The organism is Massilia sp. PAMC28688 (assembly GCF_019443445.1).
Lineage (GTDB): Bacteria > Pseudomonadota > Gammaproteobacteria > Burkholderiales > Burkholderiaceae_D > Telluria_A.
Window position 1 is genome coordinate 285111 of record NZ_CP080378.1, and the last position, 56612, is coordinate 341722.

The 56612-nt window shown below is 64.9% G+C and carries 52 protein-coding genes, 1 tRNA gene, 2 pseudogenes and 1 riboswitch (2 of these 56 cut by a window edge); of the genes and pseudogenes, 35 read left to right on the forward strand and 20 right to left on the reverse strand.

Annotated features, from left to right (window positions below):
• From KY495_RS01180 to glyA, 8 genes are all read right to left on the reverse strand, one after another.
• A protein-coding gene (locus KY495_RS01180) for a GspH/FimT family pseudopilin (RefSeq protein ID WP_219881966.1) crosses the window boundary here: on the reverse strand, positions 1 to 42 show its 5' end (the start). It extends 501 nt beyond the left edge of the window; only the first 42 of its 543 coding nucleotides appear in the window; the start codon lies at positions 40 to 42; the stop codon falls past the left edge of the window.
• On the reverse strand, positions 39 to 488 hold the full coding sequence (locus KY495_RS01185; RefSeq protein ID WP_219881967.1) for a type IV pilin protein: 450 nt from the start codon (positions 486 to 488) through the stop codon (positions 39 to 41). The genes KY495_RS01180 and KY495_RS01185 overlap by 4 nt, the downstream gene beginning before the upstream one ends.
• Before the next feature lie 234 nt (positions 489 to 722).
• Positions 723 to 2705: a pilus assembly protein gene (locus tag KY495_RS01190; protein ID WP_219881968.1), complete on the reverse strand. Its 1983-nt coding sequence runs from the start codon at positions 2703 to 2705 to the stop codon at positions 723 to 725.
• A 32-nt stretch (positions 2706 to 2737) separates the two neighbouring features.
• Positions 2738 to 3382, reverse strand: a complete 645-nt coding sequence (locus KY495_RS01195; RefSeq protein WP_219881969.1) for a PilX N-terminal domain-containing pilus assembly protein — start codon at positions 3380 to 3382, stop codon at positions 2738 to 2740.
• Entirely contained in the window at positions 3382 to 4302 is a 921-nt protein-coding gene (locus tag KY495_RS01200) for a PilW family protein (protein ID WP_219881970.1), read from the reverse strand. The genes KY495_RS01195 and KY495_RS01200 overlap by 1 nt, the downstream gene beginning before the upstream one ends.
• Positions 4299 to 4826 (reverse strand): type IV pilus modification protein PilV, encoded by a 528-nt coding sequence (gene pilV, locus KY495_RS01205; protein WP_229518455.1) that lies wholly within the window; start codon positions 4824 to 4826, stop codon positions 4299 to 4301. Before pilV ends, KY495_RS01200 begins: the two co-directional genes overlap by 4 nt.
• A 150-nt stretch (positions 4827 to 4976) precedes the next feature.
• The gene (gene nrdR / locus KY495_RS01210) at positions 4977 to 5444 is read right to left on the reverse strand and encodes a transcriptional regulator NrdR (protein ID WP_219881971.1); all 468 of its coding nucleotides are present in this window, start codon (positions 5442 to 5444) and stop codon (positions 4977 to 4979) included.
• A gap of 53 nt (positions 5445 to 5497) precedes the next feature.
• The gene (glyA, locus tag KY495_RS01215; protein ID WP_219881972.1) at positions 5498 to 6745 is read right to left on the reverse strand and encodes a serine hydroxymethyltransferase; all 1248 of its coding nucleotides are present in this window, start codon (positions 6743 to 6745) and stop codon (positions 5498 to 5500) included.
• Positions 6746 to 6846: 101 nt separating this feature from the next.
• Positions 6847 to 6958, reverse strand: a riboswitch (ZMP/ZTP riboswitch).
• Positions 6959 to 7187: 229 nt separating this feature from the next.
• On the opposite strand from glyA, the gene KY495_RS01220 reads away from it, so the two are divergent.
• The 13 genes from KY495_RS01220 (at position 7188) to xth (ending at position 17899) form a co-directional block, all read left to right on the forward strand.
• Positions 7188 to 7934 (forward strand): SDR family NAD(P)-dependent oxidoreductase, encoded by a 747-nt coding sequence (locus KY495_RS01220; protein ID WP_219881973.1) that lies wholly within the window; start codon positions 7188 to 7190, stop codon positions 7932 to 7934.
• A gap of 129 nt (positions 7935 to 8063) precedes the next feature.
• On the forward strand, positions 8064 to 8468 hold the full coding sequence (gene ybgC, locus KY495_RS01225) for a tol-pal system-associated acyl-CoA thioesterase (protein ID WP_219881974.1): 405 nt from the start codon (positions 8064 to 8066) through the stop codon (positions 8466 to 8468).
• 26 nt (positions 8469 to 8494) lie between these two features.
• Complete coding sequence (tolQ, locus tag KY495_RS01230) at positions 8495 to 9184, forward strand: protein TolQ (RefSeq protein WP_219881975.1); 690 nt, start codon at positions 8495 to 8497, stop codon at positions 9182 to 9184.
• Positions 9185 to 9196: 12 nt separating this feature from the next.
• A complete protein-coding gene (locus tag KY495_RS01235; RefSeq protein ID WP_219881976.1) occupies positions 9197 to 9631 on the forward strand; it encodes an ExbD/TolR family protein in 435 nt (144 codons plus the stop codon).
• A 12-nt stretch (positions 9632 to 9643) separates the two neighbouring features.
• Positions 9644 to 10558, forward strand: a complete 915-nt coding sequence (gene tolA, locus KY495_RS01240) for a cell envelope integrity protein TolA (protein WP_219881977.1) — start codon at positions 9644 to 9646, stop codon at positions 10556 to 10558.
• A 37-nt stretch (positions 10559 to 10595) separates the two neighbouring features.
• On the forward strand, positions 10596 to 11858 hold the full coding sequence (gene tolB / locus KY495_RS01245) for a Tol-Pal system beta propeller repeat protein TolB (RefSeq protein WP_219881978.1): 1263 nt from the start codon (positions 10596 to 10598) through the stop codon (positions 11856 to 11858).
• A 39-nt stretch (positions 11859 to 11897) separates the two neighbouring features.
• Positions 11898 to 12422 carry a peptidoglycan-associated lipoprotein Pal gene (pal, locus tag KY495_RS01250; RefSeq protein ID WP_219881979.1) on the forward strand — a complete coding sequence of 175 codons (525 nt, stop codon included), beginning with the start codon at positions 11898 to 11900 and terminating at the stop codon, positions 12420 to 12422.
• A gap of 79 nt (positions 12423 to 12501) precedes the next feature.
• Positions 12502 to 13263, forward strand: a complete 762-nt coding sequence (ybgF, locus tag KY495_RS01255; RefSeq protein WP_219881980.1) for a tol-pal system protein YbgF — start codon at positions 12502 to 12504, stop codon at positions 13261 to 13263.
• 74 nt (positions 13264 to 13337) lie between these two features.
• Positions 13338 to 13413: transfer RNA gene (locus KY495_RS01260), tRNA-Lys, on the forward strand.
• Between the two features lie 369 nt (positions 13414 to 13782).
• Positions 13783 to 14370 carry a general stress protein gene (locus KY495_RS01265; protein ID WP_219881981.1) on the forward strand — a complete coding sequence of 196 codons (588 nt, stop codon included), beginning with the start codon at positions 13783 to 13785 and terminating at the stop codon, positions 14368 to 14370.
• A gap of 391 nt (positions 14371 to 14761) precedes the next feature.
• Positions 14762 to 15985, forward strand: coding sequence for a trans-acting enoyl reductase family protein (locus KY495_RS01270; RefSeq protein ID WP_219881982.1), 1224 nt, complete (start codon positions 14762 to 14764; stop codon positions 15983 to 15985).
• A 76-nt stretch (positions 15986 to 16061) separates the two neighbouring features.
• A complete protein-coding gene (locus KY495_RS01275; RefSeq protein ID WP_219881983.1) occupies positions 16062 to 17000 on the forward strand; it encodes a hypothetical protein in 939 nt (312 codons plus the stop codon).
• An 80-nt stretch (positions 17001 to 17080) separates the two neighbouring features.
• A complete protein-coding gene (gene xth, locus KY495_RS01280; RefSeq protein ID WP_219881984.1) occupies positions 17081 to 17899 on the forward strand; it encodes an exodeoxyribonuclease III in 819 nt (272 codons plus the stop codon).
• Between the two features lie 3 nt (positions 17900 to 17902).
• On the opposite strand, the gene KY495_RS01285 is transcribed toward xth, so the two are convergent.
• The gene (locus KY495_RS01285; protein WP_219881985.1) at positions 17903 to 18553 is read right to left on the reverse strand and encodes a pyridoxamine 5'-phosphate oxidase family protein; all 651 of its coding nucleotides are present in this window, start codon (positions 18551 to 18553) and stop codon (positions 17903 to 17905) included.
• A gap of 89 nt (positions 18554 to 18642) precedes the next feature.
• Here KY495_RS01285 and KY495_RS01290 point away from each other — a divergent pair, with 89 nt between their 5' ends.
• Both KY495_RS01290 and KY495_RS01295 read left to right on the forward strand, forming a co-directional pair.
• Entirely contained in the window at positions 18643 to 20127 is a 1485-nt protein-coding gene (locus KY495_RS01290) for a PLP-dependent aminotransferase family protein (protein ID WP_219881986.1), read from the forward strand.
• Positions 20124 to 20552: a DUF3293 domain-containing protein gene (locus KY495_RS01295; RefSeq protein WP_219881987.1), complete on the forward strand. Its 429-nt coding sequence runs from the start codon at positions 20124 to 20126 to the stop codon at positions 20550 to 20552. Before KY495_RS01290 ends, KY495_RS01295 begins: the two co-directional genes overlap by 4 nt.
• On the opposite strand, the gene KY495_RS01300 is transcribed toward KY495_RS01295, so the two are convergent.
• Positions 20549 to 22891 (reverse strand): DUF3857 domain-containing transglutaminase family protein, encoded by a 2343-nt coding sequence (locus tag KY495_RS01300; protein WP_219881988.1) that lies wholly within the window; start codon positions 22889 to 22891, stop codon positions 20549 to 20551. The two genes, KY495_RS01295 and KY495_RS01300, sit on opposite strands and share 4 nt — an antisense overlap.
• 533 nt (positions 22892 to 23424) lie before the next feature.
• On the opposite strand from KY495_RS01300, the gene KY495_RS01305 reads away from it, so the two are divergent.
• From KY495_RS01305 to KY495_RS24200, 4 genes are all read left to right on the forward strand, one after another.
• The gene (locus KY495_RS01305) at positions 23425 to 24831 is read left to right on the forward strand and encodes an L-cystine transporter (RefSeq protein ID WP_219881989.1); all 1407 of its coding nucleotides are present in this window, start codon (positions 23425 to 23427) and stop codon (positions 24829 to 24831) included.
• Positions 24832 to 24916: 85 nt separating this feature from the next.
• The gene (locus tag KY495_RS01310; RefSeq protein WP_219881990.1) at positions 24917 to 25681 is read left to right on the forward strand and encodes a histidine phosphatase family protein; all 765 of its coding nucleotides are present in this window, start codon (positions 24917 to 24919) and stop codon (positions 25679 to 25681) included.
• Between the two features lie 13 nt (positions 25682 to 25694).
• On the forward strand, positions 25695 to 26615 hold the full coding sequence (locus tag KY495_RS01315) for an NAD(P)H-hydrate dehydratase (RefSeq protein WP_219881991.1): 921 nt from the start codon (positions 25695 to 25697) through the stop codon (positions 26613 to 26615).
• A gap of 228 nt (positions 26616 to 26843) precedes the next feature.
• Positions 26844 to 27230, forward strand: coding sequence for a hypothetical protein (locus tag KY495_RS24200; RefSeq protein WP_219881992.1), 387 nt, complete (start codon positions 26844 to 26846; stop codon positions 27228 to 27230).
• A gap of 393 nt (positions 27231 to 27623) precedes the next feature.
• Here the strand turns inward: KY495_RS24200 and KY495_RS01325 are convergent, their stop codons facing one another.
• From KY495_RS01325 to KY495_RS01335, 3 genes are all read right to left on the reverse strand, one after another.
• On the reverse strand, positions 27624 to 30845 hold the full coding sequence (locus KY495_RS01325) for an efflux RND transporter permease subunit (RefSeq protein WP_219881993.1): 3222 nt from the start codon (positions 30843 to 30845) through the stop codon (positions 27624 to 27626).
• Between the two features lie 3 nt (positions 30846 to 30848).
• The gene (locus tag KY495_RS01330; RefSeq protein ID WP_219881994.1) at positions 30849 to 32009 is read right to left on the reverse strand and encodes an efflux RND transporter periplasmic adaptor subunit; all 1161 of its coding nucleotides are present in this window, start codon (positions 32007 to 32009) and stop codon (positions 30849 to 30851) included.
• 180 nt (positions 32010 to 32189) lie between these two features.
• Positions 32190 to 32612, reverse strand: coding sequence for a divergent PAP2 family protein (locus KY495_RS01335; protein WP_219881995.1), 423 nt, complete (start codon positions 32610 to 32612; stop codon positions 32190 to 32192).
• A gap of 136 nt (positions 32613 to 32748) precedes the next feature.
• On the opposite strand from KY495_RS01335, the gene KY495_RS01340 reads away from it, so the two are divergent.
• The 3 genes from KY495_RS01340 to KY495_RS01350 all read left to right on the forward strand — a co-directional run bounded on the left by KY495_RS01340 (position 32749) and on the right by KY495_RS01350 (position 36253).
• Positions 32749 to 33795: a DUF475 domain-containing protein gene (locus tag KY495_RS01340; protein ID WP_219881996.1), complete on the forward strand. Its 1047-nt coding sequence runs from the start codon at positions 32749 to 32751 to the stop codon at positions 33793 to 33795.
• 70 nt (positions 33796 to 33865) lie between these two features.
• Entirely contained in the window at positions 33866 to 34231 is a 366-nt protein-coding gene (locus KY495_RS01345) for a hypothetical protein (RefSeq protein WP_219881997.1), read from the forward strand.
• 240 nt (positions 34232 to 34471) lie between these two features.
• Positions 34472 to 36253 carry an alkaline phosphatase gene (locus tag KY495_RS01350; RefSeq protein ID WP_219881998.1) on the forward strand — a complete coding sequence of 594 codons (1782 nt, stop codon included), beginning with the start codon at positions 34472 to 34474 and terminating at the stop codon, positions 36251 to 36253.
• A gap of 12 nt (positions 36254 to 36265) precedes the next feature.
• On the opposite strand, the gene KY495_RS01355 is transcribed toward KY495_RS01350, so the two are convergent.
• Positions 36266 to 36991 carry an ABC transporter substrate-binding protein gene (locus tag KY495_RS01355; RefSeq protein WP_219881999.1) on the reverse strand — a complete coding sequence of 242 codons (726 nt, stop codon included), beginning with the start codon at positions 36989 to 36991 and terminating at the stop codon, positions 36266 to 36268.
• Positions 36992 to 37067: 76 nt separating this feature from the next.
• Positions 37068 to 39071: a hypothetical protein gene (locus KY495_RS01360; RefSeq protein WP_219882000.1), complete on the reverse strand. Its 2004-nt coding sequence runs from the start codon at positions 39069 to 39071 to the stop codon at positions 37068 to 37070.
• Positions 39072 to 39103: 32 nt separating this feature from the next.
• Here KY495_RS01360 and KY495_RS01365 point away from each other — a divergent pair, with 32 nt between their 5' ends.
• A complete protein-coding gene (locus KY495_RS01365) occupies positions 39104 to 39406 on the forward strand; it encodes a hypothetical protein (RefSeq protein WP_219882001.1) in 303 nt (100 codons plus the stop codon).
• Between the two features lie 378 nt (positions 39407 to 39784).
• On the opposite strand, the gene KY495_RS01370 is transcribed toward KY495_RS01365, so the two are convergent.
• Both KY495_RS01370 and KY495_RS01375 read right to left on the reverse strand, forming a co-directional pair.
• A complete protein-coding gene (locus KY495_RS01370) occupies positions 39785 to 40240 on the reverse strand; it encodes a DUF6756 family protein (RefSeq protein ID WP_219882002.1) in 456 nt (151 codons plus the stop codon).
• A 476-nt stretch (positions 40241 to 40716) separates the two neighbouring features.
• A pseudogene (locus tag KY495_RS01375) lies at positions 40717 to 41719 on the reverse strand (serine/threonine protein kinase).
• An 85-nt stretch (positions 41720 to 41804) separates the two neighbouring features.
• On the opposite strand from KY495_RS01375, the pseudogene KY495_RS01380 reads away from it, so the two are divergent.
• The 6 genes and pseudogenes from KY495_RS01380 to KY495_RS01400 all read left to right on the forward strand — a co-directional run bounded on the left by KY495_RS01380 (position 41805) and on the right by KY495_RS01400 (position 45576).
• Positions 41805 to 42559 (forward strand): annotated as a pseudogene (locus KY495_RS01380) (UPF0149 family protein).
• A 223-nt stretch (positions 42560 to 42782) separates the two neighbouring features.
• On the forward strand, positions 42783 to 43457 hold the full coding sequence (locus KY495_RS01385; protein ID WP_219882003.1) for an FIST signal transduction protein: 675 nt from the start codon (positions 42783 to 42785) through the stop codon (positions 43455 to 43457).
• The gene (locus KY495_RS01390; protein WP_219882004.1) at positions 43454 to 43891 is read left to right on the forward strand and encodes an FIST C-terminal domain-containing protein; all 438 of its coding nucleotides are present in this window, start codon (positions 43454 to 43456) and stop codon (positions 43889 to 43891) included. The genes KY495_RS01385 and KY495_RS01390 overlap by 4 nt, the downstream gene beginning before the upstream one ends.
• A 9-nt stretch (positions 43892 to 43900) precedes the next feature.
• Positions 43901 to 44371 (forward strand): hypothetical protein, encoded by a 471-nt coding sequence (locus tag KY495_RS01395; protein ID WP_219882005.1) that lies wholly within the window; start codon positions 43901 to 43903, stop codon positions 44369 to 44371.
• Positions 44307 to 44945 (forward strand): sensor histidine kinase KdpD, encoded by a 639-nt coding sequence (locus tag KY495_RS23975; RefSeq protein ID WP_229518456.1) that lies wholly within the window; start codon positions 44307 to 44309, stop codon positions 44943 to 44945. Before KY495_RS01395 ends, KY495_RS23975 begins: the two co-directional genes overlap by 65 nt.
• Positions 44842 to 45576 carry a response regulator gene (locus KY495_RS01400; protein ID WP_229518592.1) on the forward strand — a complete coding sequence of 245 codons (735 nt, stop codon included), beginning with the start codon at positions 44842 to 44844 and terminating at the stop codon, positions 45574 to 45576. The genes KY495_RS23975 and KY495_RS01400 overlap by 104 nt, the downstream gene beginning before the upstream one ends.
• Here KY495_RS01400 and KY495_RS01405 read toward each other — a convergent pair.
• Positions 45521 to 46726: an HPP family protein gene (locus KY495_RS01405; RefSeq protein ID WP_219882007.1), complete on the reverse strand. Its 1206-nt coding sequence runs from the start codon at positions 46724 to 46726 to the stop codon at positions 45521 to 45523. The two genes, KY495_RS01400 and KY495_RS01405, sit on opposite strands and share 56 nt — an antisense overlap.
• A gap of 128 nt (positions 46727 to 46854) precedes the next feature.
• Between KY495_RS01405 and KY495_RS01410 the strand changes: the two genes are divergently transcribed.
• Positions 46855 to 47412, forward strand: coding sequence for a hypothetical protein (locus tag KY495_RS01410; protein ID WP_219882008.1), 558 nt, complete (start codon positions 46855 to 46857; stop codon positions 47410 to 47412).
• Here the strand turns inward: KY495_RS01410 and KY495_RS01415 are convergent.
• Positions 47381 to 49501 carry a hypothetical protein gene (locus KY495_RS01415; protein WP_219882009.1) on the reverse strand — a complete coding sequence of 707 codons (2121 nt, stop codon included), beginning with the start codon at positions 49499 to 49501 and terminating at the stop codon, positions 47381 to 47383. The two genes, KY495_RS01410 and KY495_RS01415, sit on opposite strands and share 32 nt — an antisense overlap.
• 103 nt (positions 49502 to 49604) lie before the next feature.
• A complete protein-coding gene (gene orn, locus KY495_RS01420; RefSeq protein ID WP_219882010.1) occupies positions 49605 to 50192 on the reverse strand; it encodes an oligoribonuclease in 588 nt (195 codons plus the stop codon).
• A 47-nt stretch (positions 50193 to 50239) separates the two neighbouring features.
• Here orn and KY495_RS01425 point away from each other — a divergent pair, with 47 nt between their 5' ends.
• The 5 genes from KY495_RS01425 to argF form a co-directional block, all read left to right on the forward strand.
• Complete coding sequence (locus tag KY495_RS01425) at positions 50240 to 51502, forward strand: M48 family metallopeptidase (RefSeq protein WP_219882011.1); 1263 nt, start codon at positions 50240 to 50242, stop codon at positions 51500 to 51502.
• On the forward strand, positions 51499 to 51831 hold the full coding sequence (locus tag KY495_RS01430) for a 4a-hydroxytetrahydrobiopterin dehydratase (RefSeq protein WP_219882012.1): 333 nt from the start codon (positions 51499 to 51501) through the stop codon (positions 51829 to 51831). The genes KY495_RS01425 and KY495_RS01430 overlap by 4 nt, the downstream gene beginning before the upstream one ends.
• Positions 51828 to 52718, forward strand: a complete 891-nt coding sequence (rsgA, locus tag KY495_RS01435) for a ribosome small subunit-dependent GTPase A (protein ID WP_219882013.1) — start codon at positions 51828 to 51830, stop codon at positions 52716 to 52718. The genes KY495_RS01430 and rsgA overlap by 4 nt, the downstream gene beginning before the upstream one ends.
• A gap of 68 nt (positions 52719 to 52786) precedes the next feature.
• Positions 52787 to 55621 (forward strand): ATP-binding protein, encoded by a 2835-nt coding sequence (locus KY495_RS01440; RefSeq protein ID WP_219882014.1) that lies wholly within the window; start codon positions 52787 to 52789, stop codon positions 55619 to 55621.
• A 113-nt stretch (positions 55622 to 55734) separates the two neighbouring features.
• A protein-coding gene (gene argF, locus KY495_RS01445; RefSeq protein ID WP_219882015.1) for an ornithine carbamoyltransferase crosses the window boundary here: on the forward strand, positions 55735 to 56612 show its 5' portion. The gene runs 49 nt beyond the window's last position; only the first 878 of its 927 coding nucleotides appear in the window; the start codon lies at positions 55735 to 55737; its stop codon lies off the right edge, out of view.

Sequence of the window (56612 nt, forward strand, 5' to 3'; positions counted from 1 at the left end):
CATCAGCTCAACCAGCGACCACCCGGGCGCACGCTGTCTCATGGCCAGCACCTTGCCATGGGGCCGGTGGCAGCGCGCTGGCCAATGCTGTCCAGGGTCAGCGTTTCACAGCCGGGGTCGCGAAAGCGCGGGTTCACCCGACTCGTGCCGGGTATCGCGCGCAGTTCGATGCAGCGCTCAAGCGGCTGGTCCAGGCAGGCTTGTCCGCTCAGCTCGTAGGCGCTGGCCTGGGGGGTGTCGCCGGACCACCAGCGAAAACGCCGGGCGTCCCCTTCACCGGACTCGGCCGAAAAGGCCACGTACGTGTTGTGAAGGGTATAAAAATTTTCCTGCTGCTGCATGAGCGTGAGCAGGGCCATCTGGGCCTCGGCACGACGCGCCTTGACCAGATAGTTCGTATAGCTGGGGTAGGCGAGCATGGCCAATATCGCGACAATGGCCATCACAACCAGCAACTCCACCAGCGAAAATGCTTGCATCGGTTTCATAAGATTCCTTGTCGAGTGAGCCGCATGGCAGGCACGGACAAAAACCGCAGGCCGCACGCGCCGGCCGCATGCGCAGGCCATAGGCAGCAGGCGCAGGCCGCAGGCGCAGAACAAAGACACAGTCCCCAGCCTTCAAACCTTAAACCTCAGCCGGCAGCCGATACGCTGGGGCAGGCCCGGGCAGCCGCGCAGACGAGCGCCGCCCTCTTCCCGGTCTGTTAAACACCGTGACCACTAGCCGCCCTGTTTCAGTGCTGCCTCCCTCAGGTCTTGCCAGTTGCTGATTTCACGCCAGCCCAGCCGTCCGGCTGCGTGGCGCACTTCGATCTCCAGCGGCGGCCCCGGGCCGCCCGGTTCAGGGCGGAACAAGGTCACCTTGCGCACGGCCGTGATCAGGCCGGTCGGACTGCGCGCCCCCGCATCACCGCCACCGGTGATCAGGATCAGGGATTGCAGGGGCGTGCCCCTGATGCGCTCGCCCGTGCGGGAAGGGCGTTTGGCGGTCGCCACCGGCTCGACCGTTTTGCCGGTCAGGGTGCCCACGAGATACAGCCGGCCTTTTTCGGGTGTGGGCGAACCGGGCAGCACCGTCTGAAAAACCAGGGCGCCATCTGCCGACACCGGACTGGCCGCCGCGCGTTCGCCCTCGCTGCGCGAACCGGGAAGGTCGAAATACCAGCCCCGCTTGCGCCGCGCTTCGTAATAGTCCAGCTCCTCGCCAACGATGTCGTAGCTGGACGACCCCGACAAAATCCGCTCGGCCAGCAAGGCGCGCGAACTGACCGGATCCGCCTCATCTGAGGGAGTGTCCACAATGGCGTACAGCGACTGGGTGGAAAACGATGCCCGCAGCAGGTCTGTGTCTTCCAGCAGCTTGCCGGTACCAACAATGACCACATAGCCGCCCCCTGGCGCGTGAACCACGTGCGGTGCGTGGGCAATTGGCTGGGCATTGCCCTCGGCATCGCGCGCCGTAAACACCAGGCGGCTCTTTTTCCTGCCCAGGTCGAAATGCCAGAGCTTGCCGTCGAGGTCGCCGGCATAGGCATGCACCGCGTGACCGCCGGCCCCCAGCACCAGTGCGGCAGGCGACAGCATGTTGCCCTCGCCCCCGGTATCGATGCGCAAATAGTTGCTCTCCAGCTGCCAGGGCGTGGCTGGTGCCTTGTCCAGCGCGAGCACGAACAGCGCGCCGGGCCCCTGCGCTGCCGGATTGATGCCGCTGGAAAAAATTGCGACAGGGCGCCGGCTCCAGCGCTCGTCCGGCTCGCCCTGCCCGGTCAGTCCCAGCTGCGCCAGCAAGGGTGGTGCGTGGAGATGGCCTACAGCCGTATCATCATGCTCCGTGAACTCGGCGAGCACCCCGCCGTCCTGCCCGAAACGGGCCGGTTCTGTAACATCGAGCAGGAACAGCCCGCGCGCGCCCGTGCCCATGCCAGAAGCGAGCACGGTGCGCCAGCGCCCTGCCACCTCCAGGTCGCGCTGACTTGCGCTGCCGTCGACCCACGGGCGCCGCTGGTAGGCAGGGTCGCTCAGGGAAGGCAGCTTACGGTGCAAGGCGCCGGGAATATAGGCGAAAAGCTCTTCACCGCTGGTGGCGGAGAAGGCATGGAACATGCCGTCGTTGGCCCCCACGTACACGGCCATCTCACGCCCGGCATGGCTGCGGGCAAACTGGCGCTGCGCCTCCGACGCGCCTGTTGCAGGCGCGCCCACGATGAGCGGCACGCTGCGCACGATGTCGCCCAGTACACCGGCGCGCGGGCGAAACAGCCCATGGGGCTGGCCCAGCTCACGCTCCCGCACGCCGCGCAGATAGCTGGTGCGCGCCTCGCCCTGTCCGTCCGCATCAAGCAGGCTGCGCAGGACGGGCGGCATATACGGCCATTCAAACGGCGCCGCCAAGGAGCCCGATGCCATTGATGGGTCATGCGTGAAGATGCGCCGCTTGTTCGGGGGTGTGGCGACAAGCAGCTGTCCTGCGTCCCATTGTGGCGGCCCGCCCCACTCCCGGTTGGCATCAAACCTGGCGCGCTGCAGCGTTCCCGTGCCTTTCGCAAGGTCCGACAGGGTGTGGATGACAAACCAGGCATTGGCCCTGCCCTGCCACAGCGCCGATGGTCCCGGCCCCACCTCGCTGCGTCCCGGCTGCCCATACGGGATGTGCAAGGCAGGCGCGCCAGCCAGCGCCAGCAGCGAGACCAGCAGAGAAAGCATAAGCGTCCATCGCCGGGGGCCGGCACGCGGTCTCATGCTTCTTCTCCGCTCGCATGCGCCTTGAGATAGAACGATTGCAGCACCACGTGGGTGCCGTGGCGCACACCGAAGCCGATGGCGGTGATGCGAAACAAGCTCGCCGGCGCCACGCTGGCGCTGCTGCCGGCGCGGGCGAAGGGCAAGGGTTCAATGATGTAGCGCGGCAGCCGCACGGGCAGCGAAGCCCGGCCCACGGGCATGTGCGAGCCCGTAAATGTGCCGTAGTCCACTGCTGCAATTTCCGCTGACGGGTCGGCCAGCGGCACCAGCAGCCACGCCGGAATGCGCGGCGACAGCACGCGCTTGCACAGGCCCAGGGCGGGGTTGCCCGCGCCTGCGCCGCAGCCTTCCGGGAACACGTCGGCCACGCCAGGGTCGAACATGGCCGCACGCAGCGAGGCTGGATTGGACCCGCCTTCGATATCGCGCTCGGCGTCTGTCAGCGCCGCCTCGGCCGCGTGCAGCGCAATGCCGTGATCGCGCTCGCCGCGCGCCGCCTTTTCCGCGTACAGTGCCGCGCGGGTCCCGGTCGCGCCCAGGATCAGCAGCACCAGTACCACGCACAAAATGACCAGCAAGGCCACGCCCTGCTGGTGACGGCGCACGGCGCCCGCCCGGCCCATGGAAGTGGTCAGCATTACCATCCCCCCATATGATTCCTGAGCAGGATGGTGGAGCGGAACACGCGCCGCTCGCGCTGGCGCAGCGATGGCGCCAGGTCGGTGCGCAGCAGCCGCGTGCCCTGGTCGCTCCCTCCCGCAAACTGGCTGTAGGCCGCGCCAAACAGTTCGTAAAGCGACGGCCCGGCAGCGCCGCTTGCCCGTTCACCGTGCAGCATCAAGGCCACTTTGACCGTGACAACACGCTTCCAGTGCGTTTTGCGCAGGCGGTCGCGCTGGCGTTCCGTGTCATTGGCCCCGTCAAGCGCCAGCGCTGCGTCGCGGCCGTGAATATCCGTGGCATTGACGTAGCGGTTGGGCACGCCGTCCGGCACCGCATCGGTATCGAGCCCGTACAGGACCTGGAATGAATCGACCCCGGCCACCAGTGCATCGGCGCTCCAGTTGCCGGCGCCCTGATACTTGCAGCGCAATTCTGCAATGCCCCGCGCGCTGCGGCCCACGTAAAAGATGCTCCAGCCCTCGCGCGTTGCAGGCACGGTAAAGCCGGCGCAATTGACCACGCTGCCGTCCTGCGACCCGGCAAAGCGCAGCGCCAGCACATCGCTGCCATTGACGGTCGCCGGCAGCGGACTGGACAGTGCGACAGTGCCGGACGAAAGTGACGCCGCATCGAGCCCCACCGCTGCCGGCGCCCGCGCCAGCGAGGCGTCCCCCGCCCGCTCCCAGTGCGCCAGGCCGCCTTGCCGCACTGCGCGCTCGATGGCCGACAGCGCGAAGCGGCCTGCATCGTCCACGTGGGCAGCCTCGGCCAGCCTGAGCTGGCCCGACCTGGCCGCCAGCAGGAGCGTAAACGAGAGCAGCGTGACCAGGGCCCCGATGGCCATGGCGACGAGCAGCTCCGCCAGCCCCAGCCCGCGCTGCCGCCCCCGGTTCATGGCGCGCCTCCGTCTGCCAGCAGCACCAGCGCGGGCAGGGTGTCAACGCCGGCGCCGCGTTCAATCCAGCCGATCTTGATGGCGAGCGGCGCCCCCGAGCCCCCGCCGCATTGCCACGCCAGCCGCGCGCCTGCCTGGGCCACGGCCGCATCGCGGCAGATCACGATACGCCCGCCCGGAAAGCCCGCATGCAGCGCCTGGCGCAGCTCGGCCAGGTCGGCTGCGGCCAGTTGCCCGCCGCTGCAAGGTGTGCCGAAGCATGCCTGCGCTGACGGCGCGGGCGGGCCGTCGCGCGTGCTGTCGTAATCGAAGCCCGCGTACTGATCGCGAAAACGGCCATTGGCAGCGATGCGTTCGGCCGTGCCGGCAGCGAGCTGCACGGCGCCGGACATGAGGGCCGTGCCATGGCGCGTGCGCTGGGCGCCGAGGTGGGCCGCGATCACGCCGGCAATGCCGATGGCCAGCACAAGTGCGGCGACCAGCACCTCGATGAGCGTAAAACCGCTGGCACGACAAGGAATCACACCGCCTCCGCAGGGAAAGGGCGCGACCGCCACGAACGCTGCTGCTAGAAGCAGGGCCCGCTTATAGGGAAGATGATCTGGATCGCGTGAGCACCAAGTTATCAGGCGTGACCATGGCGCCGATGAGGTGTCTCAAGCGTTTGGGGGAACTTACTTGCGGGGTTTGCGCTCTTGCCCGACCTCGGCAATGGCATCCTGGAACTCGGCCAGGTCTTCAAAATTCTTGTACACGGACGCAAATCGGATGTAGGCGATCTTGTCGAGGCCCTTGAGTTCGCCCATGACCAGTTCGCCCACATACCCGGATTCGACTTCGCGCTGGCCGCTGGTGAGCAGCTTTTCCTCGATCGAGGCCACGGCCAGGTCGATTGCTTCGGCCGACACGGGCCGCTTGCGCAGCGCCAGCATCAGGCTGCCGCGCAGCTTGGCCGAGGCATACTCGGTGCGGCTGCCATTCTTCTTGACGATGATCGGCATCGACAGTTCGATCCGTTCCTTGGTGGTAAAGCGCTTGTCGCACTTGCCGCAGCGGCGCCGGCGCCGGATGGAATCGCCCTCCTCCGATACCCGGGTATCGAGGACCTGTGTGTCTTCATGCTGACAGAAAGGACATTTCATGTGGGCGGCGGCTGCGGTAAGTGCTTACACTAAGGCTGACTGTCCGCGCCGGATCAGGCTGCGTACACCGGATACTTGTCGGTCAGCTTCTTGACTTCGGCCTTGACCCGTTCCACGACAGCCTGGTCGCCCGGATTGTCAAGGATGTCCGCGATCAGATTGCCTACCACGGTCGCATCTTCTTCCTTGAAGCCGCGCGTGGTGAAAGCCGGGCTGCCGAGGCGAATGCCGGACGTCACGAACGGCTTTTGCGGATCGTTCGGGATGCCGTTCTTGTTGCACGTCATGTGCGCCGCGCCCAGCAGGGCTTCCGCTTCCTTGCCCGTCAGGTTCTTGGCGCGCAGGTCGACCAGCATCACATGCGACTCGGTGCGGCCGGAAACGATGCGCAGCCCGCGCGCGATCAGCGCCTTGGCCAGCGCGTCGGCGTTCTTCACGACCTGCTGCTGGTAAGCCTTGAATTCCCGGCTCAGCGCCTCCTTGAAGGCCACTGCCTTGCCGGCGATAACATGCATCAGCGGGCCGCCCTGGATACCGGGGAAAATGGCCGAATTGATGGCCTTCTCGTGCTCGGCCTTCATCAGGATGATGCCGCCGCGCGGGCCGCGCAGCGACTTGTGCGTGGTGGAGGTGACGAAGTCGGCATGCGGCACCGGATTGGGATAGACGCCGGCGGCGATCAGGCCGGCGTAGTGCGCCATGTCGACCATGAAGTAGGCGCCCACGGCCTTGGCCACCTTGGCAAAGCGCTCGAAATCGATCTTGAGCGAGAACGCCGAGGCGCCCGCAATGATCATCTTTGGCTTGTGCTCGTGCGCCAGGCGCTCCATGGCATCGTAGTCGATGTCTTCCTGCTCGGTCAGGCCGTAGGAAACGACATTGAACCACTTGCCCGACATGTTCAGCGCCATGCCGTGGGTCAGGTGGCCGCCTTCGGCCAGCGACATGCCCATGATGGTGTCGCCGGGTTTGAGCATGGCAAAGAACACGCCCTGGTTGGCCTGGGAACCGGAATTTGGCTGGACATTGGCCGCTTCTGCGCCAAACAGTTGCTTGAGGCGGTCGATCGCCAGTTGCTCGGCCACGTCCACGAACTCGCAGCCGCCGTAGTAGCGCTTGCCCGGGTAGCCTTCGGCATACTTGTTGGTCAGCTGCGAACCCTGGGCCTGCATGACGGCGGGCGAGGTGTAATTTTCGGAAGCGATCAGCTCGATGTGATCTTGCTGGCGGGTGTTTTCCTTCTGGATCGCGTCCCACAATTCCGGGTCAACATTGGCGAGCGTGTGATCTTTTGCAAACATGAAAAAACTCCAATCGATAAGTGTGCGAGGCACCTGGCTGTAAGATCGAATGAGGAATGCCGTCGGCAACAGGACAGGCAGCCTCATCGTGCGCTTCCATCGGTGGCTGCCCAGGCGAACGGCGTATGAAATCTCACGTTCCCCAGTGGATGCCCACCTTTCGCCGACGGGCCAGCAGCGCGCCGCGACTTTTCGCCAGTTACGTGAGACGTAATGGAGGCCAAATTGTAAGTTAAAGCCCTGATAAGGGCAAGGAAGGGCTGGCAAACCCGGCCGGACGGCGCCCGCGCTGTCACTTCGGCTACAATCTGGCGCTTGCCTGTCATGCGTGCGTGTGGCCCGGCTTGTGGCCCGGCTCGTGGCCCGGGGTGTCACGTGATGCGTCGCGTGCAGTGGTCTTGGCTGCTCTTATTGCTCTGTTGAAATTACCTGGAAGTCGATCATGATTGTATTTATCACCGGTGCCTCGGCTGGTTTTGGGGCGGAAATGGCGCGCACCTTCGTTCGCCACGCCCACCAGGTGGTTATCAGCGGTCGCCGCAAGGACCGCCTGGACGCCCTGGCCGCCGAGCTGGGCGACCTGGCCCTGCCCCTGCAGATGGATGTCACGTGCAAGGAATCAATCAATGAAGCCATGTCGATCCTGCCCCAGTCCTGGCGCCAGATCGATGTGCTGATCAACAATGCCGGCCTGGCCCTGGGCACGGAACCGGCCCACGAAGCGCCACTGGACGACTGGGAAACCATGATCGCCACCAATTGCACCGGACTGGTGACCATGACGCGCACCCTGCTGCCGGCCATGGTCGAACGCGGCAGCGGCCTGATCATCAATATCGGCTCGGTGGCCGGCAACTATCCCTACCCGGGCGGCAACGTCTACGGCGCGACCAAGGCTTTCGTGGACCAGTTCACGCTCAACCTGCGCGCCGACCTGGTGGGTACCGGCGTGCGCGCCACCAACCTGGCACCGGGATTGTGTGGCGGCACCGAGTTTTCCAACGTGCGCTTCAAGGGCGACGATGCCAAGGCGGCCAAGGTGTACGAAGGTACGGTGCCCCTGACGGCAGCCGACATTGCCCAGACAGCCTACTGGATTGCCACCCTGCCCCCGCACATCAATATCAACGCCATTGAAATGATGCCGGTATGCCAGGGGTTTTCACCGTTCACGATCAAGCGCACCTAGCCGGCGCGGGTGCGCCTGCCGGCGCCAGCGCCGCCGCCCACGGGGAAAACGCGTGCCACTGTGCGTAAGCGTACATAAATTCTTTCCAAATAGATTAAAATCTTTCCCACATTCACTCGCACTGTTGACATGCCCTCTGTCTTTACCTGGCAAGTCCGCGTCTATTACGAAGATACAGACGCAGGCGGCATCGTGTTCTACGCCAATTACCTCAAGTTCTTCGAACGGGCCCGCACCGAATGGCTGCGTGCCACCGGCGTGAGCCAGCACGCGCTGGCCGAAGAAGATGGCGCCATCTTCGTCGTCAAGCACGCCAGCATCGACTATCAGGCGCCGGCCAGGCTGGATGATGTACTAGACTTAACGCTGAGCATTGAAAAACTGGGACGCGCATCGGTACAGTTTGTCCAGCAAGCGTCCTGTCGTGGCGTGCTGCTGGCCAGCGCGCAGGTGAAGGTTGGCTGCGTCGATGCCCGCACCCACCGTCCGCGCCCCCTTCCACCGCATACCGCTGCTAAAATGCGTGCCGCCTGATTCACCACTGAATAAAGCCCCTACAGATGAATGCTCCTCAAGACCTTTCCTTCGTCACCCTGATCACGGAAGCCCACATCCTGGTGCAGCTGATCATGGTGCTGCTGCTCATTATTTCCGTGATGAGCTGGACCTATATTTTCCGCAAGAGCTTTGCCATTCGCGCCGCCCGCACCCAGACCGAAAAGTTCGAGCGCAGCTTCTGGGCCGGCGGCAACCTGCACACCCTGCACGAAAGCGCCAGCCGCAGCCGCGACCAGAGCGGCGCCCTGGCCCGCATCTTTGATGCCGGCATGGGCGAATTCATCAAGGGCAAGCAAGCGTCGGACAAGCGCGACCCGCTCGACACCGGCGCCGTGCTCGACGGCGCCCGGCGCGCCATGCGCGCCGCCTTCCAGCGCGAACTCGATGCCCTCGACTCCCATTTGAACTTTCTGGCCTCGGCCGGTTCCGTGTCTCCCTACATTGGTTTGCTGGGGACCGTGTGGGGCATCATGAATGCCTTCCGCGGTCTGGCCAACGTCCAGCAAGCCACCCTGGCCGCCGTCGCGCCCGGCATTGCCGAAGCACTCATTGCCACCGCCATTGGCCTGTTTGCCGCCATCCCGGCAGTCGTGGCGTACAACCGCTTTACCCACGACATCGACCGCCTGGCCATTCGCTTCGAGAGCTTTGTCGAGGAATTCTCGAACATCTTGCAGCGCCAGTCGCGCTAGACGGAGCGGGCCATGGCGAACCTTTCCGGCGGCCTGCGCAATTCGCGCAAGCGCAAGTTCAAATCCGAAATCAACGTGGTGCCTTACATCGACGTGATGCTGGTCCTGCTGATTATTTTCATGGTGGTGCCGCCCGCTAACAGCCCGAGCGTGATCAACCTGCCCAACGCGCAAAAATCTGCCCTGCCGCCCGATAACTACATCCAGATTGTGGTGCGTCCCGATGCGCGTTTGTCGATCGGCGTCAATGGTGCGCGCAGCGAAGCGCCGGAAACCGTGGACGGCCGCGCCGAGCTGCTGCGCAAGCTGCGCGCCCTGCATGCCGAGCATCCCGAGTATCCCGTCATGATCGCGGGCGACCGCGACAGCAAATATGACGACGTCATCCAGCTCATTTCGGAAGCGAAAAAAATGGGCATCGACCGCGTTGGCCTGGCCACCAAGTAGCCCATGGCAAGCATGCATCCAGCTCCGACCCCGGGTTCCCCCTACCAAGTTCCGCCAGAGCCGAGCGCGGTCTCGTCCACGGTCATGGCGGTGCTGGTGCACGCGGCCCTGCTGGGCTTTCTGTGGGTCGGCATTCGCTGGCAGAACGTGGAGCCGGTGGCCGTGACGGCTGAAGTGTGGGACATGAAGGTACAGGATGCGGCGCCGCGCGAAATCACGCCGGAGCCAGTGCCGGTGCCCACGCCGGCGCCAATACCCAAGCCGGTAGCGCCTCCCCCGCCACCGCCGCCCAACGCCGAGGAACCGGTCGCCCCCAAGCCCCCGGACATTGCACTCGAACGCGAAAAGAAGGAAAAGAAGCTGCGCGAGCAAAAGCTAGCCGAGAAGAAAATAGCTGACGAAAAGCTGGCCAGGCAAAAGGAGCTTGCTGACCAGAAGGCGCGGGAACTGGCCGAGCAAAAGGAAAAAGAAAAGGAAAAAGAAAAAGAGTTAGCGAAAGAAAAGGCAAAGGCGGAGCGCCTGGCCAAGCTGGCCAAGGAAGCGGCCGAGGCCAAGCTGGCCGAAAAGCTGCGCGCCGCCCAGATGAAGCGCATGCTCGGCGGCCTGGCCGGCGCGGGCGACGCCGACAAGACCACCGCCCCGCGGGTCGATACGGGCTATGTCACGGCAGTACGCAACAAGATCAAGCGTTCCACTTCCTTCAATGGCGACACCGATGTGGATGGCAATCCCTCGGCCACCTTCAAGATCGAGCAGCTGCCCACCGGCGAAATCATCTCGGTGCGCAAGTCCAAGAGTAGCGGCATTGCCGCCTTTGACGACGCGGTGGAGCGCGGAATTAACAATTCGTCACCACTTCCCAAGAAAAAAGATGGTACGGTAGAGCGCACAATTGAAGTCACCATCCGGATGAAGGAAGTTGATTGATTCCTCATCGCATTACATTACCGGGACAGACAGCCTTATGAAGAAACTGCACAACTTTGTATTTACCCTCAGCCTGCTGGCCGGCGCCTCTGCCAATGCCCAGCTCAAGATCGAAATCGCCGGTGTGGGCAGCAACCAGATCCCCGTGGCCGTGGCCGCCTTTGCCGATGAATCGGTGGCGCCGGCCCAGATCTCGTCCATCATCAAGGCCGACCTCGAGCGCAGCGGCGTGTTCAAGGTGATCGATGCCGGCTCGGTACCGGCCAATGCACCGGTCGACTACAGCCAGTGGAAGTCGCGCGGCGCCGATGCGCTGGTGGTGGGCAGTGTCCAGAAACTGGCCGACGGGCGCATCGAAGTGCGCTACCGCCTGCATGACACGGTCAAGACGTCCCAGCTGTCGAGCATGAATGAAGCGGCCCAGCCCCGCTTCACGCGCCTGACCGCACACCGCATCGCCGACGACATCTACGAAAAGCTGACCGGCACCCGCGGCGCCTTTGCCACCCGCGTGGCGTATGTGAATGAAAACCGCGCCGGCCGCGACTATCGCCTGGAAATTGCCGACGCCGACGGTGAAGGCACCCAGGTGGCGGTGCGCTCCAACGAACCCATCATTTCGCCATCCTGGTCGCCCGACGGCACCAAGGTAGCGTACGTCTCGTTCGAAAAGAAGAAGCCCGTCATTTACGTGCAAAACCTGGTGACCGGTGCCCGCAAGGTCATCGTCAATGAAAAAGGCAGCAATTCCGCCCCTTCCTGGTCGCCGGACGGAACCCGCCTGGCCGTGGCCCTGTCCAAGGATGGCAACACCCAGGTGTACAGCGTCAGCGCCGAAGGCGGCAACCTGCGCCGCCTGTCCAACAGCAATGGCATCGATACCGAACCGCAGTACTCGGCCGATGGCCAGACCATTTACTTCACCAGCGACCGCAGCGGCGGCCCGCAGATCTACAAGATGAGCGCCAGCGGCGGCAACGCCCAGCGCGTGACCTTCAAGGGCAACTACAACATCAGCCCCCGTGTGTCCGACGATGGCAAGACGCTGGCCTGGATCTCCCAGCGCGACGGCGGCTTCAGCCTGTACGCGATGAACCTGGCGACCGGGCAGGAAATTCGCCTGGCCGACGGCGCCACCGAACCGAGCTTCTCGCCGAACGGCAAATACATCATGTATGCAACCAAAACGGGGGGACGCACCTCGCTGGCCGTGGTATCGGTCGACGGACGCGTCAAGCAGCGCTTGACGACGCAGGCAGGCAACATCAGGGAGCCCAACTGGGGTCCTTTCATGAAGTAAGCAAGAACAACATCCATCAATCAGCCCAGGAGATAAATTATGCGCAATTTCAACAGTCTTGCATTCATTGTCGCAAGCGCCGCCCTGCTGTCAGCCTGCAGCTCGCCGGTCAAGCTCGACCCGCCCAAAGTCGAAGAGCGTGCGATCGAAGCACCAAAGCCGGAAGTGGCCGACAACCGCGACGTGCGTCCGGTCGAAACGGGCTCGGTGGACCCACTCAACGACCCGCAAGGCGTGCTGGCCAAGCGCAGCGTCTACTTCGACTATGACAGCTATGTCGTGCGCGACGATGGCCGTGCCGTGGTGGAAAGCCACTCCAACTACCTCAACAAGAACAGGGGCCGCAAGATCCTGATCCAGGGTAATACCGACGATCGCGGCGGCACCGAGTACAACCTGGCGCTGGGCCAGAAGCGTGCCGAAGCCGTACGCAAGGCCATGGCCACGCTGGGCGTGGAAGAGAGCCAGATGGAAGCGGTGTCGCTGGGCGAAGAAAAGCCCAAGGCCATGGGCAGCGGCGAAGCTGCATGGGCGGAAAACCGCCGCGCCGACATCGTCTATTAATTGACAAGCCGGCAGGGAACGGCCGCTTACCGCCCGCTCCCTGGCCTGGCGTTGCTACAGGTTTTGAAAGAGTGAAATCATGATCAGTCCATCCAAGTCCCGCTTCGCTGCAGCCTGCCTGACGCTGGCTATCTGGCTGCCGCTGCAGGCACAGGCCGGCATTCTCAGCGACGATGAAGCACGCAAGGCGATCCTGGACCTGCGTGCCAAGGTCGAGGCGCTCTCGCGCGAACTCAATAGCCGCATCGACACCAAGGCCGACAAGACTGTCGCGCTGGAAATGGTGAACCGTAACGAAGAAGTGATGTCGGAAATTGCCAAGCTGCGTGGCCAGCTGGAAGTACTGAGCAACGAGATCGCCACCACCCAGAAACGCCAGAAGGATTTTTATACCGACCTGGACGCGCGCATGCGCAAGCTCGAGCCGCGCCAGGTGACGATCGATGGCCAGGAAACGGCCGTGGCGCCGGACGAACAGGCGGCCCATGACGCGGCCATGGCCACTTTCAGGGCCGGCGACTACAAGGCGGCGGCCGCGCAGCTGGCGGAATTCGTACGCCGCTACCCGGACTCCGGCTACGCGGCGACCGCGCAGTACTGGCTTGGCAGCGCATTTTACGCCCAGCGCGACTGCAAGAAAGCCATCGCCGCCCAGCAAGTCGTGGCGTCGACCTACGCCAGCAGCGCCAAGGCGCCGGACGCGATGCTCAGCATTGGTACCTGCTACGCCGAACTCAAGGACAAGAAAAACGCGACCAAATCATTGAAGGATTTGATTGCGAGATATCCGGATTCGGCCGCGGCCCAGGCAGCGCGCGACCAACTGGCGGCGCTCAGGTAAGGCCGCCGGCGCAAAATTATTTGGGCGCGGGTATTTGACAGGATCGCCGTGCCCCCCTATAATCTTGCTTCTTCGGGTCGTTAGCTCAGCTGGTAGAGCAGCGGACTTTTAATCCGTTGGTCGCAGGTTCGAATCCCGCACGGCCTACCACGAATACAGCAGTAAGCAAATGAAGCAGTTACGAGCAATCGTAGCTGCTTTTTTGTTTGCGCAATCGCTCTTTGGTCGAGCGCCGGGAAATGTACCGTGCCGGCCGGGCCCTCGGGTTGTGCAGCCGGTGCCGCCGGCGACATCAACCCTCATCACGCCAAAACACGGCACGCGGCATCGCGCGATACCCCCACCGTCCACGGAGGGGCGTCCGCGCGCCTGATAGGCGAAGTTGGGATGAGTCAACGGTGTGAAAGCCGAGCATGATCTGCGCTATTCTAACTTGTGTTAACGCCATTGATTTGGGGGCAAACGTTGTCTTCGCTTCAATGGTTCCGTCGCACTACGCTAACATTGGAAGGAATTATCATGCAACATACTCTGATCGCCGTATTCGACAACCGTACCGATGCGCAGGCAGCCATGGACGAGCTGATGCTGCAGAGCTTTTCTCCCCAGGATGTGCGCCTGTCGGAAGACACCGCCAGAATGGGCAAGACGCCGTCATCTGAAAGCACCGAGGACGAAGGCGTGGGTGCGAGCATCAAGCACTTCTTCCGCGACCTGTTCGGCAGTGATGATGACGTGTATTCAAACCGCTACTCCACCGCCGTGGACAAAGGCCATCATGTGCTGACGGTGACCGCGCGCACCGAAGCGGAGGTGGAACGCGCAGGCGATATCGTCGACCGTTTCGGCCCGGTCGATATCGACGAGAAAGAAGCGGAATGGGACGGCACCGGCATCCCCAACCGCGCCGCGATGCGCATGGCCAGCGCCGGCAGCATGCAGCACTCGGAAGCCAATACCCTGCAGTTCCAGCAAGACCGCAATCTGTTCGCCCAGCAATCGCTGAACGAAGAGACCCCGATGGGGCAGACCTACCAGGAGCCGATGGGCCAGCCAGTCGGTCTGACCAGCGTACGCCGCGGTGGCGCGCGCGTGTTCAGCCGCTGACGCTGGCGCGCTCCAAGCTGCGTGACCTGGTATCGGCAAGCAGCTGTGACAGGTAGCAGTCCACGCAGCATCAAGAGCCGGGAGCGCACGCCGCCGCCCGGCTCTTTTTTTGCCCGCCGCAACAAGCAGGGGTATCACAAACTTGGCAAGAGCTTACTGGACGGATTGCCCAAGGTGTGTTGCTGCACGGCGAAGCACGTCTGGTAACAGGTCCACTGGCCATCTCGCGGCCCGTTTGCCAGCCTCACTGTAATCCCATATGATTCTGGCATTACAAAAAATTCAAGCTCAGCGCCACCTCGCTGCGATGTTCCTGTCCAGCTGAACGGTATGGTGTCGCGTACCGATTCATGCGCTGCAACAGGCGGCCTGGCTATCAATAAGGGATTCCATGGACAGGCAATACGATGTGATTGTTTTCGGCGCCACCGGTTTTACCGGTCGGCTGGTGGCCCAATACCTGGCACGGCAGGACGGCCACGGCAGCCCGATACGCTGGGCCATGGCCGGACGCGACATGGGCAAGCTGGAACAGGTGCGCAAATTGATCGGCGCGCCAGCTTCCACCCCCCTGATCGTGGCCGATGCTGCCGATGCCCAGGCCATGGCGGCGCTGGTGGCGCGCACGCGGGTGGTCTTGACCACCGTGGGGCCCTACCAGCTGTACGGTGAAACCCTGGTCAGGGCCTGCGCCCAGGCAGGCACGGACTACGTTGACCTGTGCGGGGAACCTGCGTGGATGGCCGACATGATTCCCCAGCTTCAGGCGCCCGCCCAAAAGAGCGGCGCACGCATCGTGTTCTCCTGTGGTTTCGATTCGATCCCGTTCGACCTTGGGGTAGCCTTCCTGCAGCGGGCCGCGCAGCAGCGCTTCAAGGCGCCCCTCACCTACGTCTGCGGCCGCGTGCGCGTCCTCAAGGGCGGCATGTCGGGCGGCACGCTCGCCAGCGCGGTTGCCACCATCGAAGCGAGCCGCAGGGATCCGCGCGTCGCCGCTCTCATGGCCCATCCATTCGCTCTGACGCCAGGCTTCTCGGGCCCTGTCCAGCCCGAAGGCGAATCGGCACACTACGATGAACTTGCCAAATCCTGGACCGGCCCTTTCATGATGGCTGCCATCAATACCAAGAATGTGCACCGCACCAATGCTCTGCTCGGTCACGCCTGGGGCAAGGATTTTCTGTACGACGAGCGCATGATGACCGGGGATGGCCCCAAGGGCAGACAACGGGCGAAAAAAATGGCACTCGCCTACCGCGTGCAAACCGCCCTGCTCAAATTTGGCCCTGCCCGTTCGCTGCTGCAGCGTTTCGCCCTGCCCAAGCCGGGCGAAGGTCCAGACCAGGAGGCGCGTGAAAAAGGCCGCTATGAAATTCACTTCATTGGACAAGGCGAAGACGGCAGCACGCTGCGCGCGGTGGTGACCGGCGACCGTGATCCCGGCTATGGCTCCACGTCAAAGATGATCGCGGAAAGCGCACTCTGCCTGGCGGCGGACCGCAGCCACGCCATGGCAGCGGGCGGCGTCTGGACGCCGGGCGCTGCCATGGGCGAACAGCTGCAGAAGCGCCTGGAAGAAAGGGCCGGGCTGACATTCTCCCTGGTCGCGGAATGAACCGTCTGATTCGGGCATTACCTAAACTGGCCAGTGCAGCGCGCTGACAGAGCGCACACCGGCACCTATGATGACCATGCTCCCACCCTTCCTGGCGCGCCTGCGGCTCGACGCCGGTGCAGACCGCCGCGCCATCCGCAGTGCCTACGCGCGGGAAGTGAAACTGATTGACCAGGCCATTGACCCCGCAGGCTTCCAGGCGCTGCGAGACGCCTACGAGGCCGCGCTGCGCTGGGCTGGCGCGCCAAGCCTGATGGTAAATGAGCTGGGAACGCCCACCCGCCGTGCTCCTGACCGCGCGCATGAACGCGCCACCGAGACCGGCCGCCTGGCTTTTGCGCGCCTTTACCAGTGGGCGGCCCCCATCCTGCAGGGCATGGACCCGGATCGGCTGCAGGCGCTTGAACGCACACTGCTGCGTGCACTGGACGACGAGGCGCTGATTAACCTGACAGCGCGCGCAGCCTTTCAAGACGCCTGCGTGGAGATGCTGGTCAAAGGATGGCAGCCAGGCCACGAAGTTTTATTCGAAGCTGCCACACTTGCCTTTCGTTGGGAGCAGGACAGTACCCACCTTGAACAATCGGGCGAGCAAGGCTTCACGCTCCTCCTGGCCCTGCAGGAACAGTTCATAGCACGGCGGCAGCGCGATTTTGACGTGCGCAAGCAGCACCAGATCCTGACCCGGCTGCGCCTGGGCCGCGATCCCGAGCCGCACTTCCTGCAGCGCGACATTGACCACTTGCGCCTGATGCAATCGCGCCTGCCCAACCTGCTGCCCATTATCGCCGACCGCGCCGCCATCGCGCGCTGGCACCGTGCCTGGCAGGCGATCGATCCCGGGCCGCCGGAAGACGAGGACCTGCACAACCCTTACCGCCACAAGGCGCGGCGAGCGGCAGGCCCGGACCATGGGCATGCCGGCCAGGCCGGGGAAGACGGCGACCTTGCGCTGCTGTGGCGAATCTGCCAGGTCATCATCGTCTTCTACGTCATCCGATGGTTATTCTTTTGAGGACCAGGGCGGCACCAGCAGTGCGGCCTGCGCCAGACAAGTGGCGTCACAATAGCGAAAACAATTAACGCGGAGAACTCATGCTGATCGCTACCTTCAATGTCAACGGCATCACCAGCCGCCTGCCTGCCCTGCTGCAATGGCTGGAGGAAAAACAACCGGACGTAGCCTGCCTGCAAGAACTCAAAGCACCCCAGGAAAAGTTTCCCGAGCTAGCCATCCGGGACGCGGGCTACCATCCGATCTGGCTCGGCCAAAAGAGCTGGAATGGCGTGGCCATCCTTACCCGCGGCGAAGCGGCGCAGGAAGTACGCCGCGGCCTGCCGGGCGACGATGCAGACGAGCAAAGCCGGTACCTGGAAGCGGCCTACCAGGGCGTGCTCATCGCCTGCCTGTATCTCCCCAACGGGAACCCGGCGCCCGGTCCCAAGTTCGATTACAAGCTGGCGTGGTTCGAGCGCCTCATCGCCCATGCGGCCGAGCTGATGGCCACCGGCGCGCCGGTGGTGCTCGCGGGCGACTTCAACGTCATGCCGACCGAGCTCGATGTCTACAAGCCCGAGCGCTGGCTGACCGACGCCCTGTTCAGGCCCGAGACCCGCGCCGCCTTCCACAAGCTGGTGGCCCAGGGCTGGACCGACTCGCTGCGCACCATGCACCCGGACCAGCGCATTTACACATTCTGGGACTACTTCCGCAATGCCTACGGGCGCGATGCCGGCCTGCGCATCGACCACCTCCTGCTCAGTCCCGCGCTGGCGCCGGCGCTCACGGCCGCCGGCGTGGACCGCGACGTGCGCGGGCGCGAAAAACCGAGCGACCATGCGCCGACGTGGATCGAACTTGATCTTGCCAGGGCAGCCAAGCCTCGGGCCAAACGCAAGGCGGCAGCTTCCTGACCTTTAGCGCCGCGCCCAGCCGGCAAGATACTCCGGCTCGGGCGACGTGCATTGCGCATCACGCACCGGGGCCAGGCGCTGCCGCGCGAACGGTAGCACCCCAGCCCACGACGGCAGCGCCAGATCTTCCTCGTCGTCGCGCGGCCCGCCTTCGCGCACCTTGCAGGCCGCTTCGCCAAGGCCGATGCGCATGATGGTGGTGGCGTCGAATTCCTTGTCGCTGCCCGGCCCCACATCCGCATGCCGGCCCGGCGCGATCCGGTTCATGAAGACCTCCATGGCATGGCGCTTCTCCGCTGCGCCATCGACAGCCTCAAAGGCCCCGTAGATCATCGCAGAGCGGTAATTCATCGAATGATTGAAAGCGGTGCGGGCCAGCACCAGGCCGTCGAGATGGGTGATGGCCACGCATACCTGGGTGCCCTGCCCCATCACCTTCATCATGCGTCCTCCGTTGGAGCCATGGATGTACAGGTACTCGCCTTCGCGCCAGCACGCGGTGGGAATATTGTGCGTGCCACTGGCGTCGGCAAAGGCCACATGGCACACGTAGGCGTCATCGATAATGGCATGCAGGGTGGCGCGCTCGTAGTGCGCATAGTGGGCAGCGCGGCGCACCCTGGTGCGGTCGCTTGGCGGGAAAGGTGCGGTCATGGCGGCTCCGGTGGCATCAAAAAGCGTAATATAGCGTTCTGGTGGCTCTTTCATAAGACCCACAGTCAGCCAATTTTTTGGGGCCACGAATGGATTATGCTCTGCTGCTCGACAGTTATGTCAAACATCGCGACGTGGGCGCCTGGCCGCGCCAGCGCGTGCTGCATGAATGCCTGCGCGAAGCCATCCGCAGCGGCGCCCTGTCCACCGGCACCCGCCTGCTGGCCACGCGCGCGCTGGCGCAGGAACTGGGCATGGCCCGCAACAGCGTGCTGTATGCCTACGATCAGCTGGCCACGGAGGGCTACACGCGGCCGGGCCGCCAGGGCACCATCGTGATGCCGGTCAGCGTGAGCTCTCCGCGCGGCGGCGCCACGCAGGCGCCGGCAGCCACCCTGTCCAGGCGCGCTGCATCGCTGCGCACACTGGCGCCACCCTCGGGCGCCACCACCGGCTTTGCGCCCGGCGTTCCCGCCCTGGACGAATTTCCCCTGGCGCTGTGGAAGCGCACGCTGGAACGTGCCTGGCGCAGCATGCCGGCCAGCGGGCTCAATTACGGCGACCCGGCAGGCGAGCCGCAGCTGCGCGCGGCACTGGCGGACTACCTGCGCGGCGCGCGCGGCGTGCAATGCGATGCCGGCCAGGTCTTCATCACGGCCGGCACCCAGGACAGCCTCGACTTGTGCGCGCACGCATTTGCCGATGCCGGGGACAAGGTATGGATCGAAAATCCGGGCTACCTTGGGGCGCTGGCGGCTTTTCGCGGCGCCCAGCTCAAGCCGATTGGCATTGCCACCGATGCCCACGGCATCAACCCGGACAGCGCCGACTGGCGGCGCCACCGCCCCCGCTTCATCTACACCACGCCTTCCCACCAGTACCCGACCGGCAGCGTGCTTAGCCTGGAGCGGCGCCTGTCGCTGCTCGCCCATGCACGTGCCAGCGGAGCGCTGATCATCGAAGACGATTACGACAGCGAGTTCCGGCACGACGGCCCGCCCCTGCCGGCCATGCAGGGACTGGAGGACGACGCGCCAGTGGTCTACCTGGGCACCTTCAGCAAGACCATGTTCCCGGCCCTGCGCATCGGCTTTCTGGTCACGCCGCCCACGCTGGCCGAACCCCTGCGCGCGCTGCTTGCGCGGTCGGCCCCGAGCGGTCGCGCAGCCGAGCAGCTGGCCCTGGCGGCGTTCGTGCGCGATGGCCAGTTCGCGCAGCACCTGCGGCGCATGCGGCGCCTGTACCGCCAGCGCCGCGATGCACTGGTGGCCGCACTGGAGCAGGAGCTGGCAGGCCTTGGCACGGTCCACGGCGCCAGCGCCGGCATGCATCTGGCCTTCCAGCTGGCCGGACGCGGCGTGAGCGACGTGGCGGTGAGCGAGGCGGCACGCGCCCTGAGTCTGGTCGCGCCGGCCCTGAGCACGCATGCAACGGGGGCGCGTGCCAACGGCTGGAACGGCTTTTTGCTAGGTTACGCGCAGGTGGCGGCTGAAGATATGGGGCCGCTGGTTGCGACCCTGGCGCAGCTTGTCCGGCGCGCGGCAACCGCCAGTGCGATGAGAGGAAAGCCATGAACAGCAGCACGGAGATCCCCGCGCCCGAAGTGAGGGCCTATCAGGACAGCGACTTTCACATTGATGGCCAGGCGCCGTTCGTGATGCGCATTGGGCAAACATGCGACGCGCTGCTGGCCCTGTACCTCGCGGCCGGGGCACAGTCGTGTGCCTATATCTCGGCCTGCAATCCCCATGGCGAATCCGCCAGCGGGCGCACCAATGACGAGCGGCACGGCGCCTTTATCCGCATGCTGCAGGAGCGTGGCATCGACTATCTGGGCGGCCAGGCACTGGACCCGCGCGGAAAATATCCGCCGGAGCCGGGTTGCCTGATCGCCGGTCTGACGCTGGACGCGGCCAAGGCGCTAGGCAATGAACTGCGCCAGAACGCCATCGTGTTTTGCGGCGCCGAGCGAATACCGGCCCTGGTCCTGCTGCGCTAAGCCTGCAGCGCGCGCGGAAGAATCAGCATGGTGGTGCTGGCGCCGATGAGCATGTCGCGCGCCGAGTGCACGCGCCTGCCCTGGCGATCCATATGCAGCCAGTGGCCGGACGAGGTACCGCTGCCCAAGATCGTGGCCAGCACGGCGAGCACTGTCAATCCCACGCAGAGTGCCGTCACCACCGCTGTCGCGGTACTGAATGAATACACCAGTATCAGCAGCAGCATGGCCATGGCACACCAGCTTGTGAGAAGGAGTGAATCGATTTGCTTGTGCTGCCCGGCCGCCTTCCATCGCACGCGCAGCAGAAACGCGATCAGGGCGATGGCGATCGCCGCCACCGCAAGACGCAGCAAGACCAGCGCAATCCCAGGCGTCGTCGGAGGCGGTGCGATCGAGTACAGCGTGAGCCCCGTTTCGTCATTGGCGGCGGTCAGTTTGGCCGCGTAAGCGCGAATGCGATCGGGCGCAACCCGGTCGGCACGCGCCAGGTAGGTATCGGTCACGGTGACCGTGCGCTGGTCGGCTGACAGTGCCAGGGCGTGGTTCACTTCAAAGGCGTCGTCCTCGATGCGGGTTCGCTTCGGAGTCAGATTCCATGGGCTGAAGAGTTTGATCACCGTGACTTCCTGCAGCTCATGGGGGTACTTCAATGGCAGCGGCGCCGTCCGGTTCAGCGCATTCGGTGCGCCCAGCAGCGCGCTCACTTCCGGCGACCAGATATTTACTTCCCGCCTGCCGTCCTGGTCGGCATCGCTCCAGTACTTGCTGATGGTGTAGTGCTCGGTGAGCGTGATCGTGTTGGTCTTCTTGTCGTCGCTGACCTTCATGGGAGCGGCCAGCGAAATCGAGGGGTACTTGCGCGCGTAGTAGTTGAGGTAGTCCTTCTGAATCGCCTCGGCGCCCCGCGAAATGAGCTGGCTGCGCGTGGTCTCGGCGGCATTGCCCTGCACGGTCGTGGCCACAACGAGCTTCACTGGCTGGTCCATGCCGGCACTGGCATCGAAGGTCGACAGCACATGGCGGCGCGCGCGCGCCGGCGGGTTCATGGGCGTGAGGGACGTGCTGTCGGCAGCGATCACCAGAGCCAGGCCGTAGTCAGGCTGGTGCAGGTGCGCCAGATCGCCATGCTGCTCCGAGCGCGTGGGATCGATCCAGTAATGCTGGCCGGCGACGGTGGCGCGCACCAGCACGTGGTTGAAGGCGTGCGGCGATGGCAGGGTCGCATTCTCGGGCCGCAGCCTGCCGGAATTGACCAGTGCCGGTTCGGCGCGGATGCCCAACCCATCGAGGATTGTCAGCAGCAGCACGGCCTTGTCCTTGCAGTCGCCAAAACGGCGCCGAAAGACCACGGAGGCCGGGGCCGGCGCGTGCGAGCTGGCCCCCGTCTCTATGCCGAGATAGCGGATATCACGCTGCACCAGGCGCAGCGCGGCCAGCAGGCGTTCCTCGGGCGCAGGCGACGCGGCGGCAATGCGGTCGATTTCGCGCGCCAGTTCCGGCGATGGGGTACTGCGCTTGTACAAGGGCAGTGACCAGCGGGCCACCGCGCGCCAGTCGGCAAATTCGGTCCACTGCACCTGGGCGTAAGGGTCGTAGTCGTCAGGGGCGTCTTCCTCCAGGCGCAGTCCGGCGACCTGCTTGCGATCCCAGCGATAGTCGCGGTAGCCACCGGCCTGGGTGAGCACGGGTGCGGCGCCCGCCTTGCCCAGGTCGAAACGCAGAGTGCGGTGGGCGGGCACCAGCAGGCGCACAAATGCACGCTCGACCGGCACTTCCCACTGCAGGTAGCTGCTGCCGGCGTAGATGTTGGCGAACACCGGATTGGTGCCGCTGAGGGAGTAGGCATATTCGACAATGTCGCCCACGCGCACATCATCGATTTCGACGTTGATGGTCTTGCGGCCGTCGACAATGCGGGCCTCAAGTTCGGTCTCGCGCTGCATGACGCGGATGCCGGCGCTATGGATCTTGTCGATCAAGGTGCCATTGCGGCGCACGGCGATGGCGTGCAGGGTCGCGGTCTGATAGACGGGATCGAAGGTCACCGAAAAGCGGGCGCTGCTTTCCACGCCGGCGCTGGCGACAGTGCGCACGGCCATGTGGACGAAGGTAACGATGTTGTTGTTCTCGATACGGCGTTGCACATCGCTGAGCAGGAACTCGCGCCCCCCTGAGGCGCCGCTGGCAGAGCGGGCCGCGCTCGCCGCCTCGATCGGGACCACCCACGGTGGCGGTGGGCCGACGCGGTATTCATTGCTGGCGCCGGTGGCGGCTGCACTCAGCGCCAGCGCAAGCAGGCAGACGAGCGAATTGAAGAGGCGGCGTGGAGAGAGCACTTGATGATCCAGTCGATGCGCGTGATGGCAATTAAAGTTTCCATTCTGAAAAATTATATCATGTGCAATAGTAGGTGAACAGCGAATTGGCGGTCCATAGCGCGCGCGAAATGACGTACAAACAATTGTTTTTGTCGCGTTTTAGTGGTCAGACCACGCCCCGAACGATGCGCTGATTCTGCCCCCGAGAAATTGATTTTGCCCGCTTTAAGTGGTCTGACCCCGAACCTGCATCCCGCCCGCAATAGCCCAAAAGCTATAGATCCGCGCGCTTGCTTGGTGCACAAACCCGCAGTGCGAAGGGCCGGCTGAAGTGAGCCAGCTAATGTGGTCAGGAAATTGATTTTCTCCGCTTTTAGTGGTCAGACCACGCGCGGCGCGGCAGCCAAAAGCTGACTGGGAGACATTGTTTTTGGCCGTTTTAAGTGGTCTGACCCCAGAGGTGGGGGAGCCGGGGTGCGGGCGGGGCGGATGGGCATGTGGAGATGCAAGTTTTTATATAGAATGCCTGCACCATCTGCCAAGGCGATCCCATGATCTTTCAACCTGTTCTTGCCCTCAACATCGCCATTGCCCTGCTGGCCTGTTACCTGCTCTACCGCATGCAGAAGGCCCACCTGTCATTTACGAAACGGGTATTTACCGCGCTGGGACTCGGAATTGTGCTCGGCGCCGCCTTCCAGGGCGCGTATGGAGCAGGTGCGATCATCATCAAGCAGACCAGCGAGTACCTGGCCATCATCGGCACCGGCTATGTGCAGCTGCTGCAAATGATCATCATGCCGCTCATTATGGTGTCGATCGTCAGCGCCATCATCAAGCTCAAGGATGCGCGCGCGCTGGGGCAGATCAGCGTGCTGACCATCGGTATGCTGATGCTCACGACCCTGATTGCCGCCGGCATCGGCATCCTGATGGCCAAGTTGTTCGGCCTGAACGCAGCAGGACTGACCGCCAGCGCGGCCGAACTGACACGGGCCGAGTACTTGCAGGGCAAGCTGGGCGCGGCCAGCGACATCACCCTGCCCAGCATGCTGCTGAGCTTTATCCCCGCCAACCCCTTCCTCGACATGACGGGCGCCCGCAAGACCTCGACCATTGCAGTGGTTATCTTTGCGATCTTTGTCGGCGTTGCCGGCACCGGTATCGCCACCCGGCAGCCGGACCTGTTTGCCTCCTTTGCCCATTTCGTCAGGGTGGCCCAGGCCGTCGTCATGCGCATGGTGACGCTGGTGCTGCGCCTGACCCCCTACGGCGTCTTTGCCCTCATGACCCAGGTGGTGGCCGGTTCCAACATGGACAGCATCATGAACCTGCTTACCTTCGTGCTCGCGTCCTACAGCGCCCTGCTGCTGATGTTCTGCGTTCATCTCCTGTTCGTCACCGGCGCCGGCCTGAACGCCTGGCGCTTCGCCTCCCGCATTGCGCCCGTGCTGCTGTTTGCCTTTACCTCGCGCACTAGTGCCGGCGCCATCCCGATGTCGGTGCAGACCCAGACCCGGCGCCTGGGCACTCCCGACGGCATCGCCAATTTCGCCGCGTCCTTCGGCGCCGTGATGGGCCAGAATGGCTGCGCCGGCATCTATCCGGCCATGCTGGCGATAATGATCGCGCCGACCGTCGGCGTCGATCCCATGACGCTCGACTTCCTCGTGCCGCTGCTGGCCATTATCGTGGTCGGCTCGGTCGGCATCGCCGGCGTGGGCGGCGGGGCCACCTTTGCAGCGCTGATCGTGCTCTCGGCCATGAATCTGCCGGTGGCGCTGGCGGGCCTCCTGATTTCAATCGAGCCGCTGATCGACATGGGCCGCACGGCCCTGAACGTCAGCGGCTCCATCACGGCCGGCACCGTTACCAGCCGGCTCATGGGCCAGACCGACATGGAGGTCTTTAACAGCGACGAGGTAGCCGACATCGACCGCGAAGCGCAGCCCGCCTGAACGGTGGCCTCTGCCGTATCGTGCGCTGACGGGCACCCCAATCCGTCTATGATGACGTCGTGTCAACTCAACGATGGACGGGGCAATGGAGCAGAAATGGCCGCAGGAAATTTGGCTGGTGCGGCATGGACAAAGTGCCGGCAATGTCGCGCGCGACGCCGCTGAGGCTGCCGCCGGACACCTGATCGATATCGCCGAGCGCGATGTCGATGTGCCCTTGTCGAAGCTGGGCGTGGAGCAGTCGCGCGCCCTGGGCGACTGGTTTGCCTCCCTGCCCGAGGAACGCCGCCCCAACGTGGTGCTGCACTCGCCTTATGTGCGGGCGGCCGAAACGGCGCGCCTCATCATCGAGCGCATGGGTGCACCGGCAATGATGGCAATCCAGTCCGACGAGCGGGTGCGCGAGAAAGAATTCGGCATCCTCGACCGCCTCACCACCCACGGCATCAATCACAAGTATCCTGAGCTCTACGAGCAGCGCCAGCACGTGGGCAAATTCTATTTCCGTCCCCCGGGCGGCGAAAGCTGGTGCGATGTCATCCTGCGCCTGCGCAGCGTGCTCGATACGATCACGCGCGAGTATTGCGGCGAGCGCGTGCTCATCGTGGGCCACCAGGTCACCGTCAATTGCTTCCGCTACCTGTTCGAGCGGCTCGACGAGGCCCGCATCCTGGCCTTTGACCGCGCCGCCGATGTGCCCAACTGCTCGGTCACGTCATATGAATTCGACCCACACCACGGCAAACACGGCAAGCTGATGCTGCGCCTGACCAATTTCGTCGCCCCGCTCGAGGATACCGGCACGCCGGTGACGGTGCAGCAAGATGTGCCCGCTGCTCCGAAAGCGTAGGCGCAGCGGTCCCATGGAAACGCCAGCCACGCCCGGCCACATGGTCACGCTCGACGCCGCCGCCCTGCGCGGCTGGCCCCTGCCCATGCCTTCGCCCGGCGGCGACAAGGAAGAACGGGGCCACGTCCTGATCCTGGGCGGCTCGCGCGAGATGCCCGGCGCCGTCATCCTGGCAGCCACCGCGGCGCTGCGCGCGGGGGCCGGCAAGCTCACCGTGGCCACCGGCAGCAGCGTGGCCCAGCTGGTGGCCATGGCCATGCCCGAGGCGCGCGTGATCGGCCTGCGCGAGACGGCCGAGGGTGGCTTCCGGCACGAAGCGGTGGCGGAACTCAATCCCCTGGCCGACCGTGTCAGTGCGATCCTGGTCGGCCCAGGCATGCAGGACGAGGCCGCCACGGCGGCGCTGGTTCGGTCGCTGTTGCCGCGCCTAAATGGAACCAGCGTGGTGCTCGATGCCTGTGCCATGGGCATCATCCTCAATCCCGATCTCGATGGCGAGGGTGCCCCGTTCCGCTTTGAGCAGCCAGTGGTGCTCACCCCCCATGCCGGCGAGATGGCCCACCTGACGGGCAAGGCCAAGCAGGACATTGCTGCCGCGCCCGATGCGACAGCCCATGCAGCGGCGCGGGACTGGAATGCGGTGGTGGCACTCAAGGGCGCGCGCACCATCATCAGCGCGCCCGATGGCAGCCAGTGGCAGCACGAAGGCGGCAACGTGGGCCTGGCCATCTCCGGTTCGGGCGACGTGTTGTCGGGCATCATCGCGGGCTTGGCGGCGCGCGGCGCCACCCTGGCCCAGGCCACCTGCTGGGGCGTGGCACTGCACGCGCGCGCCGGCGAACGCCTGGCCGAGCGCCTCGGCCTGCTCGGTTACCTGGCGCGCGAATTGCCAGATGAAATTCCGGCGCTGATGGATTCCTTTGCGCGCCCCTGAGGCAGCCTTTATTTGCCGCCTCAGGCCGCTACTTTTCATCTTCCCTTGTTCCTGAACTTTGATATCGCTCAAATTGCGCGGGCATGCGCGCGAATTTGCGGCGAAATCGCAATTTTTGCTGAACCCGCGAAGCAGCCCGGCGTCTAAATTGCACACCGCCGCCTTCCGGCGCCCCGTTTGCGGTGGTGCGGAAGGCGGTATCTGACTGACGTGAATGAGGAGTAAGCGATGAAAGCACTTGGGAATGCATCAAAAACGCTGCTGGCTACAGCGGTCGTTGCGGCCGTCCTGGGCGGTTGCCGCCGTGACGAGCCTGCCACCATGGGCGATACCAGCACCACCGTCCCTGCCAATACCACGGGCGCCACCGGCACCGCGGGCACCCCTGGCACCCCTGGCACCACCGGCGACACGGGCACCATGGGTACCACGGGCACCACCGGTACAACTGGCGCCACGGACCCTACCGGCGCGACGGGTACCACAGGCACCACCGGGACAGATCCCGCCACTACGGGCACCGGAACCAGCGGCACCTCGGGTACTGGCGGCACCACCGGCACCGGCACCACCGGCACCACCGACGATCGAACAGACACGCGCGAGAACCGTTAATCGAGCGACTTAATCCCGCGTCTTGCTGTACCGTGCGCGCCTTCCAGTCGGCACGTCCTGCGTCTTGGCGCGCATAACGCAAAAGGCCCTGCTCGCGCGGGCTTCCCTGCCTTTGCAAGCCCATCGGCCTGCAATACGGCGTTTTGGCACGCCTTAACGCAACAGGCCCGCTCGAGCGGGCCTTCGCGCAACGTAGGCGCACTCGGCCCGCACTTGCCTGCATCTCGGCGCGCGTCCTGGTGCACCCATCGCAAAAGGCCATGCACACGCGGGAACGCTGGCACTGTGCGCGCCCTCCGGCCAGCACGTGCTGCGTCCCGGCGCGCGTCCTGATCTTCCGAATGCAAAAGGCCCGCTCGCGCGGGCCTTCCGTCACATCGTCAGCCTTGCAGCTTAGGCCTTGCCAATCGAAACGCCAGCAGGGACGGGGCGCGTACCCCGAATCATGCCGATCAGCTTGAGCAGCATCCGGAACACGAAGCGAATCAGCAGCAGCGTCAGGATCGCTTCGACGAAGGTCAGCACGAAGGCCAACAGCACGTTGTAGCGTTCTGCGCGGCGATTGAACTTGGCAGCCATGCGGTCCTTGGAGATCTCGATGCTGTCATAGAAGGTCGGCACCACCAAGAGGGTCAGGATGGTCGAGGTGATCGTGCCGCCAATGATGGCAATGGCCAGCGGACGGTAGAACTCGCCACCCTCGCCCAGGCCAAGGGCAACCGGGAACATGCCTGCGATCAGGGCGAAGGTCGTCATCAGGATTGGGCGCAGGCGCATACGGCCCGCTTCCATCAGCGCGTCTTCGCGGTTGAAGCCGTCGGCTTCACGCTTGCGGGCCGCGTCCAGCAGCAGGATCGCATTCTTGGCCACCAGGCCCATCAGCATGATGACGCCGATCAGGCTCATCAGGTTGATGGTGTTCTTGGTAATCAACAGCGCCAGCACCACGCCGATCAGCGACAGCGGCAGCGACAGCATCACCCCGAGCGGCGCCGTGAAGGAATTGAACTGCACCACCAGGATCAGGTACATCAGCGCAATGCCCGACAACAGGGCAATGCCCATGTCGCGGAACAATTCCTGCTGATCCTGCCCCGCGCCACTGATGTTGCGGCCATAGCCTGGCGGATAGTCGAGACTGTCGGCCAGTTTCATGGCTTCGGCCGTCACTTCGCCACTGGAGCGGCCCTCCACGTTGGCGCTGACCGTGATGGTGCGCTTGCCATCCTTGTGCGAAATGCCCGATGGCCCCTTGCCCATGGTGATGGTGGCAATCTGCTCAAGCGGCACCATCATGTTGGTGCCGGACACGGCAATGGGCAGGCGCTCGATATTGGCCGCGTCGACCCGGTCTTCCGGATGCAGGCGCACGGCCACGTCGCGCGTCTCGCCGGTCGGGTCCACCCAGTCGCCCACTTCCACGCCGGCAAAGGCCACGCGCAGCGACTGCGCCGCATCGTTGACGGAAATTCCCATCGAATTGGCCAGGCCGCGGTTGAGCTCAATCTGCAACTCGTTTTTCGGGTCTTGTTCGGACAAGCCCACATCCACCGCGCCCGGCACCTGGCGCAATTTTTCGATATAGGCGTTGGTGATTTCAAGCAGCTTGCGCGAGTCGGGACCGGTGAACTGGATCTGGACCGGCTTGCGCGAGCCATTGTTCAATTCATCGATCACCACGTATTCGGCGCCAACGAGCTGGGCGATTTTGCCGCGCAGTTCCACCGCGATTTCCTTGGCGCTGCGGTCGCGCGTCTTGCGCTTGCCGATATCGATCCACACCCGGCCGCCGCCAGCGTTGATGAAGCTGTTGGTTTCCTTCGTTTCCGGAATCGAACGCGCAATTTCCGCGGCCCGCTCCACCTTGGCCCGCGAGTAGCCAATGCTTGACGACGCTGGCGTACGCACATCGATCATGACGTTACCGGAATCGGAAGCGGGCAAAAAGCTTGAGCCACCCTTCCACGCGTGTAACGCAATGGCTGCAAAGAAAGTTATCACCGCCAGCAGTGCCATCGATTTACGGTGATGCAGGGCCCAGCCAATCACATTGCCGTAGCGGTCCGCCTGGTGGTCAAACCAGTGGTTAAAGTTCTGCAATACTTTGGACAAGCCTTTCTTCGGGCGCGTCTCGTGGTCCGGCGGGTCGCCCCAGTAGGCCGACAGCATCGGATCGAGCGTAAACGAGATGACCAGGCTGACCAGGACCGAGCAGGTCACGGTCAAGGCAAACGGACGGAACCATTCGCCCGACTCGCCGGGCATGAAGGCCACGGGAATGAACACGGCAATGATGGAAAATGTGGTTGCGGCGACGGCCATGCCGATTTCGGCCGTGCCTTCCAGCGCCGCCTTGCGGCGGTCGGAGCCGCGCTGCATGTGGCGCACAATGTTTTCGCGCACCACGATCGCATCGTCAATGAGCACGCCAATGGCCAGCGACAAGCCCAAGAGCGTCATGAAGTTGAGGGTGAAGCCGCACAGCCACACGGCAATAAAGGAAGCGATTACCGAGGTCGGCAGCGAGAGCGCCGTGATCAGGGTGGAACGCCACGAGTTCAGGAAGGCGTACACCACGAACACGGTCAGGATCGCGCCGAAAATGAGCGACTCGATCACATTGTTCAAGCTGTTCTGGGCTTCCTCGCCGCCATCGCGCGTCACTTCCAGCTTGGTGCCTTCGGGCAGCTCCTTGCTGATTTTTTCCACTTCCGCCTTGACCGCATTGGCCACCGATACCGTGCTCGCTTCGCGCGAGCGGACAATGGTGATGCCCACGTTGGGCTTGCCGCTACGGATGCTGAAGCCATTGACTTCGGCAAAACCGTCGGCGATCTCGGCCACCTGGGCCAGGCGCACCACTTCATCGCCGCGCCGCTTGACAACGATCTGCTGGAATTCTTCGGGCGAGCCGATGCGGCCAACGAGGCGAATGCTCTTCTCATCGAGTTCGCCGCGGATCTTGCCTACCGGTGCATTGGTATTTTGCGTGCGCAGCGCGGCCACCACGTCCGAGACGGCAACGTTATATTCGCGCAGGCGCTCGGCCCGCAGCAGCACCGTCAGCTCGCGCCGCAGGGCGCCGTTGACGCTGACCGTGGCCACGCCGTCGATGCCGCGCAAGCGGTCGGCCAGCACGTCTTCGGCCAGGCGCGAAATTTCGGCATGGTTCAGCTTATTCGATGACAGGGCCAGGTTGACAATGGGCTGGGCCGAGGGATCGGCACGCTGCAAGACCGGTTCGCGCATTTCCACCGGCAGCTTGTAGCGCACGCTGGCAATGGCATTGCGGATTTCGTCGGACGCTTCGATCAAGTCCTTGTCGAAATTGAACTCGATGCGGAACTGGGCACTGCCCTCGTTCGCATTGGCATTGATTTCGCTCACGCCGGGGATGGCCTGGAGCGACTTTTCGATGCGGTTGACCACTTCGCGCTCGACCGTGTCAGGCGAGGCGCCGGGATAGGGAATGTACAGCGAGATGACAGGCTGCTCCACGTCGGGAGTCTGGTTCACGCGCAGCTTGGACAGGGCCAGCAGGCCCATGCACATGAGCGCGATGATCAGGACAATGGTCGCGGTCGGCCGCTTGACACTGAAGTCGGATAAGAACATGGCTTATTTCCCTTGCACGATGACCGGGGCGGTAGTGGCAGGCACGCGCGCGGCCGTATTGCCGGCCATCGCCACTTTCTGCCCCTCCCGAAACGCCGAACTGGGCGTGCGCATGATCACGTCGCCCGCCGCCAGGCCCGAGCGCACTTCATAAAAGCCGGTGCGCGGGTCGCGCGTGCCCAGGACCAGCTCAGCCTTGCTCAACTTGTCACCCTGCACCCGCCATACATAGGCCGAGTCGCCGGCCTTGACCAGGGCGCCTTCGGGCAGCATCAGGGCCTGGGTGGTGTCCGACTCGATCCGCCCTTCGCCGTACAGGCCCGACACGCGCGGCGCCTCGGCCGGCTTGTCAAAGGCCACCAGCACTTCCACCTGGCGCGTCACTTCATTGGCGGCCGGATCGACGCGCTTGACCACGCCGCGAAACTCCTGGTTGTTATAGCCATTGATGCGAAAACTCACCGCCTGTCCCACCTTGACCGCACCAATGCGGTCGGCCGACACCCGTCCTTCAAAGCGCATGCTGGACGGATCGATTACCTTGAGCAATTCCTTGCCGGGCGAGGCGGTATCGCCGGCCGACACCTTGCGCTCGCTGATGACGCCGTCAAACGGGGCGCGCACCGAGGTGCGCGACAGTTGCTGGCGTGCCAGCGCAGCGCGCGACCGTGCGGCCGCCACTTCGCTGGCCGCATTGTTACGGCGAATCTCGGCGTCGTCCATGGCCTGGACCGAGGTCATGCCGGAAGCGCGCAGGGTTTTCATGCGCGCGACCTGGCGCTCGGCCTGCTCGAGTGCCTGGCCGGCCGTGCGCGCCGATGCTTCGGCCGAATTCAGGCTGTCCCGGATGGCGGTCTCATCGAGCTTGACCAGCACATCCCCGCGTTTGACCACATCGCCATTTTCCTTTAATACCTGCAGTACCACGGCTGCCACTTCGGCGCGCAGGTCGGCCTTGCGTTCCGGCTGGATGGAGCCGGTGACGACGGGACCGGAGGCGAGCGCATCGGCACTGACCTTGAGCGTGTCTTCCGGAGAAATGCTCAGCTGCGGCAGCGGCTTGGCACCCTTGCCGTCCTTGCCCTTCTCGTCCCCCGAGGGCTTGCAGCCGCTGACGGACAGGGCCGCGCCAATGGCGAGGACAAGGAATGTTTTGCGCAACATAAAATTCTCCGAAAATAATAGATGGAAATACCGGCGGCATAGTATCCGTCGCCACGCCGGTGAACGTCAATGCGCTAACGGCAGACTGCGCAATTGCACGACTGGACGGCAAATTCGGGGGACAGGCTGCAATTGCCCCACGCCGTCACCCCCACTGCGAAACTGTCAATACCGCCCGCCTCAGGTGCGCGCAAAGGCATGAAACAGCAGGAAGCCCATGCCGATGCCGGTGCACACGCCACCGGCAATTTCCAGCAGCGTGTGGCCCATGCGCTCGCGCAAGACGGTGTGTCCGACCGTGTCGATGGCCACCCGGTTGATGGCGCTGGCCTGGCGCCCGACATGCTGGCGCAGGCTGTTGGCGTCGATCATGACAATGAAAGCGAGCGTCACCGCCACCCCGAATGCCGGGTGCCCCATTCCCTCGCGCAGGGCGATCAGGGTTGCCATGCTGGTCACGACTGCGCTATGGTTGCTGGGAAAGCCGCCATTGCCCACCAGATTGAAGGCCCAGCGCCGCTGGCGCGCGCTATTGATCAGAAATTTGATGGGGCCGACCACCATCCAGGTCAACAAAGGGGTGACGAGATAACTGAGGTCCATGCGCGCTTTCTGGTAGTAAATGCAACTGAGCATTATCGCAGAAGGATAGCCCCGCTGCCACCTTGGCGGCGCCTTTTCCCCGCCGCGGGCGCTACACTTGCCTGGGAACTGGATTTTGCACCGGGAGACAGCCGCCATGCGACATTTTCGTTTATCCATTGCAGTGACCATCATCCTGATGGGCGTGGCGGCCTGGTGGGGGTACAGCCGCGGCGGCATCGGTGCCATGCTGGCGGCCCTGTGGATCGCGGCCGTGCTGGGCGTGCTGGAAGTGTCGCTGTCTTTTGACAATGCGGTCGTCAATGCCTCGGTGCTGCGGCACTGGAATGCATTCTGGCGCAAGCTGTTTCTGACAGTGGGCATCCTGGTGGCGGTATTCGGCATGCGCCTGGTGTTTCCCCTATTGATCGTGTCGGTGGCCACGGGCCTGGACATGCTGCAGGTGTGGGACATGGCGATCCGCACGCCTGACCAGTACAGCCGCCACCTGACCGAGAACCATGCCGAAGTGGCCGCCTTTGGGGGCGCCTTCCTGCTACTGGTCTTTCTCAACTTCCTGTTCGACGACGAGAAGGAACTTCACTGGCTTGGCTGGATCGAACACAAGATGGGCAAGTATGGCAGCGAAAGCCTGGCAGTGCTCGTCACCCTGTGCGCCTCCTACGCAGCCATGGCCATGGTGGCGCCGGGGCGCAAGCTGTCCGTCCTCGCTTCCGGGGTGCTGGGGGTGGTCGTGTATGTGGCCGTCAAATGGGTCAGCAGCCTGCTGGAAGCGCCCGAGCACGACGCGGCGCTGGGCAAGGCCGTCTCGCGCGGCAGCATCGGCGGCTTCATGTATCTGGAAGTGCTGGACGCCTCCTTCAGCTTTGACGGGGTGATTGGCGCCTTTGCCATCACCAGCGACGTGGTCATCATCATGCTGGGCCTGGCCATCGGGGCCATGTTCGTGCGTTCCATGACCGTGTACCTGGTCGACAAGGGTACCTTGCAACAGTTCGTGTACCTCGAACACGGCGCCCACTACGCCATCGGCATCCTGGCCATCATCATGTTCGCCAGTGTCGCGTACCATATTCCCGAATGGTTCACGGGCCTGTCCGGGTTGGCGTTCATCATGGTCTCGCTCTGGTCATCGCACCGCTACCGCCAGCAGCAGGAAGCGCTGGCGGGACCGGGAACTTGATAATTTCGCCAGTGCTGGCACAATGGGCGCGCCTTTCCCGATCCGCCCACTTCATTTAAGAACAATTTATATGCAAAAACGTCCGTCCCTCGTCATCCTGTCCGTGCTGCTGGTGCTCATTGCCATGTTCGCCGCCTACACCTGGTTTACGCTGAGCTGGTCCTACTCGGATGGCGAGCGCGCCGGCTACCTGCAAAAGTTTTCACGCAAGGGCTGGCTGTGCAAGACCTGGGAAGGCGAAATCCTGCTCTCGAGCATGCCAGGCGCGATCCCGGAGCGCTTCATGTTTTCCGTGCGCGACGACAAGATTGCCAATGATCTCAAATCGGCCATCGGCAAGCGCGTGGTGCTCACTTACGCCCAGCACAAGGGCGTACCCAGCGACTGCTTTGGCGAGACCGAGCATTTCGTGGAAAAAGTGCTGATTTCGCAGTAATTTCTGGCCGGCAGCCTGCGCCTGTCGCCTGCCTGATGCGGCGCCAGGCAGGCTCGCCGCGCGAACGGCCTCTTCGCCCCGGCCGCGTCCCCGCGGCGATTGCTCCGGGCAAGGGGCATCTTCCCTTCCCCTGTCCCGTGGCGCCATTTCGCAATTTCCTGTCATAAATACGCAAGACGGCACCCGGCCGAGTTGGCTAATCTCCATGGCAAAAAAGTCAATCATCTTGGAGACCCACCCATGGACCGCCGTTCCTTCCTGCGCAGTTCGCTCTATTTCACGGTTGTTGCCGCCGGCGCCGGCCTGTCTGCCTGCGGCAGCGGCGACGGGCAGGACCAGCTGCCCAAGGATTCCTTTGCCTTTCCCCTGGGCGTGGCCAGCGGCGACCCGCGCGAAAGCAGTTGCGTATTCTGGACACGCTGCGTCAGCCCCAAGGGTCTGGACGCCATTCCCCTGCGCCTGGAAGTGTCGGCCAACAGCGCCTTTGACACCATTGCGGCCAGCGCGGCGCTGACGGCCAGCGCACAATTTGACCACACCGTGCGCGCCAAAGTGACCGGCCTGGCGCCGGCCACGCGCTACTTCTACCGTTTCGTGGCCGGCCAGGACATGAGCGTGGCCGGCCAGTTCAAGACCGCGCCCGCTGCCACGGCCACGCCGGCCCAGCTGCGCTTTGCCTGGCTCACCTGCCAGGACTGGAGTGTCAATCACTGGGCCGCCATGGACCTGATCGCCGCCGAAGACCTCGATTTCCTGGTCCACTTGGGCGACTACATCTACGAAAGCGTGGGCGCGGCCTTCCAGAACGGGGCGGCAGAGCCGGCGCACGGGCGCATCACCTTCCCCCACGGCAGCGCCAAACCGGGCGGCGGCAGCTATGCCACCACGCTGGAGGACTATCGTACCCTGTACCGCACCTACCGCAGCGACCCGCGCCTGCAGGAGCTGCACCGCAGATTCCCCATGGTGGCCATCTGGGACGACCATGAGTTTTCCGACGACTGCTGGCAGGACCACCAGACCTACGACAATGCCAACGAACAGCAAACGGCGCGCCGGCGCAGCGCCACCCAGGCCTGGGCCGAGTACATGCCGATCGATTTCGGCGACGTCTCGTTTGACCTGGCCAGGCCCGGTTACGACAATATCCGCATCTACCGCGACTTCCGCTTCGGCACCCTGATGCACCTGGTGATGACGGACCAGCGCCTGTACCGCGACGACCACCTGGTGGCCGAAGCCGAACTGGCCACGCTTCTCAATCACGACCCGCTGCAGGGCGACGACAAGATCGGCGCGCGCTACTTCGTGCCGCTGCCCATCCTGCGCCAGTATGAAGGCCTCGATACGGTCGTGCTCAAGCGCACCCCGAGCATCCTCGGCACCACCCAGACCCAGTGGTGGAAGGACACGCTCAGGAACTCCCAGGCCAGCTGGAAAGTGTGGGGCAATGAAGTGACGCTGAACCGCATGTGGATCGACCTGCGCGCCTCCGCCCCGCCGCCGTACAACCAGCAGTACGTGGTCAATGCCGACGCCTGGGATGGCTACCCGTCGCACCGCGCTGAGCTGATGACCTACCTGAAGGCCAACAGCATTGCCAACGTGGTGGCCATCACGGGCGACCTGCATGCTTTCCAGTGCGGTGTCATCCGCGACAATCCTGATCCGGCCGTGGGCACCCCCGTGGCTGTCGACTTTGTGGCCGCCGGCATCAGCAGCGACTCGTTCTACCGTTACCTCAGGGAGGGCGCGGGCAATACCCCGCTGGTGCCGCTGGTGGCCACGCCGCACACCTTCGATGCCGTGATCCGTTCCAACAACCCGGACTTCGTCTATGCCGACCACGATGCCCAGGGGTTCGCCGTGGCCACCGTCAGCGCATCGAACTTCGTGGTCACCTTCAACAAGGTAAAGCCCTTGAACCCGGACGGCACCCGCCCCGCCAGTCCCCTGCTCAAGCGCACCCGCATCACGCTGGCGCTGGGGTCGACCACGCCGGTGGTGGAAGACAATGTGTAAGGAAAATGCCGCTCAGCGGTACTTGGCCACGATGGCGTTGATGGTGCCGTCGCCGATCATGGCGCCGATGGCCCGGTCCACTTCGGCCACGGTGGCGCGCCCCTTGGGCGAGACCGCGCACTGTCCCATGTAGCTCTTGACCACCAGCGGCGGGTGCAGCGTGAGCGGCATATCGCCCTGCTTCAGGCGCCAGTCAAGGAAGGTCTTGCCCGTCACCGCGTACTTGACCCGGCCGGCCGCCACCTTGCGCAGGTTGCCCTCGGTGGTGGGACCGTCGGCCCGGACGAAGCCGGAGCCGAGGATCGCTTCCAGTTCCGGATGCTCGTAGCCGAGTACCGTCCCGATCGGCTTGCCCGCCAGTTCGGCAATGCTGCGCGGGCGCGCAACGCTGCGGTCGGCCACCAGCACTTCGACGATGGGAATGAAGGGCCGGGTCCAGTGGAAGCTGCCATTGAGCCACTCCGGCACATAGCTGCACAAGACGTCGGCGTGGCCATTGGCAAGCGCCCTGGCCACGCGCTTGCGCGGCATGGTGACGAACCTGGGGGTCCGCTGCATGTGGCGCGCCAGCGCCACCCCGATATCGCGATGGATACCGTCGACCAGGCGGTAGCGTTCAAATCTGGCCATCGGCATTTCGGTTGCCGTGTCGACCAAAATGACAAGTTCGGACGCGCGCGCCGCCGCCGGCAGCAGCGCGAGCACGAACAGCGACGAAATGAACGATTGGCGTCCCATGGGCTAATACTACAACATGTCGGCGCGCCGTCCCGGAATGCGCAAGGCGAGCTGCCTGCCGGCGCGACGCCTGTCTTTACACCTTGACCGGGCCGCTCGATGGCTGCGTGAGGCGCCCAATGACCTGATGCGTCATGGTGGCGGACGTGGCACGCTGCACGGCACCGGCCGCGCTCTCCGCCTGCTCCAGCGTAATGGCCTGGCGCGTCGCTTCCAGGGTACGGGTGTCGCTTTCAAGGCGGTGTGCTTCGAGCACCAGCAGCTGGCGCTTCGCTTCGAGCATGTCGCGCGTGGTCATGGCACCCTTGCGCTGCATCTCGGCCTGTTCCTGGGCCGCTTCCAGCAGCGCGCGCTGCGCATTGCGTTTCTCGATGGCCGCCTGGGCCGCGCTTTCCTGCGCCAGTTCCAGCTGGCGTGCCATGTCGGCCTGCTCCTGTTCGGCCGCCGCCCGCAAGCGCGCCGCCTTGCATGCAGCCAGCTCCGATGCCACGCGCGCGGCCATGGCCGAACCGGCGCGTTCGTCCGCTTCGGCCTTGCTGCGCTGGGTGGCCAGGGCCTTTTCCATCAGCGCCAGCGTGGCGCGTTCTTCCTCCACGGCCTGTTCGGCCAGGTCCTGGGCCAGTTTTTCGCGCCGTGCGCGCTCGGCCTGCAGGCTCGCCAGTTCTTCGGCGGCGCGCAGTTGCGCGGCCACCGCGTCGGCCGCGGCCATCTTGTCCCGGCTGTCAGCCTCGATCTGCTCGGCAAGGGCGCGGGCGGCCGCCAGCTCGGCCTGCGCCGCTTCTGCCAGCGCACGCTCGGCGTCGGCCTGGCGGCGCAGCAGTGTGGCCTGCTCCTGCTCGGCGTCGGCGCGCGCATTGGCGGCGGCGGCGGCTTCCTGCTCCGCCGCCAGGCGATCCTGCAGGCGCGCCAGGGCCACTTGCTCGGCTTCGGCCCGCTCCTGCTCGGCCTGCGCCACCAGTGCGGCCTGGGCCGCTTTTTCTGTGGCCAGTTCGGCAGTGCGGCGCTGCAGTTCGACCTGCTGGGCGATCGAGTCGACCACCGACTGCTCGGCGGCGTTGGCAGCGGCGGCGCAATCGGCCGCGGCCTGGGCCAGGGCCGCGCGTTCGTCGGCCAGGGCGCGGGCGCGCTGCTGTTCCTCGGCCTCGCGCCCGGCCGCGGCGGCAGCTGCTTCTTCGGCCGCCCGACGCTCCTGCGCCTTTTCGGTGGCGATGGCTTCAGCGTCGATGCGCTCCTGCACCTGCACGCCTTCCTGTTCTTCCGCAATCGCGCGATTGAGTGCCACTTCGCGCAGCTTGCGCTCCATCTGGATGCGCGACTCGGTCGCGGCCAGGATGCGCAGCTCGGCTTCGCGACGTGCCTCGGCGCTGGCCGCGGCCATCTGCTCCACCCGCTCGCGGTGCTGGGCGGCGTCGCGCAATTCCTTTTCCGACTGCAGGCGCAGGCTGATCGATTTTGCGGCCACGCGCTCCGATTCGGCCTGGGCCAGGGCAATAGCTTCGCGTTCCTGTTCAATGTGGGCCAGCGCCCGCGCTTCTTCCAGGGCGCGCGCTTCGGCCACGGCGCGGGCAAAGGCGGCGGCCAGCGCCACCTGGTCGGCCTTTTCACGCTGGACCGTCAGTTCCAGCGCTTCCGACTCGGCGTCGGCCAGCATTTCGGCGGTGGCGCGCGCGCCCTTGGCCTGGCGCTCGCGTTCGCGCGCCAGCGTGGCCACGCGGGCATCGGCGCTGGCAATGTGCAGTACTTCTTCCTTGGCCGCGTGGACCGCTGCCACCCGTTCGACTGCCTGCAGGCGGGCTTGCTCGGTCTGCATCATGAGCTCATCGGCCGCCTTGGCAGCTTCTTCGGCCATGCGTGCTTCGGCTTCGATCTGTTCGGCCGCGCGGCGGCGCGCATCTTCCTCGAGGCGGGCCCGCGTTTCGGCGGCCAGCTTGATCTGGGTGTCGGCTTCGACTCGGGCGCGCAGTTCGGCCGTTTCCTGGCGCACCGCTTCGAGCCGCTCCACGCTGGCCTGGGCGGCGGCGCGCAGGGTCTCGAGGCGGTCGCGGTTCGCTTCGATCGCCTTCTTCCGATGCCTGGGCATTGGCCAGGGCGGCGGCGGCGGCGGCCGCATCCATGGCGGCCCGTTCCTCGGCCAGCGAGCGGGCCCGCGCTTCGGCGTGGGCCCGGCTTTCGGCCGCGCACGACGCCTTCGATTCGGCTTCCACGCGGGCGATGGCTTCCTGGATGGCGCGCATCTCGGACTTGGCCCGCACCTGCACATCCTCCGCCGCCACCGGCATGGAGATGGTGATGTCGGCGTCGTCTTTCGGGGCTGGGGTGGCATCCATCGCGTTCTCGCTGTCTGTTGGTCAAAGCCGGCCCGGACGGGTGGCACATGGCAATTATCGGACAGACAGCAAAACCATGGCGCATTGATCAGACGGGGGAAAACCCGTCAATTCGGCAGCATGTCGCGGCCTGCCCGGCAGGGCTGGCGTATTGACGCTCTCAAAATGAGCCGAATGGCACACCTTCAAGCGCGCGAATGCTATGGCCGAGGAAATCCACGATGCAGCACGGGTTAGCTTGCCTTGGGCGACAGCCGCTAGCGAATTTTCCAGGCGCTCAAGAATCGGAAGGTTGGACAGCAAGATCCTCAAGACGACTGGCATACATGAAAGGCGATCGCCGCTTCTGGCCGGTCTCGGCCGATCGTCACATGATATCAGTTGCTGGGCGGCAAAAGTAACAGACGGTCTCGACAAGCAGCTTTCGCCCAATACGGACGTTCGTAATTCCATTTCGTGTGCAAGGTTAGCTCAACTCCATCAGCCTAGCCTCCACCGGGGCACCTACCGCGCACAATACGTTATGGTGGTTCTCGCAAAGCAGCCAACTAAAATCCTTAGCAATCACGTAGTACTCGAAACCGTAGCACTCTCCGATGACAAGTGATGCCACTTCGGGTGTTGTCTCAAATACTGGATAGTGCGGGAGCGAATCGTCTTCCGCGATGAACCAAATCAATTCGTCTGAAACCGGTGCAATCTGTGGGACTTGTCTCCATCCCTGTCCATCTTCGAAAAAGACGGACATCCCCGCCTGTCGAAAGTCTTCCCACCACCACCGCCCGTCGCCTGAAGCGACAAAGTGATCCAGTGCTGCACCGAACACCTCCGCGCTGCGTGGGGCCTGTAGTAGTTCCATCGCAGCTGATGTGAGACCTAATTTTGCCAACGCGCGGTTGATCTCATCGAGAATCGTTTCCATAGGAATCAGCTCCTGGTAGTGATGGATAAAACCAAATGCACCACATTCTTAATTCTGACTATAGGCGCGAATGGCGAACGTCGGCTAATGGCCCAGGCTGTGTAAAAACGCAAGATCGGTGCGTTTTCAGGGGGCGGCTTACCATTCCGATACCGAGAAAACGCCATGGCGCGCGTTCCAGAGGGTCGGATGCTCCGGCTACCTCGGCGCTTTCGCGTTTTTACACAGCCTGGCCGAAAGCCGCCAGTCGGGCCGTGGCGTCCCACTGTACCTGAGCTCGCGCGACCTGGCCAGAGTCGAGTCGCCCTTCGGCCCAGTTCCTCCGACCGACCTGGCCCGACCGACTTTATTCTCTATCGCCAGGCATCCGAGAGAAGTGGCAGCCCTGTGCCCCCTGCCGTCGCAGCGTACCAATTCTGATCAACGACTTCCTTGATGAAGTCAAATTTGAAAACATGGTGCATGGCAGCGGCCCCTCATGCCGGCCACAGGGGCGGCTCATCCATGAGCGCGACCTGCTCGCGCAATTCCAGGATGCGGTCTTGCCAGTAGCGCTGGGTGTTAAACCACGGAAAGGCGGCGGGAAAGGCCGGGTCGTCCCAGCGCCGCGCCAGCCAGGCCGCGTAATGGAGCAGGCGCAGGGTACGCAGCGCTTCCACCAGGTACAGCTGGCGCGGGTCAAAGTCGCAAAAGTCTCCGTAGCCGGCCAAAATGTCGCCCATCTGGCGCACCATGTCCTGGCGCTTCGCCCGAGAGCAGCATCCACAGGTCCTGGACGGCAGGGCCGGTGCGGCTGTCGTCAAAGTCGACGAAGTGCGGCCCGTCCGGGGTCCACAGCACATTGCCGGCGTGGCAGTCGCCGTGCAGGCGCAAAGATGTCACCGCCCCGGCCCGGTCATAGCAGCGGCGCACGCCGTCCATGGCCTGGGCCGACACGCTGCTGTAGGCAGCCAGCAGTTCGGGCGGCAGGAAATCGTGCTCCAGCAGGTAGTTGCGCGGCTCTTCGCCAAAGGTGGCAATGTCGAGCGCGGGCCGCTCGGCGTAGGTGTCCGAGCGCACCGACGGCGTGGATGCGCCCGATGAAACGCCCGGTCCACTCCAGCGTGGCCGGGTCATCCAGTTCCGGCGCCCGCCCGCCGCGGCGCGGAAACACGGCAAAGCGAAAGCCGCCAAAGCTGTGCAGGGTCTTGCCGCCAATGGTCAGCTGCCGGCACCACGGGAATTTCACGCTCGGCCAGTTCCTGCACAAATCCGTGCTCTTCCAGGATGGCCGCTTCGCTCCAACGCTCTGGCCGGTAGAACTTGGCCACCACCGGCGCCCCCTCCTCCATGCCGATCTGGTAGACGCGGTTTTCATAGCTGTTCAGTGCCAGCAGGCGGCCATCGGCGTCCAGGCCCACCGAATTCATGGCGTCGAGGACGCATTCGGGACGCAAGGGTGGCAAACGGGTGCAAGGTTGGAGTATCCATGGCCGCCATTGTACGGGCACGGACGCGCAATAAGTCATCCACATGAGCGTGACAGGTTAAACTAGCAGCTTCCATAAGCATCAAGAGTACTGACATGCAACTCGACCAGCCCCTTTCCGATAAAGAATTCAACGAACTCGACCAGTTCCTGCTGTCGGACCGTTGTTCCGACGACGCCATGACCATGGACACGCTGCACGGCTACCTGACCGGCCATTGCCATCGGCCCGGAAACCATCATGCCGTCGGAATGGCTGCTGCGGGTGTGGGGCGAAGATGCCGACGCCATCCCCAAATGGAAGAACAGCAAGGAGCAGGAGCGCATCATCGAGCTGATCATGCGCTTCATGAACGAAGTGCTGGTCACGTTCGAAGTCGCGCCCAAGGAATTCGAGCCCCTGTATTGCGAGCACGAACACGATGGCCAGGACCTGATCGATGCCGAAGGCTGGTGCTGGGGCTTCTGGGAAGGCATGGAACTGCGCAAGGGGTCGTGGGATCCGATCATGGTGTCCGACCTGGCGCCACTGATGCGCCCCATCTACCTGCTCGGCGCCGACGAGATCGAGGAAGAGGAAGTCGGCGCTGGTGGACGACCCGGTCAAGGTCCACAAGCTGGCCCAGGAAATCGAAGCCAACCTGCCGGCCATCTACAAGTTCTGGCTGCCACTGCGCAAGGCCGCGGTGCAGACCCTGGTGCGCGATGAACCGAAGGTCGGGCGCAACGATGAATGCCCTTGCGGCAGCGGCAAGAAGTACAAGAAGTGCTGCGGTGCCGGCAGTGGCGAGGGCAGTGCCGACAACGGTGCCGAAAACGGTGCCGACAACGGCGCCGACAACGCACGCTAATCCTGCCGGCGGCACCGCTCCGGTGTCGCCCGGGTGCCGCCCTGGTGCCGCCATTGCCGGTTGCCCTTGCCGCATGGCACGCATTTGCGCGAATGTTCAGCCTGACATACTGTGTCGAATTGCTCATTTCAAGATTCGACCAAAGGTTCCATTCGCATGTCCCCCACCCAGGTAGCCGTCAGCCACACTTGCCTCAGTTCCGAACCCGCCGCCGGCGCCCTGCTTGCCACCGACATCCTGGCCAAGCTGTGCGGGCGCAGCGCCCGATGCCCTCATTGTCTTCATGTCGCCCATGTTCGATTACCGCTTGCTGCTGCAGGCGCTCAGGGAGGGCTGCACGCCGGGCGTGATGGTGGGCTGCTCGTCGGCGGGCGAGTTTTCCGGCGCCGCTGACGCCAATGCCTCGGTGTCGGTCCTTGCCATTGCCGGGGACGACATGCGCTTTAACGCCGCCATCGGACGCGGCGTCGACCATGACCGCGATGGCGCCATCGCCCAGATCATGCCGGTATTTACCGGTGCCAGCCATCCCGACCTGCCTTACCGCAGCGCCCTGGTGCTGACCGATGCCCTGGCCGGCCACACCGACGAGCTGATTCACGAAATCACCGTGAAAACGGGCGGTGCCTACCAGCTCTTTGGAGGCGGCGCGGCCGACGACGCGCGCTTCCAGCAGACCCACGTCTTCATCGGCACCGAGGCGCACGACAATGCCGTGGTGGTGCTGGAAATGCTCTCCAAGCGTCCGCTGGGCCTGGGCGTGAGCCATGGCTGGGAGCCAGGCGGCCCGCCGCTGCGCGTGACCGAAGCCGAGGGCAACCGGATTATCAGCCTCAATGCGATCGCAACAGGGCGACGTGCTCGAAGACCACGCCGCGCGCACCGGCCAGGCCTTTGACCGCGCCGATCCCATGCCGTTTTTTCCTGCACAACGTGATCGGCATCGACACCGGTGACGACTACAAGCTGCGGGTGCCGCTGTCCATCGATGCCGCGGGCGCCGTGACGTGCGCGGCGGCCGTGCCGCAAGGGGCCACGGTGCGGATCATGGTGGCCAGCACCGGTTCGGCCTGCGATGCGGCCAGTGCCGCGGCCAGCGCCGCCATGGCAGGCTTGAAGGGCAACCGCCTGGCCGGCTCGCTGGTGTTTGACTGCGCCGCCACCCGCCTGCGCCTGGGCCGCGCCTTTGGCGACGAGCTGCAGGCCGTCAGCGACAGCCTGGGTTCGGCCAATTTCGCCGGCTGCAACACCTATGGCCAAATTGCCCGGGCCGAGGGCCAGTTCAGCGGCTTTCACAACTGTACCGCCATCGTCTGTACCATCCCCGAGTAACGTGCCTTCATGATCCCGTTCGAGCTCGCCGCCATTTTCGCCAGACTCCAGCTGCCTGCTGAGCGGGCCGCCGGTGCCTGCGCACTGGCGGCATGGGCCGGTGTGCGCCAGGCCCTGGTATTTGGCAAGGATGACGAGATCGGCATGTTCCTGCCCGCGCCCGGCCTGGTACGCACCCTGCGCGACGGCCGCCGCTGGCAGCAGTTCCTCGAACAATGCAGCAGCGACGGCGAGCGCTGCGCCCAGATGCCCGATCCCGACGATGGCGCACCGGTGCAGGCGTTTGGCCTGGCCTGCGCGGCCGGGCAGGCCATATTCGTGTTCCTGGACGGGCGCCCCGACGGACAGCAGTGCCGCGCGCTGCTGGCCCTGGCCCCGCTGCTGGGCGCCCAGCTGGCGGTGGAGCACGCGGCCCATGGCTGCCGACGCCCGCTCGGCGGCGGCGCGCGACAGCAGCCGCCGCGCCAGCGCCGTCAATGATGCGCTCGAAGTCAACCGGCGCGAACTGCAGGATGCCTACGCCCGCCTGGAAAGCGAGCTGCATTCGCGCCGCGAGGCCGAACGCAAGCTGCGCGATGCCGACCGCCGCAAGGATGAATTTTTGGCCATGCTGGCGCACGAACTGCGCAATCCCCTGGCGCCGATCAGCATGGCCGCCCAGATCCTGCGCGCCGGCACCACCAGCGCGGCGCGCCAGGAGCAGACCTGCCAGATCATCGACCGCCAGGTCAACCACATGAAAAGCCTGCTCGACGACCTGCTCGACGTCTCGCGGGTAACCGGCGGCATGGTGTCGCTGGCGCGCGAACCGCACGACATGCGCCAGATCGTGGAAAACGCGCTCGAACAGTCGCGGCCCCTGATCAATGCGCGCGGCCACCACCTGACGCTCATATTGGGCCAGCAAGCCCTTGACGGTGCTGGGCGACGGCACGCGCCTGGTGCAGATCGTGACCAACCTGCTCAACAACGCGGCCAAGTACACGCCGCCGGGCGGGGAAATCCATGTGCTGCTGGGCCTGCGCGGCAGCGAAGTGACACTGACCGTGCGTGACACCGGCATCGGCATCGAACCGGCGCTGCTGCAGCACATCTTCGACCTCTTTATCCAGGGCGAACGCTCGTCGGACCGCTCCCAGGGCGGCCTGGGACTGGGCCTGGCGCTGGTGCGCAACCTGGCCCACCGCCACGGCGGCGCGGTGCGCGCCACCAGTGGCGGGCCGGGTTGCGGGAGCCAGTTCCGGGTCACGCTGCCGCATGTGCACGCGGCGCCGCAAGGCGCGGCCAGGGACGCTGTCGCGGCGCGCGGGGAACCGGTCAGCATCATGATCGTGGACGACAATGCCGACGCTGCGCGCACCCTGGCGCTCTACCTGCAGGAACTCGGCCACGAAGTGGAGGTGGCGTTCGATGGCGGCCAGGCCCTGGCGCTGGCCGGCCGCTATGCGCCGCGCGTGCTGCTGCTCGATATCGGCCTGCCGGACATGGACGGCTACACGCTGGCGCGCCGCCTGCATGCGCTGCCCAACACCAGCGCATGCCTGACGGTGGCGCTGACCGGCTATGGCCTGCCGGAAGACCGCGAACGCTCGCGCCGGGCGGGCTTTCACCACCACCTGACCAAGCCGGTCAGTGTCGGGGAACTGACACAGCTGCTGGAGGCAGCGGGCGCGCAGGCTGCGTAGCCTGCGCCAGGCGGCTCTGGTACAGGGCCGCGATGATGTCGGACTGGGTCACCATGCCGGCCAGGCGCTGGTCCCGGTCCAGCACCGGGATGTGATGCAGGCCGCTGTTGGCCATCAGCGGCACCAGTTCCACGATGGGCGTGTCGACCCACGCGCGCTGCACCTCGTGCGTCATGATCTGCCCCACCACTTCCGGCTTTTCCGAATGCGACAGGCCACTGCGCCGGATCAGGTTGCGCAGGCGCGCGCCCAGGGTGCGGTAATCGTCAAGGTCGCTGTGGCGCAGGAAGTCGCCCTGGGCCAGCATGCCGATCACGCGCCGCGCCCGATTGAGCACCGGCATGGCATGCACCTGGTGGTAACGCATGGTGCGCCACGCTTCGCCCAGGTCGGTGCCAAATTCCACCGTCACCACGTCGCGCGACATGATGGCGCCGCAAGTGATGATGCCAAAGCGCCGCTGGTGGGCGTGGGTCTCGGTGGCCAGGATGATGTGTTCCAGGTCGTCGCGGCTGACGTCGAGCACCTGGCCATATTCCGCGAGCACTTCATCCAGGTCTTCGCGCGCAAAGCCCAGGCGCGCGGTGGGCGCGGCGTCGCCGGTGGCGTGGGCGTTCTCCAGCGGCGAACGCTGGGCGTGCGGATAGCGGCGCCCGCTCAGATTGTTGTAGGCAAAGGCGGCGACCACCATGAGCAGGCAATTGAAGGCGACCGGCAGCAGCACGAACTGGTAGCCCATGGCCTGCACCTCGGGCCCGGCCAGCACCGCCGTCAGCGCCACGGCGCCACCCGGGGGATGCAGGCAGCGCAGGGCGAACATCATGCCAATGGCCAGGGCGCCGGCCACGGGCGCGGTCAGCACGCCCTCCCCCAGCACCTGCAGACAGGCCACGCCGGTGGCGGCCGACACCATATTGCCGCCAATGACGGACCAGGGCTGGGCCAGCGGGCTGGCGGGCAGGCAAAACAGCAGCACGGCCGAGGCCCCCATCGGCGCGACCAGCCACACCCCACCGTGCCCCGCCCACAGAGAGCACAGGATGGCAGTCAGGCCCAGCCCCAGCAGTGCGCCCAGCATGCCGCGCGCCTGCTCGGCGCGGCTGGCGGTGTTGGCGGGAGGCAGCAGATGGCGCCAGTCGGGCTTGTTCATGCGTGGCACGGAAAAAAACATGCATTAGAGCACAAACAGGCAAACCCCACCCTTCTTGATACTTTGCAAACAGCGGCAGCGGTGCGGGCATAGCATGAAGGCTGACCCATGCCCCGAGGAGGAAAACCATGTTCCGACCCTGCCTGCTTGGCGCCGTCCTGGCGCTGTCGCTGCCCGCCCAGGCCGCCACGAGCCTGTATTCCGACCTGTACGGCCGCGCCTGCCGGACGGTCGACACCGATCCGGCCAGCGGCGCCACGACCCGGCGCTGCACCGGCGTGGCGGGATTCAGCCTGCTGGTGCACGAAGCGCGCGCGCAAACCTCGGTCGACATCGTCACGCCGCGCGGCCAGGTGTGGCCGCTTGAATTCTGGGAAGTGGTGACACCGGGCCTGGCGCGGGTGGGCCGCAAAGCTGAATGGCGGGTGGAACGACGCGCCGGGCGCCTGGTGCCCACCGCCCTGCTGGTGCGGCTGGACGTGGCCCACGAACAGGCCCACGGGCCGCGCGTGGCGCCGGGCGCGCTAATGACCGGCACGCGCATTGCGGCCGACGGCGCCTGCGTGGTCTACCGTGGCGACGGCAGCGGGCCCATGGCCGACACCGCCGCCCGCAAGGCCGTGGCGCAGCCGGGCGCCAGGTGCCTGGGCATCTTTACGGCGCAGGCCGGGGCGGCGGCGCCTTGACCACGGCGAGCGCGCCCGCGTGCGCCTGCCCCAGGCGTGCCAGCACGTGCCGGAACGGCAGCTGGTGCACGACCGGTGGCGCCAGCAGCCGGTCCATGCCATCGAAGGTGGCGTCGGCCAGGGCCCAGGCCACCGGCGTGTCGTTGCGCGCATACATGCCGAACCACAGGAAGCGGTGCGGATCGTCCGGCTCGAACACGGCCATGTCGCGCCGCTCGGCCGTGACGGCAAAGGTGGCGCGCGCCATGCGTGTATTGAACAGGCCCAGGGGCGGCGCCAGCAGCTCCGACAGGAACGTCATGTCCATCTGCGGGTAGGACGGCACCAGGCGCGCGGACGGCGCCAGCGCGCCGGGCGAATTACTGATGGCCATGACGACCGGGTCGATCAGGTAGCCCGCCTCGGCATACCGGGCCAGCACCGGGCGCATGGCAAACAGCAGGTCGCGCACCGTCTCCACGCCCGAGTTTTCAAAGTAGCCGCCGTCAATCACGCGCCCCCAGTTGTAGCGCTCGGCCCCGGGAACACAGGGCGCCGCCTGGCCCCTGACGCGGCAGGCCGACACGGTGCCGGCCGGACTGACATAGCTAAAGCGCGCGCTGTTGTGGATGGCCGTGGCAAGGCTCATGCGGCGCAGGTCCAGCAGCGGGTCGAGCGCGTCGTAGGCATCGGGAAAACTGCCGTCGATCACCAGGTCGCTGGCAATCACGCGGTTGCCGCCGTCAACCAGGGTGGCGTTGAGCAGCAGCGAAGGGACCGACAGCGTGGCGTCGTCCTGCCACAGGGTGCCGAACGGCGCGCCGAAGCGCTCGTTGTCCATGGTGCGCTGCCAGCCGCGCACCCAGCCCAGTTCCATGGCGCGCGCCCGGTCGGCCGAGGGCATGGCCAGCGGCAGGAAGCGCTGCAGGGCGTCCGGATACAGTAAAAAGCCCGCCACCGGCGACAGGTAATCCTGGCGCAGCAAGGCGCGCATGCACTGCTGGTAAGGCTGGGCGCCGCGCCCGCACGGGCTGCGCGTGAGCGCGCCAGTGCCGGCGTCGGCAACCATGGCGGCAAAGGCGGCCGAGCCCAGGCTGCCGCCGGAGACCCCGCTCAGGGCAAACAGGTGGCGCCCGAAGCGCCCCGCGCTGTCGTCCTGCAGCTTGGCCAGCACCATGCCGGTCCAGTATGCCGCGCGCAGTCCGCCGCCCTCGGCCGCCACCAGGAACACGGGAAAGCGCACCCCGGGCCGCAGCTGGCCGCTCGCCACGCGCGCTGCCAGCCAGGCGTCGAGGTGGGTGTCGATAGCGCGCCGCGCCACCGGTCCGTCGTAGCCGGTCAAGGCCACCGCGTGGTTGTCGTTCCACTGGCTAAAGACCACGAACAGCACCAGGGGCGCCGCAGCCATGGATGGCAGGCCCGCCTGGCGGAAGAAATAGGTCAGGACCAGGTCGCCGAAAAAGATCCAGCTGGCCAGGGCAAAGCACAGCAGCACGGGAGCGGTCACGAACCTTGTCACTTCCACCGGCCAGCGCCAGATGGCAAAGAGCAGCGCGAACGAGGTGGCCAGGGCCAGCAGCACGGTGCGCAGGGTGCGCGGCTGCAGCGCCTCAAAGCGCAGGGGCAGGCGCTGGCCAGGCTCCCGGCCGCCAAAGCCGGCGGCAAACCAGGTGCGCCGCTTGATGACGAACAGGGCAATGGCGGTGGTGGAGGCCACAAAGGCCCAGCCGTGAGTGGGCATGCCGATGCGGTAGAACTGCACCGTCAGGATCGCGCCCGGCAGCACTGCCAGCAGGCGCGGCAGCCACAGCCGCATGCAGTTGACGAAGGCAGTGTCGCTGCGGTCGAGCAGGGAATCGGTGCCAAAGACGCGGCCCAGCGTCAGGCGCGCGCTGTACCAGGCGGCCAGCGACCAGGTGGCCACGGAAAACAGGAAGAGCGGGAAATTCCAGCCGGGCTGGCTGACCAGGCGCAGCGTCTCCAGGCCCTGGGGCACAAACACCAGGCCGATCGCGCCCAGCAGGGTAAAACTGACGCTGTAGATACAGCGCCACAGAATCGAGCCGAGTTCGAGGGAGCGGTCCCCGGCATTACGCACCAGGTCAAGCATGGCGGTCCCCTTGGAAAAGGCCGGACCGCGGGTCCGGACGTGTCAAGGTTGACGGTTCAGGCTGTCTGACGGCTTGCGCTGGATCAAATGCCAGCCAGCCTGCCTAGTCGAGCTTGATGAAGTGCTCGCGGTAGTAGCGCAACTCTTCGATCGACTCGAGGATATCGGCCAGGGCCGTGTGTTTCTGGTGCTTCTTGAAGCCGGCCACGATCTGCGGCTTCCAGCGCTTGCACAATTCCTTGAGCGTGGACACATCGAGGTTGCGGTAGTGAAAAAATGCTTCCAGCTTCGGCATGGTGCGCACCATGAAACGGCGGTCCTGGCAAATGGTGTTGCCGCACATGGGCGACTTGCCCGCGGGCACGTACTGCTTGAGCCAGGCAATCAGCTGCTCTTCGGCGTCCGCTTCGGAGATGGTGGACGTCTTGACGCGCTCGATCAAGCCGGAACGGCCGTGGGTGCCCTTGTTCCAGGCATCCATCTTGTCCATCGTCTCGTCCGACTGGTGGATGGCAAACACGGGGCCTTCGGCAATGATGTTCAGGTGCATGTCCGTGACCACCACCGCCACCTCGATGATGCGGTCGGTGTCGGGATCGAGACCCGTCATTTCCATGTCCACCCAGATCAGGTTGAACTCATTTGGGCGCTGCAGCGCTGCCGGTGGGGTTACTTCGGTCGCTTGTGACATAATTCTCTCTTGGCCTAATCAATCCTGCATTTTCTCACAGGCACAGAATGTATTCTCAAGCGTTTTCGATTTTGTTTGTCGTTTTCTTCCTGCTGACCCTGGGCCTGCGCCTGTGGCTTTCCGTGCGCCACCTGCGCCACGTGGGGGCCCACCGCCACGCCGTGCCGGCCGAATTTGCCGCCACCATTCCGCTCGACGCACACCAGAAGGCGGCCGACTACACCGCCGCCAAGACCCGCTTCGGCATGCTGCACCTGTTCTTTTCCAGCGCCGTGCTGATCGGCTTTACCCTGCTGGGCGGGCTGACCTGGCTGTCGCATTCGCTGTTGCCCCATACCGGCAACGGCATGGCTTACCAGGTCGCGCTGCTGGTGGCCTTTGCCGCCATCAGCGGCCTGCTGGACTTGCCATTTGATTACTACCGCCAGTTCGTGCTTGAAGAACGTTTCGGTTTCAACAAGATGAGCGTCAAGCTGTGGATCACCGACATGCTCAAGGGGCAGGCCATCGCCCTGGTCATCGGCCTGCCGCTGATCTGGGTCGTGCTCACCCTCATGGGCAAGACGGGCCACTTGTGGTGGCTGTACGCCTGGCTGGTGTGGAGCGGCTTCCAGCTGCTCTTGATGGTGATCTACCCCACCTGGATCGCACCGATCTTCAACAAGTTCACGCCCCTTGCCGATGACAGCCTCAAAGAGCGTATCGAAGGCTTGATGCAGCGCGTGGGCTTTGCCTCCAAGGGCCTGTTCGTGATGGATGGCTCGCGCCGCAGCGCCCATGGCAATGCCTATTTTTCCGGCTTTGGCGCCAACAAGCGCATCGTCTTTTTCGACACCCTGCTGGCCCGCCTCGCGCCCCAGGAAATCGAGGCCGTGCTGGCCCACGAACTTGGCCACTTCAAGCTCAGGCATATCGTCAAGCGCATCGTCATGATGTTCGCGCTCTCGCTCGTGTTCCTGTTCGTGCTCGGCTACCTCAAGGAGCAGCCCTGGTTTTACACGGGCCTGGGCGTGGCGCCCGTGCTGGGCGCCTCCAACGACGCCATGGCGCTGATCCTGTTCATGCTGGCGCTGCCGGTATTTACCTTTGCCTTCTCGCCGCTCACGTCCATCAGCTCGCGCAAGCACGAATTCGAGGCCGACGCCTTTGCCGCCACCCATACCGATGCCCGTGACCTGGTTTCGGCGCTGGTCAAAATGTACGAGGATAATGCCTCCACGCTCACGCCCGACCCGCTCCACTCGGCCTTTTACGATTCCCATCCGCCTGCCTCGGTGCGGATCAAGCAACTTAACCTGGCAGCGACATGACCCTCACCACCAAACACTGCGTGGCCCATGCGAGCGCGCTCGGGGCCGATGCCATCGGCGCCCTGCTGGCCCAGGTGCCCGGCTGGGCCGTCATTGACGGCAAGCTGCAAAGCAGCTTTGCCTTCCGTAATTACTACGAAACCATGGCTTTCGTGAACGCGCTGGCCTGGGTCAGTCACCAGCAGGATCACCATCCCGAACTGATGGTCAGCTACAAGCTGTGCGCCGTTGCCTACTGTACCCATTCAGCCGGCGGCGAGCTGTCCGAGAATGACTTCATCTGCGCCGCGCGGGCCAGCCAGCTGTACGCGCAGCGGACCGGCACATGAGCGGCCTGTCCGGTACCGTCATTGCCGGCCACGGCCGCCACTACGTGGTGGAAGCGGATGGGCGCAAGCTGCAGTGCGTCACGCGCCAGCGCAAGACCAATATTGCCGTGGGCGACGTGGTCAACATCAAGATGACGTCCGACGACCAGGCCGTGATCGAGTCGACCGCCGAGCGCAAGACGCTCTTGTACCGCTCCGACCAGTACAAGAGCAAGCTGCTGGCGGCCAACCTCACGCGCCTGTTCATCGTGGTGGCGACGGAACCGGGCTTTGCCGACGACCTCATTTCGCGCTCGCTGGTGGCGGCCGAGGCGGCCGGGATCGATGCCCACCTCATCCTCAACAAGACCGATGTGGCCGACCTGCTGCCCAAGGCGCGCGAGCGGCTCGGCACCTACACGGCGCTCGGCTACCCCCTGCATGAAGTCTCGGCCCGTGCCAACCCCGAACACGCGGTGGCCACCCTGATGCCGCTGCTGCAGGGCCAGTCCTCGATCTTCATCGGCCAGTCGGGCATGGGCAAGTCCTCGCTCATCAACCTCCTGGTGCCGGACGCCGACATTGCCGTGCGCGAAATCTCCGCTGCCCTGGACACCGGCAAGCACACCACCACCTTTACCCGCCTGTACGCGCTGGACGGGCAGTCGTCGATCATCGATTCGCCAGGCTTCCAGGAGTTTGGCCTGTACCACCTGTCCGAGGGCATGCTCGAGCGCGCCTTCGTGGAATTCACCCCCTACCTGGGCGGCTGCAAGTTCTATAACTGCCGCCACCTGATCGAGCCGCAATGCGCCATCCTGGCCGCGCTCGAGGAAGGCAAGATCGCGCGCTTTCGCCATACCCTGTACGGACAACTGTTGCACGAATCGGCGCAGACCCTGTATTGATCGCTTTTTAATTGCCATAGGCATACAATCGATCGGACACAGGGATTTTCAATCCGGAGGCGGACTCCATGCAGCTGTTTACGGTCGATGACGAGGTAGCGAAATGGGAAAGCGCCCTGCCCCATCTGCGCGGCATGGACCGGCTGCCCGTGCTGCTGCCGCTGGCCTGGCACCTGCGTCAGCGCGACGCCGTGCGCGCCCTGGGCCTGGCGGCGGAAGCGCTGCAACTGCTGCCCGAGGCCGCGCTGGCGCCGTCCGAGCGCGAAACCTTTGGCGCGCGCATGGAACTGGTCCAGGCTGAGGCTGCCTGGCTGGACGGCAACCTGGAACACGCGCGCAGCCACGCCACAGCGCTGCTGGAGCGCTTCACCCTGCTTGCCGACCATGGCGGCAGCTTCGACGCCCACTGGCTGCTGGCCTGGATCGCGGTTGACCTGGGCGAACACGGCGTGTGCGAGGCGGCCCTGGACGCGGCCGCCCTCCAGGCGCGCGCTGCCGGCGACGACATCCGCTGCCAGGTGGCGCAGGCCGCCATGGCGCGCTGGGCGGTGCTGCGCGAGCGCAATGCTGCCGTCGCGCGCTGGGACAGCGTCTTCCCGCCGGCCAGCGGCCAGGGCGATCCGGCAGCGGCCACCTGGATCAATGACTATCTGGCGCTCTCGGCCAGCCAGGCCGGCGACTTCGGCGCCGCTGCCCGCTACTTCATCCGCTGCTATGAAGCGGCGCTCCAGTCCGGCCAGCTGCGCGCCGCCATCACTGCCGCCACCAATATCGGCGAAGACTTCACCCTGCTGGGCGACCACCATTCCGCCCTGGAATGGATGCAGTGCGCACTCGAACTGGCGCGCCCCACCGGCTGGCCGCGCAGCATCGGCGCCTGCCTGATGCACACCGCCGATACGCTGCGCCGGCTCGACCAGCTCGACGCGGCCCACGACATGCTGGAAGAAGCGCTCGAGATGCTGCAGCCGGTGGTCAGGTCGCGCGCCTACGCCATCGCCCTGCAGTACCTGGGCGACCTGTCGCTGGCCCAGGGCCGCTTCCAGGATGCGCTGGAAGCGTTCAGGGGCCTGGAACAGCGCGCCGATGCGCTCGGCCAGTCCGACTTTCACAGCATTGCGCGGCGCGGCCAGGCGCACGCGCTGTCACAGCTGGGCCGGGCCCAGGAAGCGCTGGCGGTGGCCGCCCATGCGGCCCGCCTGGGCGCCGAACAGGACAACCCGCACAGCCAGATCGCGGCCCTGCGTGTGATGGCCATGATCCACGCCCAGCACGCGCTGCCCTCGCCGCCCGGCATGCGCGAACCGAACGCACCGCTGCACTACCTTGGCCAGGCGCTCGAGGTGGCCGGCCGCATCGAAGGCTATATCGTGCCGGGCGAACTGTATGACGCCATGGCGCGCGAGTACGCGCAGGTGGGCGACTACCGGCGCGCCTACCAGGTGGCCGTGGCGGCATCGGCCGCGCGCGAAAAGACCCACAGCCAGGAAGCGACCAACCACGCCATCGCCATGCAGGTGCACCACCAGACCGAGCACGCGCGCAGCGAAGGACATCATCACCGCGCACTGGCCGAGGCCGAAGCGCGGCGCGCCGAAGTCTTGCAGCGCACCAGCGAAACGCTGGAGCGGCTCTCTGCCATCGGCCAGCAGGTCACGGCCCACCTGGATGCGGAAGCCGTGTTTCGCGCGCTCGACCGGCATATCCATGGCCTGCTGCCGGCGCGCACCTTTGCCATCTACCTGGCCGACCGGGCGCACGCGCGCCTGTACCTGGCCTTCGGGATCGAAGACGGCCGCGCGCTTGATGCCCATGCGATCGGCCTGGACGAGGTGTCAGCCTACGCGGTGCGCGCCATGGACGAGCGGCGTGAACTCTATATCCCGAACTGGCCGGACTCGGAGCATCCCGAAGTGGTGCCGGGCACGCTGGAAAACATGAGCGCCCTGTTCGTGCCACTCACCGCCGGCGAGCGCGCCATTGGCGTGATGACGGTGCAGGCCGAAAAGGCGCATGCGTATGGCGAAAACGAGCGCATGATTTTCCGCACCCTGTGCGCCTACGGCGCCATCGCCCTCGACAACGCCGAAGCCTACCGCCAGCTCAAGGATGCCCAGACCCAGCTGGTGTCGCAGGAAAAGCTGGCCGCCCTGGGCGCCCTGATGGCCGGGGTCGCGCACGAACTCAATACACCGATCGGCAACAGCTTGCTGATTGCCTCGACCATGCAGGAAAAGACCACCGAGATCCGGGCCCTGATGGAAGGCCCGGGCCTGCGCCGCTCGGACCTGGCAGCCTTTATCGCCGACTCGTACAAGGCGTCGGCCCTGGTCATGCGCGGGCTGACCAGCGCGGCGGACCTGGTCAACAGCTTCAAGCAGGTGGCGGTGGACCGGACCACCGAGCAGCGCCGCTTCTTCAACCTGCACCAGGTGTGCCATGAAATCATCGCCACCATGATGAACCGGATCCGCGCCGCCAACCATGCCATTGCCATGGATATTCCGGAACAGATTGGCCTGGACAGCTATCCGGGCCCCTTCGGCCAGGTAATCACCAACCTGATCAACAACTCGCTGCTGCACGCCTTTGCGCCCGGCACCAGCGGGCGCATGCAGCTGGGCGCGGTGCTGCAGGGCGAAGGCCGGGTGGTGGTGACGTTCAGCGATGATGGCGGCGGGATCCCGGCCGAACACCTGGGACGCATTTTTGATCCCTTCTTCACCACCAAGCTCGGCCAGGGCGGCAGCGGGCTCGGTCTGTCGATCAGCTACAACATTGTCTGCTCCCTGCTGGGCGGGCAGGTCAGCGTCGATAGCGCGCCCGGCGCGGGCACCCGGTTTACCCTGGAGCTGCCCCTGACGGCACCCCGGCAGCGGCAGGAGAGCCACCCTGCCTGCTGAGCGGCGCGCCCCCGCCCCGGGCTCGGGGCAATTTCTGTATATACATGATGCGGCGCACCATGAACAGGAAAAACCCCTATAATTGTGTGGATAAGACCCGCATCAGGCCCCATATGTCCCCTACTACGCCAATCAAGCATTTCCTCCAGTTTGCCGACTTTTCGCTCGACGAATTCAACTATGTCATTGAGCGCGCGGCCGTCATCAAGCGCAAGTTCAAGAACTACGAGGTGTACCACCCGCTGGTCGACCGCACCCTGGTGATGGTGTTTGAAAAGAATTCGACCCGCACCCGCCTGTCGTTCGAAGCCGGCATGCACCAGCTCGGCGGGGCCGCCATCTACCTCAACACGCGCGACAGCCAGCTTGGCCGGGGCGAGCCGGTGGAAGACGCGGGCCAGGTCATGAGCCGCATGTGCGACATCATCATGGTGCGTACCTTCGGCCAGGAGATCATCGAGCGCTTCGCCGCCCACTCGCGCGTGCCGGTCATCAATGGCCTGACCAATGAGCACCATCCCTGCCAGGTGCTGGCCGACATCTTCACTTTCCACGAGCACCGCGGCGCCATCACCGGCAAGACGGTGGCATGGATCGGCGACGCCAACAACATGCTCTACTCCTGGCTGCAGGCGGCCGAAGTATTCGGCTTTCACCTCAATGTATCGACTCCCAAAGGCTACGACATCGACCACGCGCTGGTGTCGACCGCCCGCTACACCTTCTTCGACAACCCGTCCGATGCGTGTGCCGGCGCCCACCTGGTCAACACTGATGTGTGGACCAGCATGGGCTATGAGAAGGAAAACGCGGCGCGCCTGAAAGCCTTTGATGGCTTCATTGTCGACGCTCCCAAGATGGCACGGGCCGCGCCCGACGCCCTGTTCATGCACTGCCTGCCCGCCCACCGCGGCGAGGAAGTGGCCGCCGAGGTGATCGACGGCCCGCAGTCGGTGGTGTGGGACGAGGCCGAGAACCGCCTGCACGTGCA

Excerpts from the sequence above, each read along its gene's own strand:
- KY495_RS01185 (WP_219881967.1), bottom strand. The coding sequence starts at position 488 with ATGAAACCGATGCAAGCATTTTCGCTGGTGGAGTTGCTGGTTGTGATG.
- KY495_RS01190 (WP_219881968.1), bottom strand. The coding sequence starts at position 2,705 with ATGCTTTCTCTGCTGGTCTCGCTGCTGGCGCTGGCTGGCGCGCCTGCC.
- KY495_RS01195 (WP_219881969.1), bottom strand. The coding sequence starts at position 3,382 with ATGCTGACCACTTCCATGGGCCGGGCGGGCGCCGTGCGCCGTCACCAG.
- KY495_RS01200 (WP_219881970.1), bottom strand. The coding sequence starts at position 4,302 with ATGAACCGGGGGCGGCAGCGCGGGCTGGGGCTGGCGGAGCTGCTCGTC.
- nrdR (WP_219881971.1), bottom strand. The coding sequence starts at position 5,444 with ATGAAATGTCCTTTCTGTCAGCATGAAGACACACAGGTCCTCGATACC.
- glyA (WP_219881972.1), bottom strand. The coding sequence starts at position 6,745 with ATGTTTGCAAAAGATCACACGCTCGCCAATGTTGACCCGGAATTGTGG.
- KY495_RS01220 (WP_219881973.1), top strand. The coding sequence starts at position 7,188 with ATGATTGTATTTATCACCGGTGCCTCGGCTGGTTTTGGGGCGGAAATG.
- ybgC (WP_219881974.1), top strand. The coding sequence starts at position 8,064 with ATGCCCTCTGTCTTTACCTGGCAAGTCCGCGTCTATTACGAAGATACA.
- tolQ (WP_219881975.1), top strand. The coding sequence starts at position 8,495 with ATGAATGCTCCTCAAGACCTTTCCTTCGTCACCCTGATCACGGAAGCC.
- KY495_RS01235 (WP_219881976.1), top strand. The coding sequence starts at position 9,197 with ATGGCGAACCTTTCCGGCGGCCTGCGCAATTCGCGCAAGCGCAAGTTC.
- tolA (WP_219881977.1), top strand. The coding sequence starts at position 9,644 with ATGCATCCAGCTCCGACCCCGGGTTCCCCCTACCAAGTTCCGCCAGAG.
- tolB (WP_219881978.1), top strand. The coding sequence starts at position 10,596 with ATGAAGAAACTGCACAACTTTGTATTTACCCTCAGCCTGCTGGCCGGC.
- pal (WP_219881979.1), top strand. The coding sequence starts at position 11,898 with ATGCGCAATTTCAACAGTCTTGCATTCATTGTCGCAAGCGCCGCCCTG.
- ybgF (WP_219881980.1), top strand. The coding sequence starts at position 12,502 with ATGATCAGTCCATCCAAGTCCCGCTTCGCTGCAGCCTGCCTGACGCTG.
- KY495_RS01265 (WP_219881981.1), top strand. The coding sequence starts at position 13,783 with ATGCAACATACTCTGATCGCCGTATTCGACAACCGTACCGATGCGCAG.
- KY495_RS01270 (WP_219881982.1), top strand. The coding sequence starts at position 14,762 with ATGGACAGGCAATACGATGTGATTGTTTTCGGCGCCACCGGTTTTACC.
- KY495_RS01275 (WP_219881983.1), top strand. The coding sequence starts at position 16,062 with ATGCTCCCACCCTTCCTGGCGCGCCTGCGGCTCGACGCCGGTGCAGAC.
- xth (WP_219881984.1), top strand. The coding sequence starts at position 17,081 with ATGCTGATCGCTACCTTCAATGTCAACGGCATCACCAGCCGCCTGCCT.
- KY495_RS01285 (WP_219881985.1), bottom strand. The coding sequence starts at position 18,553 with ATGACCGCACCTTTCCCGCCAAGCGACCGCACCAGGGTGCGCCGCGCT.
- KY495_RS01290 (WP_219881986.1), top strand. The coding sequence starts at position 18,643 with ATGGATTATGCTCTGCTGCTCGACAGTTATGTCAAACATCGCGACGTG.
- KY495_RS01295 (WP_219881987.1), top strand. The coding sequence starts at position 20,124 with ATGAACAGCAGCACGGAGATCCCCGCGCCCGAAGTGAGGGCCTATCAG.
- KY495_RS01305 (WP_219881989.1), top strand. The coding sequence starts at position 23,425 with ATGATCTTTCAACCTGTTCTTGCCCTCAACATCGCCATTGCCCTGCTG.
- KY495_RS01310 (WP_219881990.1), top strand. The coding sequence starts at position 24,917 with ATGGAGCAGAAATGGCCGCAGGAAATTTGGCTGGTGCGGCATGGACAA.
- KY495_RS01315 (WP_219881991.1), top strand. The coding sequence starts at position 25,695 with ATGGAAACGCCAGCCACGCCCGGCCACATGGTCACGCTCGACGCCGCC.
- KY495_RS24200 (WP_219881992.1), top strand. The coding sequence starts at position 26,844 with ATGAAAGCACTTGGGAATGCATCAAAAACGCTGCTGGCTACAGCGGTC.
- KY495_RS01325 (WP_219881993.1), bottom strand. The coding sequence starts at position 30,845 with ATGTTCTTATCCGACTTCAGTGTCAAGCGGCCGACCGCGACCATTGTC.
- KY495_RS01330 (WP_219881994.1), bottom strand. The coding sequence starts at position 32,009 with ATGTTGCGCAAAACATTCCTTGTCCTCGCCATTGGCGCGGCCCTGTCC.
- KY495_RS01335 (WP_219881995.1), bottom strand. The coding sequence starts at position 32,612 with ATGGACCTCAGTTATCTCGTCACCCCTTTGTTGACCTGGATGGTGGTC.
- KY495_RS01340 (WP_219881996.1), top strand. The coding sequence starts at position 32,749 with ATGCGACATTTTCGTTTATCCATTGCAGTGACCATCATCCTGATGGGC.
- KY495_RS01345 (WP_219881997.1), top strand. The coding sequence starts at position 33,866 with ATGCAAAAACGTCCGTCCCTCGTCATCCTGTCCGTGCTGCTGGTGCTC.
- KY495_RS01350 (WP_219881998.1), top strand. The coding sequence starts at position 34,472 with ATGGACCGCCGTTCCTTCCTGCGCAGTTCGCTCTATTTCACGGTTGTT.
- KY495_RS01355 (WP_219881999.1), bottom strand. The coding sequence starts at position 36,991 with ATGGGACGCCAATCGTTCATTTCGTCGCTGTTCGTGCTCGCGCTGCTG.
- KY495_RS01360 (WP_219882000.1), bottom strand. The coding sequence starts at position 39,071 with ATGCCCAGGCATCGGAAGAAGGCGATCGAAGCGAACCGCGACCGCCTC.
- KY495_RS01365 (WP_219882001.1), top strand. The coding sequence starts at position 39,104 with ATGGCGGCCCGTTCCTCGGCCAGCGAGCGGGCCCGCGCTTCGGCGTGG.
- KY495_RS01370 (WP_219882002.1), bottom strand. The coding sequence starts at position 40,240 with ATGGAAACGATTCTCGATGAGATCAACCGCGCGTTGGCAAAATTAGGT.
- KY495_RS01395 (WP_219882005.1), top strand. The coding sequence starts at position 43,901 with ATGATCCCGTTCGAGCTCGCCGCCATTTTCGCCAGACTCCAGCTGCCT.
- KY495_RS23975 (WP_229518456.1), top strand. The coding sequence starts at position 44,307 with ATGGCTGCCGACGCCCGCTCGGCGGCGGCGCGCGACAGCAGCCGCCGC.
- KY495_RS01405 (WP_219882007.1), bottom strand. The coding sequence starts at position 46,726 with ATGAACAAGCCCGACTGGCGCCATCTGCTGCCTCCCGCCAACACCGCC.
- KY495_RS01410 (WP_219882008.1), top strand. The coding sequence starts at position 46,855 with ATGTTCCGACCCTGCCTGCTTGGCGCCGTCCTGGCGCTGTCGCTGCCC.
- KY495_RS01415 (WP_219882009.1), bottom strand. The coding sequence starts at position 49,501 with ATGCTTGACCTGGTGCGTAATGCCGGGGACCGCTCCCTCGAACTCGGC.
- orn (WP_219882010.1), bottom strand. The coding sequence starts at position 50,192 with ATGTCACAAGCGACCGAAGTAACCCCACCGGCAGCGCTGCAGCGCCCA.
- KY495_RS01425 (WP_219882011.1), top strand. The coding sequence starts at position 50,240 with ATGTATTCTCAAGCGTTTTCGATTTTGTTTGTCGTTTTCTTCCTGCTG.
- KY495_RS01430 (WP_219882012.1), top strand. The coding sequence starts at position 51,499 with ATGACCCTCACCACCAAACACTGCGTGGCCCATGCGAGCGCGCTCGGG.
- rsgA (WP_219882013.1), top strand. The coding sequence starts at position 51,828 with ATGAGCGGCCTGTCCGGTACCGTCATTGCCGGCCACGGCCGCCACTAC.
- KY495_RS01440 (WP_219882014.1), top strand. The coding sequence starts at position 52,787 with ATGCAGCTGTTTACGGTCGATGACGAGGTAGCGAAATGGGAAAGCGCC.